Source organism: Pseudovibrio sp. WM33 (genome assembly GCF_001623165.1).
Taxonomy (GTDB): domain Bacteria; phylum Pseudomonadota; class Alphaproteobacteria; order Rhizobiales; family Stappiaceae; genus Pseudovibrio.
Genome location: NZ_LMCK01000109.1, coordinates 1 through 42,231, shown reverse-complemented (window position 1 = coordinate 42,231; position 42,231 = coordinate 1). Strand labels below are relative to the sequence as shown.

Annotated in this window: 39 protein-coding genes; 17 read left to right on the top strand and 22 right to left on the bottom strand. The window is 50.9% G+C overall.

The annotated features are described in order from the left end of the window. Positions 1–137 precede the first annotated feature (137 nt). Entirely contained in the window at positions 138–1,769 is a 1,632-nt protein-coding gene (locus PsWM33_RS19455; RefSeq protein WP_063301326.1) for a hypothetical protein, read from the top strand. A gap of 16 nt (positions 1,770–1,785) precedes the next feature. Here the strand turns inward: PsWM33_RS19455 and PsWM33_RS19450 are convergent, their stop codons facing one another. Next, positions 1,786–2,379: a TetR/AcrR family transcriptional regulator gene (locus tag PsWM33_RS19450; RefSeq protein WP_057460857.1), complete on the bottom strand. Its 594-nt coding sequence runs from the start codon at positions 2,377–2,379 to the stop codon at positions 1,786–1,788. Positions 2,380–2,547: 168 nt separating this feature from the next. Here PsWM33_RS19450 and PsWM33_RS19445 point away from each other — a divergent pair, with 168 nt between their 5' ends. The 4 genes from PsWM33_RS19445 (at position 2,548) to PsWM33_RS19430 (ending at position 4,691) form a co-directional block, all read left to right on the top strand. Continuing rightward, on the top strand, positions 2,548–2,910 hold the full coding sequence (locus PsWM33_RS19445) for a hypothetical protein (RefSeq protein WP_063287485.1): 363 nt from the start codon (positions 2,548–2,550) through the stop codon (positions 2,908–2,910). Then, positions 2,907–3,812, top strand: coding sequence for a phytanoyl-CoA dioxygenase family protein (locus tag PsWM33_RS19440; RefSeq protein ID WP_063301325.1), 906 nt, complete (start codon positions 2,907–2,909; stop codon positions 3,810–3,812). The genes PsWM33_RS19445 and PsWM33_RS19440 overlap by 4 nt, the downstream gene beginning before the upstream one ends. Before the next feature lie 4 nt (positions 3,813–3,816). Then, on the top strand, positions 3,817–4,149 hold the full coding sequence (locus PsWM33_RS19435) for a DUF962 domain-containing protein (protein WP_063296692.1): 333 nt from the start codon (positions 3,817–3,819) through the stop codon (positions 4,147–4,149). 167 nt (positions 4,150–4,316) lie between these two features. Beyond that, positions 4,317–4,691 (top strand): hypothetical protein, encoded by a 375-nt coding sequence (locus tag PsWM33_RS19430; protein ID WP_063296693.1) that lies wholly within the window; start codon positions 4,317–4,319, stop codon positions 4,689–4,691. A gap of 88 nt (positions 4,692–4,779) precedes the next feature. Here PsWM33_RS19430 and PsWM33_RS19425 read toward each other — a convergent pair whose 3' ends face one another. Then, positions 4,780–6,288 (bottom strand): malonate--CoA ligase, encoded by a 1,509-nt coding sequence (locus PsWM33_RS19425; RefSeq protein WP_063301324.1) that lies wholly within the window; start codon positions 6,286–6,288, stop codon positions 4,780–4,782. Positions 6,289–6,491: 203 nt separating this feature from the next. Here PsWM33_RS19425 and PsWM33_RS19420 point away from each other — a divergent pair, with 203 nt between their 5' ends. Then, positions 6,492–7,232 carry a class I SAM-dependent methyltransferase gene (locus tag PsWM33_RS19420; protein ID WP_063301323.1) on the top strand — a complete coding sequence of 247 codons (741 nt, stop codon included), beginning with the start codon at positions 6,492–6,494 and terminating at the stop codon, positions 7,230–7,232. 2 nt (positions 7,233–7,234) lie between these two features. On the opposite strand, the gene PsWM33_RS19415 is transcribed toward PsWM33_RS19420, so the two are convergent. From PsWM33_RS19415 to PsWM33_RS19400, 4 genes are all read right to left on the bottom strand, one after another. After that, positions 7,235–7,849: a LysE family translocator gene (locus tag PsWM33_RS19415; RefSeq protein ID WP_063301322.1), complete on the bottom strand. Its 615-nt coding sequence runs from the start codon at positions 7,847–7,849 to the stop codon at positions 7,235–7,237. Positions 7,850–7,933: 84 nt separating this feature from the next. Next, the gene (gene sigJ, locus PsWM33_RS19410; protein ID WP_063301321.1) at positions 7,934–8,809 is read right to left on the bottom strand and encodes an RNA polymerase sigma factor SigJ; all 876 of its coding nucleotides are present in this window, start codon (positions 8,807–8,809) and stop codon (positions 7,934–7,936) included. Beyond that, entirely contained in the window at positions 8,809–9,240 is a 432-nt protein-coding gene (locus PsWM33_RS19405) for a carboxymuconolactone decarboxylase family protein (protein ID WP_063293554.1), read from the bottom strand. The genes sigJ and PsWM33_RS19405 overlap by 1 nt, the downstream gene beginning before the upstream one ends. A 105-nt stretch (positions 9,241–9,345) precedes the next feature. Further along, positions 9,346–9,849: a GNAT family N-acetyltransferase gene (locus PsWM33_RS19400; RefSeq protein WP_082827079.1), complete on the bottom strand. Its 504-nt coding sequence runs from the start codon at positions 9,847–9,849 to the stop codon at positions 9,346–9,348. Between the two features lie 269 nt (positions 9,850–10,118). Between PsWM33_RS19400 and yghU the strand changes: the two genes are divergently transcribed. Continuing rightward, on the top strand, positions 10,119–10,985 hold the full coding sequence (gene yghU, locus PsWM33_RS19395) for a glutathione-dependent disulfide-bond oxidoreductase (protein ID WP_063293552.1): 867 nt from the start codon (positions 10,119–10,121) through the stop codon (positions 10,983–10,985). Between the two features lie 212 nt (positions 10,986–11,197). Here the strand turns inward: yghU and PsWM33_RS19390 are convergent, their stop codons facing one another. Further along, a complete protein-coding gene (locus PsWM33_RS19390) occupies positions 11,198–11,962 on the bottom strand; it encodes a DUF2971 domain-containing protein (RefSeq protein ID WP_063301319.1) in 765 nt (254 codons plus the stop codon). 284 nt (positions 11,963–12,246) lie between these two features. On the opposite strand from PsWM33_RS19390, the gene PsWM33_RS19385 reads away from it, so the two are divergent. Both PsWM33_RS19385 and PsWM33_RS19380 read left to right on the top strand, forming a co-directional pair. Beyond that, entirely contained in the window at positions 12,247–13,782 is a 1,536-nt protein-coding gene (locus PsWM33_RS19385; RefSeq protein ID WP_063301318.1) for a YjjI family glycine radical enzyme, read from the top strand. Then, on the top strand, positions 13,754–14,620 hold the full coding sequence (locus PsWM33_RS19380; protein ID WP_063301317.1) for a YjjW family glycine radical enzyme activase: 867 nt from the start codon (positions 13,754–13,756) through the stop codon (positions 14,618–14,620). Before PsWM33_RS19385 ends, PsWM33_RS19380 begins: the two co-directional genes overlap by 29 nt. On the opposite strand, the gene PsWM33_RS19375 is transcribed toward PsWM33_RS19380, so the two are convergent. Beyond that, positions 14,617–15,525 (bottom strand): helix-turn-helix domain-containing protein, encoded by a 909-nt coding sequence (locus PsWM33_RS19375; RefSeq protein ID WP_108819721.1) that lies wholly within the window; start codon positions 15,523–15,525, stop codon positions 14,617–14,619. The two genes, PsWM33_RS19380 and PsWM33_RS19375, sit on opposite strands and share 4 nt — an antisense overlap. Positions 15,526–15,650: 125 nt before the next feature. On the opposite strand from PsWM33_RS19375, the gene PsWM33_RS19370 reads away from it, so the two are divergent. Further along, positions 15,651–16,478, top strand: coding sequence for a cysteine hydrolase (locus PsWM33_RS19370; RefSeq protein WP_063301316.1), 828 nt, complete (start codon positions 15,651–15,653; stop codon positions 16,476–16,478). 110 nt (positions 16,479–16,588) lie between these two features. After that, positions 16,589–17,071 (top strand): hypothetical protein, encoded by a 483-nt coding sequence (locus PsWM33_RS19365; RefSeq protein ID WP_063301315.1) that lies wholly within the window; start codon positions 16,589–16,591, stop codon positions 17,069–17,071. Between the two features lie 36 nt (positions 17,072–17,107). Here the strand turns inward: PsWM33_RS19365 and PsWM33_RS19360 are convergent, their stop codons facing one another. From PsWM33_RS19360 to PsWM33_RS19320, 10 genes are all read right to left on the bottom strand, one after another. Then, positions 17,108–17,863 carry an SDR family oxidoreductase gene (locus PsWM33_RS19360; RefSeq protein ID WP_063301314.1) on the bottom strand — a complete coding sequence of 252 codons (756 nt, stop codon included), beginning with the start codon at positions 17,861–17,863 and terminating at the stop codon, positions 17,108–17,110. Positions 17,864–17,965: 102 nt separating this feature from the next. After that, positions 17,966–18,094, bottom strand: coding sequence for a hypothetical protein (locus PsWM33_RS28705; RefSeq protein ID WP_275078567.1), 129 nt, complete (start codon positions 18,092–18,094; stop codon positions 17,966–17,968). A gap of 6 nt (positions 18,095–18,100) precedes the next feature. Next, on the bottom strand, positions 18,101–18,445 hold the full coding sequence (locus PsWM33_RS19355) for a type III secretion system chaperone (RefSeq protein WP_153039976.1): 345 nt from the start codon (positions 18,443–18,445) through the stop codon (positions 18,101–18,103). A 164-nt stretch (positions 18,446–18,609) separates the two neighbouring features. Continuing rightward, complete coding sequence (locus PsWM33_RS19350; protein WP_063301313.1) at positions 18,610–19,248, bottom strand: hypothetical protein; 639 nt, start codon at positions 19,246–19,248, stop codon at positions 18,610–18,612. A gap of 96 nt (positions 19,249–19,344) precedes the next feature. After that, complete coding sequence (locus PsWM33_RS19345; RefSeq protein ID WP_208986966.1) at positions 19,345–20,196, bottom strand: ABC transporter permease; 852 nt, start codon at positions 20,194–20,196, stop codon at positions 19,345–19,347. Then, positions 20,196–21,116 (bottom strand): ABC transporter permease, encoded by a 921-nt coding sequence (locus tag PsWM33_RS19340; protein WP_063301327.1) that lies wholly within the window; start codon positions 21,114–21,116, stop codon positions 20,196–20,198. Before PsWM33_RS19340 ends, PsWM33_RS19345 begins: the two co-directional genes overlap by 1 nt. A gap of 53 nt (positions 21,117–21,169) precedes the next feature. Next, positions 21,170–22,537, bottom strand: a complete 1,368-nt coding sequence (locus PsWM33_RS19335; RefSeq protein WP_063301312.1) for an ABC transporter substrate-binding protein — start codon at positions 22,535–22,537, stop codon at positions 21,170–21,172. 31 nt (positions 22,538–22,568) lie between these two features. Continuing rightward, positions 22,569–23,615 carry an ABC transporter ATP-binding protein gene (locus tag PsWM33_RS19330; RefSeq protein WP_063301311.1) on the bottom strand — a complete coding sequence of 349 codons (1,047 nt, stop codon included), beginning with the start codon at positions 23,613–23,615 and terminating at the stop codon, positions 22,569–22,571. A 376-nt stretch (positions 23,616–23,991) separates the two neighbouring features. Then, positions 23,992–24,891, bottom strand: coding sequence for a sulfotransferase domain-containing protein (locus tag PsWM33_RS19325; protein ID WP_063301310.1), 900 nt, complete (start codon positions 24,889–24,891; stop codon positions 23,992–23,994). A 179-nt stretch (positions 24,892–25,070) separates the two neighbouring features. Then, positions 25,071–25,553, bottom strand: coding sequence for a lysozyme inhibitor LprI family protein (locus PsWM33_RS19320; RefSeq protein WP_063301309.1), 483 nt, complete (start codon positions 25,551–25,553; stop codon positions 25,071–25,073). A 742-nt stretch (positions 25,554–26,295) separates the two neighbouring features. On the opposite strand from PsWM33_RS19320, the gene PsWM33_RS19310 reads away from it, so the two are divergent. The 3 genes from PsWM33_RS19310 (at position 26,296) to PsWM33_RS19300 (ending at position 32,057) form a co-directional block, all read left to right on the top strand. Then, a complete protein-coding gene (locus tag PsWM33_RS19310) occupies positions 26,296–27,996 on the top strand; it encodes a Na/Pi cotransporter family protein (RefSeq protein WP_063301307.1) in 1,701 nt (566 codons plus the stop codon). A 99-nt stretch (positions 27,997–28,095) separates the two neighbouring features. Then, positions 28,096–30,402: a nitric-oxide reductase large subunit gene (locus tag PsWM33_RS19305; RefSeq protein ID WP_063301306.1), complete on the top strand. Its 2,307-nt coding sequence runs from the start codon at positions 28,096–28,098 to the stop codon at positions 30,400–30,402. A 242-nt stretch (positions 30,403–30,644) separates the two neighbouring features. After that, positions 30,645–32,057: an MATE family efflux transporter gene (locus PsWM33_RS19300; protein ID WP_063287709.1), complete on the top strand. Its 1,413-nt coding sequence runs from the start codon at positions 30,645–30,647 to the stop codon at positions 32,055–32,057. Between the two features lie 9 nt (positions 32,058–32,066). Here the strand turns inward: PsWM33_RS19300 and PsWM33_RS19295 are convergent, their stop codons facing one another. Next, entirely contained in the window at positions 32,067–32,906 is an 840-nt protein-coding gene (locus PsWM33_RS19295) for a helix-turn-helix domain-containing protein (protein ID WP_063287741.1), read from the bottom strand. A gap of 126 nt (positions 32,907–33,032) precedes the next feature. Between PsWM33_RS19295 and PsWM33_RS19290 the strand changes: the two genes are divergently transcribed. After that, a complete protein-coding gene (locus tag PsWM33_RS19290; protein ID WP_063301305.1) occupies positions 33,033–33,269 on the top strand; it encodes a DUF2061 domain-containing protein in 237 nt (78 codons plus the stop codon). Between the two features lie 15 nt (positions 33,270–33,284). On the opposite strand, the gene PsWM33_RS19285 is transcribed toward PsWM33_RS19290, so the two are convergent. The 3 genes from PsWM33_RS19285 to PsWM33_RS19275 form a co-directional block, all read right to left on the bottom strand. After that, positions 33,285–33,695 carry an NUDIX domain-containing protein gene (locus PsWM33_RS19285; protein WP_063296719.1) on the bottom strand — a complete coding sequence of 137 codons (411 nt, stop codon included), beginning with the start codon at positions 33,693–33,695 and terminating at the stop codon, positions 33,285–33,287. A 130-nt stretch (positions 33,696–33,825) separates the two neighbouring features. After that, positions 33,826–34,104 (bottom strand): peptide chain release factor family protein, encoded by a 279-nt coding sequence (locus PsWM33_RS28515; RefSeq protein WP_244276720.1) that lies wholly within the window; start codon positions 34,102–34,104, stop codon positions 33,826–33,828. An 89-nt stretch (positions 34,105–34,193) separates the two neighbouring features. Beyond that, on the bottom strand, positions 34,194–34,598 hold the full coding sequence (locus PsWM33_RS19275) for an IS5/IS1182 family transposase (RefSeq protein ID WP_063301303.1): 405 nt from the start codon (positions 34,596–34,598) through the stop codon (positions 34,194–34,196). Positions 34,599–35,104: 506 nt separating this feature from the next. Here PsWM33_RS19275 and PsWM33_RS19270 point away from each other — a divergent pair. Together PsWM33_RS19270 and PsWM33_RS19265 are read left to right on the top strand one after the other, a co-directional pair. Beyond that, the gene (locus PsWM33_RS19270) at positions 35,105–36,034 is read left to right on the top strand and encodes a hypothetical protein (RefSeq protein WP_063301302.1); all 930 of its coding nucleotides are present in this window, start codon (positions 35,105–35,107) and stop codon (positions 36,032–36,034) included. 28 nt (positions 36,035–36,062) lie between these two features. Next, positions 36,063–42,231: FG-GAP-like repeat-containing protein (locus PsWM33_RS19265; protein WP_153039975.1), on the top strand; the 6,169-nt coding region annotated here is incomplete at its 3' end.

Sequence of the window (42,231 nt, the reverse complement as noted above, 5' to 3'; positions counted from 1 at the left end):
CTAACTTTCAAACCGGACCACTCAAGTGGGGCTGATCAAACGACGCATTTCAGGTCATCTCCCTTAAGATTGCTCAGTATTTTGGTCTTATAGGTAAGCAAGAACCAAAAATATGTGCATTCGATTGGAGCATCTCGATGCCGAAGTCAGACCTCACCCCCGAGCAGGAAAAATGGACTGAGAAGCTCCTTAAGCACTTGAATTTAAAGAATGTGGATGAGGTGCAACTGGAGGAGATGCAGTCGGATACTACTGAACACAGCAATCGTCCCAATGAAGTGAATCCAGGACGGCCAGCAGCGTGGCGATCACGCGTGCTGGTTTCCAAAGACAGCCCGGCTGCACATCAGCAGCAGGCAGCGCAAGCGGCAGAACAGTTCAAGGCCGAGATCACTCAGCTCTCCAACAGGTATCAAACACTGGCCACGAACGCCCAGAAGCTGGATGCGCAGGCTCGCAAACAGCTCGTGACAAAAGAGCATATTGAAGCCTTCAAGGTGCAAGTCGAAAAGATCAGCAACACCTTCAAACAGTTTAACAAGAACTTTTCTGGCCAACAGCGGCCTGATGCCGGAACCATAAGCCTACTCAAAACATTGCTGGATAAAGTTCAGTATCATATCGGTGAAGGAAAGAAGGTTCTGCAGCAGGGATGCAAGCATGCGGATGCGATGATTGCCAAGGAGATGCCTGCTGTTGAGGCCTACCAAAACACCGTTGAAGACACTTACAAGCACCGCGATGAGTTAACGCAATGGGGCGTTGATACGGCTGACTTCGACAAGGCTCACCGCATCGCAAATCTGCCACTCCTGCGCATGCAAAAGGCGATTGCAGATCACAGCTATCCGGGCCTGAAGTTCATGTTGGGTAAGATTGCAGGCAAGAAGGAAGCCTTCGTCAAAGCCTATGATGACGCCAAGGAGCAGATTGATAGAAACCGGGAGGATGCACAACAGCGGTTGGACAAAACCCTTGCCGATGCCACCGCCTTAAACAAACGCTCATCAGAACTGGAACACACTCCCGATAAACTTACACAGTTTACAGCTTCTTTTGAGAAGGTTGCTGCTGCGACGCCAAAAGGACAGCAGGCTTTAGGCCGTGATGATTATCAGGGTGCGACAGCCATTTTGCACGACAACGAAGGCGCCCTGTTTCAGATGCAACAACTATGGTTTAGCAATGCGAGTGCGGCAGATGACCAAACGGATGAGCCCATCGAAAAAGGAGAACCAATTCCAACGCACAAAAAGATACAAAACCTGCGCCGTGCATTGGAACAAGCCTATGAACGGCTTCCCTTCATCAAGGCCAGCTTGCCGAATGCCCATCAGTATGAAGCTGAATGCAAATCACTGAAGACATTGCTTACTTCAGCCCAATCAGATCTGATTTCTGGCAAGGTTGAAGATGCCGAAGAAAAGGTTCTGCCACTCCGGAAAATCCGCTTCCAGCTTTACAGCCTGACCCATAAGGCAAAAGAACAGGTTGAGTGGGTTGAAAGACAACTTGTTCAGCTGCAAGGCGATGCCAAATCCTGGCTTGATCGCCACAAAGACCTTAAGCTCATAAGCCAGTCAGACGAAGACGCCAAACAAAGCTTTAATGCCTATGAAAAAGAAGCGGAGAACGTGAAAAGCCACTTCGATAACGCGGCAAGCCATATTGAAAACAGCAAAGCGATTCAGGCTCAAAAATCAGTCGATGAAGGCATGCACAGCCTTAAACGGCTGATTGCCCATGCTTCAGATATTGAACTGGACTAGCCCCCTGCTCCGCATTTTAAGGCTGCAACAGCTTTCTGATACTCTTCGCCAGCGCTTGTTTCGTTTCCGCGCTGTCCGCATTGTCCGTCATCAGCCAGCGGGTCAGCAGCCTGTGCGCCATTCCCATAATCGCCTGCCCCAACAATTCGGCAGATGTCTCATCCCAGACTAAACCTTCGCTCTGGCCATGTGCTATTGTACGGGTGGTTTCATCATGCAATGCGACGTGTGTGAACTGGGTTTGCCCTAACCAATAAGCTTGCGGGATGTTCAGAAATACAATGCGCGCTATGCTTGGATTGGCGAAATAAAACTCGCACCAGATATCCAGGAAAACGAGGCATTTATCGACCGTGTTATCAGCAGCACGCGCTGCTTGCATCGCTTCTGCATAGAGGTTTTCGAGATCCCCTTTGATGCAGGCATAGAGCATCTCTTCTTTATTGCCAAAGTACTTGTAGACTGTTTGCGGACTCACCCGCGCCTGCTGGCAGATCTGCCGTATCCCCACATCCTGATACATCCCGGAGGAGAAAATCTCCAGAATGGTTCTGCGAAGTGTTTCAAGTGCTTCCGGCTTTATTGTTCTGCGGTCTACATCCACGGTCATTCCGATTGGCTCCCCCAATTTCCACCATTGTATCCGTTTTTTTAGTGTCTCCTAGCCGCCTTGTTTGAACATGTACCGAAAAACACTCCAGATTTGATCAAGATCAATTAACTTGACACATCAACAAAACTCGGTAACGCTGTTTCCATATATTCAGGAGGGAGAACTTTGGGGGAGTTTCAAACTTATCTGCCAATTTATGCAGTGGTTCTCGCCGTTATACTCATTGTCGGCGAAACACTCATTTTGATAAAAACCGATAAATATTGGCCGCTATCTATCGATGACTATCTTGCATGCGGCTTACTCATCTTTTCTGCTTTAATTTTTGAAAGCGCAGTGGGTGTCGCTCTTATGCTTTGTGCCTGGGCATTCATGTCTGGCAATCTTTACGCAATGCTGTTTACACGGCTCGACCCACAAACGGGAACACGCGAACGCATACCTGCTCTTTCAATTTTACTTGGCGCAGCCTCAATCGGTCTTGTTGCAACCTTCGCAACGCTCATTTCAAGGATGGTTTCAGCATGACACTGATAGATACCGCCAACTCAATAGATACAGGAACCTACCAGAAGGATGGCTTCCTGTGTCCAATCAAAGTGCTCGAAAAAGACGATCCCATCCGTATGCGCGCAGAACTTGAAGCTATTGAGAAGCTTCAGGGACATCCCATGGACAAAGCACAGTGCAACAAGTCGTACCTTCTGTATGACTGGGCAGATGAACTCGTCCATCATCCCGTTATTCTTGATGCAGTCGAGCAGCTGATCGGTCCGGATATCCTGTGTCTGATGACCAACCTGTTCACCAAGGAAGCAGGCAGCAAATCCTATGTTTCCATGCATCAGGACGCTGCTTACTGGGGGGTGGATGCCGATGATGTGGTCACCGCATGGGTCGCATTAAGTCCGGCCACGGCTCAATCAGGCGTCATGAAGGTGGAGCCGGGCAGTCACAAAACCATCCGCACGCAAGTCAACACCTACGCTAAAGACAACCTCCTCACCCGCGGACAGGAAATCCCGGAGGAAGAGCTGGAACCGGAAAACCAGATCTATATGGAACTGAAGCCCGGTGAAATGTCGCTACATCATTTCAAATTGGTGCATGGGTCTGATGCAAACACCACCAATGATCGCCGCATTGGCTTTGCAATCCGGTATGTGGCTGCAAAGAGCAATGTGAGTGCCGATAACCAATCCGCGCTCCTGGTGCGCGGGCAAAACCATACGAGCATCAGCATGGAGAAGCGCGCGAAGGACTTGAACCCAACACAGCGCTATCGCGAACACGCCCGCGCCATGCGCAATTTGGTCAGGTCTATGCTTCTTCCGGAAAAAGGGGCAGGATTGGGAGAACGCGCAAGACTGTTCATCACGCGCCAAGCCGGCGTAATGCTAACGTACTATCGGCAAATCAAGGGGGGATAATGCAATGAGTGAAGCCAACAATAGCCATAACCACCAATTTGGCAGTTTCAAAGAATTCTATCCATTTTATCTGGCAGAACATGGGAATGTCGTCAGCCGCCGATTGCATTTTATTGGAACAGCGCTGGTGCTCACACTTCTCACTTACATCATCACGTTCGGTCTCTGGACTTTACTGCTCGCAGTTCCAGTCGTTGGCTACGGCTTTGCGTGGATTGGGCATTTCTTCTTTGAAAAGAACAAACCAGCCACGTTCAAGTTTCCATTCTACAGCCTGCTTGGTGACTTTGTGATGTTCTTCGATATTCTGCGCGGTAGGGTTTCTATTCTGAAATAGGGTGATCGAACTGACTTGCAAGGACGGGCAAGCAGGGCAGAATTTCGGAACAATAGAAGCGCAAAGATGTTCGAACGCTGAAGGTAAAGCCCACAGATCTTGGTGCTTGTATTGGTCATGGCAGCAACTCACAATGCTTATGTGACCAATACAAATCTGAGTGTCCCATGAAAAGCCTCAGCCTGGCAGTTTTACTTCTTATTGCCTCATCCAGCCTCACCTCCGCCGGGATGAACGCCAATCTTAACTCTGCCATTGCTAATATGTGCGAGAAACTAAAAACCTGCGCATTCCAGCAAATGGGCATCAACGCGTCTTCAAAACAAACCCCGACAGCAACCGCCATCAACAACAGCGTCAATCAGGCCTGTGCGCTGATCAAAGCAGATTTCACCAGTGCGGCGACAACGAACACCCAGAAAAGAAAGGCGATTGCCTGCGTATCCTCAGTCACAAAAAAGACTTGTAGCGAACTCAGCCAACCCAACGCCCCAAGCCCCTCAGCCTGCAAAGGTTTCCAAAGCTTCAAACGCGCAAAATAAGCAAGCCTAAGAGCCATTTACCGATTATCATAGAACTTACTCAGCAACCTTCGTTAAACATAGAACCCACCGCCGAGTATCCAACTACCTACACAGCTTCACCATACTTATCACGCAGGATGTTCTTTTGGACTTTGCCCATGGTGTTGCGGGGGAGTTCGTTGATGAGCAGGAGTTTTTGGGGGTGTTTGAAGCGGGCAAGGTGTTTTTTGACTGTGGCCATGATCTGCTCAAGATCAGGCGTCTCACCCTTTTCTGCAACGATTAGTCCGAGAGGCGCTTCACCAAAGTCAGCGTGGGGGATGCCGATCACAGCACTTTCATGAACACCGGGTTGTTCATTCAACAGGAGTTCGATCTCTTTTGGGTAGATGTTGTATCCACCTGAAATTATGAGATCTTTGTTACGTCCAACAATGTGGACGTAACCATCCGTATCCACCTTCCCCATATCACCGGTGAGAAAGAAGCCGTCCGCACGCAGTTCCGCAGCTGTCTTCTCCGGCATCTGCCAGTAGCCTTTGAACACGTTACGGCCACGAACTTCAATGACGCCGATGCTGTCCTGGGACAGTTCAGCACCCGTCTCAGGATTGGTGATCTTGAGTTCAACGCCGGGAAACGGAAAGCCAACAGTGCCTGCGCGTCGCTCTCCATCGTACGGGTTCGACGTGCTCATGTTGGTCTCAGTCATGCCGTAACGTTCCAAAATGCGGTGTCCTGTACGCTCTTCAAACTGGCGATGAGTTTCAGCTAGCAACGGTGCACTACCGGAGGTGAACAGGCGCATATGCTCTGTTAGCTCCTTGGTAAAACGTTCATCACCCAACAGCCGGGTGTAAAATGTTGGCACCCCCATCATGGAAGTGGCCTGCGGCAGAAACTGTACGATGGCATCCTGATTGAACTTTGGCAGGAAGATCATGGAGCCACCAACCGCAAGGATGACATTGGTTGCTACAAACAGACCATGCGTATGAAAGATCGGCAGCGCATGCAGCAGAACATCGTCTTTTGTGAAGCGCCAGTAATCAACCAGCACATCTGCATTGGACAGCAAATTGTCCTGTGTCAGCATCGCGCCTTTGGAGCGGCCTGTTGTGCCTGATGTGTAAAGAAACGCTGCCAGATCCTGCAGATCTCGTTCTACAGTCTCAAAAGCAGTTGGGTGAGTTTTGGCTTCTGCCATCAAAGACCCGGAACCGTCTCCATTCAAGGTTTTGAGGAGGACACCTAGCTGATCAGCTAAGGGCTGCAATGACTCTGCCTTTGCGCCATCACAGGCAAGAAGAGATGCTCCGCTATTGTCGAGAAAGTAAGAGAGTTCATCACTGGTGTAGGCCGTATTCAGAGGCAGGAAGATGAGGCCTGCCTGCACACAGGCGGCATAAAGCGCCAAAGCCTCCGGTGATTTTTTAACCTGTGCAGCAACACGATCGCCCGGGTTCAACCCATTTGCGACCAGCGTGTGCGCCAACTGTGCGGTTGTTGCCAAGAACTGGGCATAAGTAAGAGTAGTGCCATCTTGAAGGAACAGGAACGGCTCTGTTTTGGACGCGTGGATCCCAAACAAACGATCATAAAGCGGGTTTGCCATGGGACTGCCTTTCACTATTACAACAGACGTTCACCCGCATCTCAATGTGAGCCTGCCGGGACTGATTCATCCAGACAAGACTAATGCGAACCCGAGGCTCTGAACAGCCACGTCTTCCTCGGTTTTAACGAGCAAAGCACGGAATTGTCCAAAAGGCTCTGACGTTCTATGCTGCAAGAATTGACCAAGGAAGCAATTTTCAAATGACTCATCGCACAATTTTTACTGATCCCGATCTGGCACAATTTTATGAGCTGACACCACGAGATCGCGCGGATCACACATATTGCAAAGTGCTTGCACGCGAGGCACGCTCTGTCCTCGACCTGGGGTGCGGTACGGGAGAGCTCACCGTTCAGCTGGCTGAGGGTCGCCGTGTGGTTGGTCTGGACCCGGCTGAAGCGATGCTGGAAATTGCACGCAAGCGCCCCAATGGAGAACAAGTTCGCTGGGTACAAGCGGATGCCCGTTCATTCGATCTGGGAGAGACGTTTGACCTGATCTGTCTGACCGGACATTCCTTTCAGTTTTTCCTGACGGAAGAGGACCAGCTTGCAGCTCTGAAAATGATCGCAGCCCATCTAAGCCCCAAAGGTCAGTTTATCTTTGATACCCGCAACCCAAATTTTCCGGGCAAGAAGACGCGCCGCAAAGAGGAAACACTGAGCCGGACGCAACACCCTGCCCTCGGTGCAATTGAGAGCTGGAACATTTCAGAATATGACGAGACCACTCAAACGCTCAGTTTCATCAATGCTTACAGGCAGCTTGAGACTGGTGAGATTTTCAGCGCACCTTCTGAGATTAAATATACGGCACAAGACAAAGTCGACCAGCTCCTTGAAGAAGCTGGCTTATGTGCTCAAACATGGCTGGGTGAATGGACAGGTGAACCTTACCACGCTACCTCACGCGAGATCATTCCCATAGGCAGAAAAGCTTGAAGCTATCGCTCAATACGCGCCAGAGCGAGACCAATGCCAGAACCAATGAAGAGCGTGCCAGTGAGTTTATGTCGCAAATGACCTATGCTCTTGAAGAACGGAGTTGCAGAACGAGCAAGAGCCGCCCAACACAGATCTCCACCTAGAATAACGAGAAGGTAGATCAACGCTGGCTGGGCAAGAGCGTAACTCGTACTTTGATCCCCAACGAACTGAGGGAGGAAAGCCGCACTGAACACGAGCGTTTTCGGGTTGATCATAGCAAGCAACATGCCCTGCCAGAACAGCTTGCGCAAAGGGGTGTTACTGGCTTCAGCGTTTTCCAACATATCCGTCCGCTCTCGCCAGGATTTGATGCCGAGATAGATCAGATAGGCCGCACCAATCCATTTCACCCACAGGAAGGTATCGGCAACGAGTGCCAGCAGGGCTGAAAATCCAAGCACCACAATGCTGAGCTGGATGGCAACGCCGAGTGTTGTTCCCAGTACCGTAGCGGCTCCAAAGCGGAAGCCATTGCTGATGGTATTGGCTGCGATGAGCGCAACGTTGGGGCCTGGAATAGCCACCAGAGCCGTAGTCGCAATCACAAGCGCTAATATCATCTCAACGGACATGAGTTCCCCTCCCAAACATCAGAGGATAGTTTGGGAGGTTCTTTGTCACATTGCAAGCTATGCCTTTGATTGGACTGCAATTGCTTAATGGAAGGCAGCGAGCTTGTCCGGGTTTCGCTGCGCATAAATCGCGTCGACTTTCATGCTATCATCATAGCCAAAGGTGAAAGTCGTCGTGATGCCGCTTCCGTCAACCGTGACGAGAGACAGGCAGGAGTTGAGCTCTTCAACCCAAGCTTTGCCACTGCTCGCGGCTGGGGAGATCGCCTTTTCGATAAAGCCAAGCACTTGCTCCAGACCAACAAGTGGTTTTGGAACGGCATTGACCTTGCCGCCGCCGTCGGAAATAAGCGCAACATCAGCCGCCAAAAGTTTAGAAAGTTCAGCTGTTTCTCCGGTTTCCAACGCACTTTGGAATACACTCACCATCGCCCGCTGTTTTTCTGGCGGAGCAACAAAGCGTTGAGATTTCTGCTGAATATTGGCCTTTGCCCTTGAGACCAGCTTGCGGCAACTGGCCGGAGTAACCTCCAATATATCTGCAACGTCTTCATAACTGGAAGAAAACACCTCGTGCAGCAAAAACGCAGCCCGCTCTTTTGGAGCAAGGCGTTCCATCACCAAAAGGAATGCCATTGTGAGGCTTTCGGAAAGCTCAACTCTGTCTTCCGGTGTGTCCTGTGTGGTGGTGTGAAGCGGCTCCGGCAACCACATACCAACGTAATTTTCGCGTTTTTTGCGTGCTGATTTGAGCTGATCAAGTGCTTTGCGGGTGCAAACCGTCGTCAACCAAGCATCAGGGTTGGCAATGTCGTCTTGCGCAGCAGCTGACCAGCTGAGATAGGTTTCCTGCACCACATCTTCAGCCTCGGCCGTTGTGCCCAGCAAACGATAAGCCAGCCCCATCAACATGGGTCTGGCCTGTTCAAATACACGAAGTGATTTGTCTGAGTTCTTCATCAATGGTTCGATATCGCAATCCGGTTCCAAAGGTTGATCATACCAATCATCGCCGTCAGGGTGGAAATTTCCTGATCACTGTAGTGCTTTTTCAACTCCTGGCGAAGACGTGACAACTGATCTTCCTTGTTGAGTTCTGTCAGTGCTTCTGTCCATTCAAATGCCAGCTTCTCTTTTTCAGAAAAGTCATCGCAATGGCGCCAGATGATGAGGTGGTCCAGACGCTCGTTGGTTTCACCAGCTTTGCGAGCGTCGCGGGTATGCATCTTCACACAAAACCCGCAGCCATTGATCTGGGAAGCCCGCAGCAGAATGAGGTGATGCAGTTTTTCATCAAACCCAGTCGCAGCGATGGTTGCTTCCACGCCCTGAAGGGCTGCCATGATCTGCGCACCGCTCTCGTAGTGATTGATGGTGGTGTGAACGTTCATCGTTATCTCCAGTGATTGTTTTGTTGCGTTCACAGGGTCGACGAGACAGCTCTCTCAGATGTGACGTGGTGATGAGAAAAAAACAAACTCTACACCTCAAAAAGTTCAGGAGGACGGATGACGGTAGACAAGATCGACCGGATCGTGACGTTGCGCATCAGGATCAATTACAGCTCCCATCCGTTCAGCCAACTTCCGCGAGCGATCATTTTTAGGGTCGATGTAACTGACGAGCGTTTTCAAACTCAACTTATCAAAGGCCCATTTACGCATGGTTTGAGCCGCTTCCAATGCATATCCGTGTCCTTCAAAGCCCTCATAGAGGAACCAGCCCAACTCGTGCTCTGGAAAAAGCGGCCCGTGATTAAGGCCCACCTGACCAACGGTTTTGCCCGTGGTCTTATCGTCAATCATCAAAGCACCGTGACCAAACAAGACCCAATGCGCGATATCATGACTGAAGATACCCCAGGTCACATGCTTGGGTGTCGGGCCGCCCATAAACTGCGAACGCTCGGACTTCATCAACTGCTCATAAGCAGGCCAATCTTCAATTGTCATCGGCCTTAAGCGTAATCTTTCCGTTTCAAGTGTCGGTATCACAGTCATTTGATCAGTCCAGCAATGAAAAAAGGAATCTCTGAGCGTAATGTCAGCGGCGAACATTATTCCGGCAGATGCTTTGTAAAAAGCAATTTTTAGTCTGGCGCACAGGGAACTTTCAATATCGACTAAGCACTCAGGAGTGACATCCAAGATCTTGTTTTTGATTGCACACTTGATTTTGTTAAGGATTCACCCATCTGTTGAAATGAAAAAGGCAGCCCGAAAAACTGCTCGTTCCCATTTGCACATAATCAATACGGAGCCACAATTTTATGAGTGATAAACAAGAATATACCCCACCAAAGGTTTGGGTGTGGGAACAGGAAAACGGCGGCCAGTTCGCGAACATCAACCGTCCTATTGCTGGTTCAACCCATGACAAAGACCTGCAGGTGGGCAAGCATCCGCTGCAGCTTTACTCGCTGGCAACGCCAAATGGTGTGAAAGTCACCATTATGCTGGAAGAGCTTCTGGCAGCAGGTTTCAGCGAAGCAGAGTATGACGCATGGTTGATCAAGATTGGTGAAGGCGACCAGTTCTCCAGCGGTTTTGTTGGCGCAAACCCTAACTCCAAAATCCCGGCACTGGTTGATCACAGCACCGAAACACCAACCCGTGTATTCGAATCTGGTTCTATTCTGCTCTATCTGGCAGAAAAGTTCGGCGCCTTCCTTCCGAAAGATCCGGCAGCACGCACAGAAGCCATGAATTGGCTGTTCTGGCAAATGGGGTCTGCCCCATATCTGGGTGGTGGTTTCGGTCACTTCTACGCTTATGCGCCAGAGAAGTTTGAATACCCGATCAACCGTTTTGCCATGGAAGCAAAACGCCAGCTCGACGTTTTGGACCGCAATCTGGCCGAGCGCCGCTTTATGGCTGGTGATGAGTACTCCATCGCAGACATCGCGATCTTCCCTTGGTACGGCGCGCTGGTGCTTGGTTCGCTCTACAGCGCAGCCGAGTTCCTCTCCGTTGACGATTACAAAAACGTCAAGCGTTGGGCAGAAGAAATCGCAGAGCGCCCTGCCGTGAAACGTGGCAAACGCGTAAACCGCACATGGGGTGATGAGGACCAGCAAGTCCCAGAACGCCACGACGCAAGCGACCTGGACCCAAAGCCAGCCTCTGAAACCGCATAATACGCGCTATCAGAACGTAAAAATACAAAACCCGGCTTCGATGAGGCCGGGTTTTGCTGCTAGGCATACTGACCTGAAAATATCAGGTCGAACCCATAATTTGAGAAATTATGAATCGCGCATATTTTCAGTGTGTTCCAAGCGTTCTCTTTCTCGTATCTCAGATACTGTCTAAACACCATTAATCGAACACTATACTGAGAAAAGCTTGATTAGTAGTCTCGAATTTGGATCTTTGACTTTTGAGGTTCTCCGCCAATTTCATGGTCTCGAAGCAGTGCTTTAGCTATGATCAGATTAGCAGTTGAGTTGGCTGGCCCGGTAAGAATTTCAATGTTTTTGAATGCCTCTTCCTTCAAACCAACATCAATATAATCACCATCAACCTTTAAAGTTTGCTGTGGTTTCTGAGTGACCAAGCTACCAGCTGGAATACGGAACCTCACCTCTTGTTCAAATGCCCAGTCAGCATGCTTCTTTAGCCCGACTTTATGAAACTCATCACTCTTCAGCACAGTATAATGGACGTGACGGAGATCATCAGGTTGGTAATTTATGTCATCAGGACCATAAAGTATGGCTTTTTGATATTTAGGTCCGTAGTGGATGGGTGCCGCAGTTTCAAAGTTTTTCTTTATATGTGGCCCACGTAGTATGTCCGTTATAACACGCTGCTTAATCTGCTTTTTTTGTCCGTCTACTTCAATTTCATGATTTGGTAGCTTTGTAGGATGGGTCGTAAACATATCTTCCGGTAGACCAATCCGCACACCATCTAGCCCTGCATAAAGCTTCCACATTGGGATTGAATCTTTTGATCTTCGTATCCAGCAAGAAACGAATATTTGCTCATTCATTTCCTGATTAAGCGGGCAGCCGTCACGAGGATCATTGACTTTGGATAGCTTATTGAACCGTATGGCTTTGGTTTTCAAAATTAGTGCGAGCATCTGGACAGATGTGTAGTGATAAAGCAAGTCTTAAAACCTTTGCTCGGAGATTTTGAGGGTAAAGTAACTTAGCATGATGACATTCGCGACAAAAAAACTGAAAAGCTATCCGATTGCTTCTACGACAAGCAAAGACCAGCCATGCAATATCGCATCACTGGAAATCGCACTCTCCAACTCGAGTGCTTTTCCATAAGAAGCTCCAGCCCTGTGCACCATCCTTCTTTTCCAATCGGAAATTGCGGTAGTTCAATTCCTCGCCTGTCTCTCGGGTTTAAGATTTGTTCCAAAGAGCAAAAAGGAACGAACCCATGTCGGAGCTTCTCAAACGGTTTAAGGGCATTACGGAAGACCCTGGCCTCTCCTTTGCGCAAAAGGCGCGGTATCTCTCGCTGGAGGCAGAAAACTCTCTGCCCTACCCTGAGCTTGATGAGGAAACCGCCAAGGCGCTGGAAGAGCGTGTCATCTGCGACATGTATGAGGGGCATGCACCCTTCAAGCCACGCTATGTGATGCCCGACTATTCTGTGGTTCTGGAAAAGGGGAGCACCTTCCTTGAGTTGGAACCAGCAACCACCTTGGATGAAGCTATCAACTCCCTCATGATTGCTTATCACCACGTGCCGTCTGTCACCAACATGCCGGTGTTCATTGGTCGCCTCGACAATCTCTTGCTGCCGTATTGCGATGAGGTCAGTGATGAAGAGCTTTACAAGAAGCTGAAGCTGTTCTGGCGCTATCTGGACCGTGTGCTGCCGGATGCCTTCATGCACGCCAACGTGGGGCCAACCGACAACCGCGTTGCCCGTACCATCATGCGCATTGATGCGGAGCTGAAGCAGATTGCTCCGAACCTTACGTTCATCTGGGATCCTGATGTCAGCTCTGATGCGATCTTTTCACAGGCTTGCGAAAGCATCATTGAATGTTCCAAACCCCACATCGCGAACAATCCGCTGCATCAGCCTCTGTTTGATGACCACGGTTATGGTGTCGCCAGTTGTTACAACGTGCTGCCTCTATGCGGTGGCGCTTCCACTCTGACCCGCATCAACCTGCGTGAAGTGGCGCGGCGATCCAAAGATACTGCAGACTTCTTCGAGAACGTTCTGCCGAAATACATTGACCTCAACTTCCGCCTGACTGAAGCGCGGATTGACCATCTCTTCAACAAATCCGGCTTCTTTGAAAGCTTCCTTGTGAAAGAGGGCTGGATCAGCCGAGACCGCTTCACGGCCATGTATGGCATCTTTGCCATGGCGCAGTGCGTGGATGAGTTGCAGGCCAAGGAAGACCGCTCCGGAAAGTACGGACATGATGAGACCGCCAACCAGCTTGGTCACCGCATCTCCAAAGTGCTTTATGAGGCCGTTGAAGCGCGTCCCATGGAAAACTGTTGGCGAGGTAAGGCTATGCTGCATTCACAAGCAGGTCTCAGCGATGATGATGGCTGTACGCCGGGTGTTCGTATCCCTTATGGCAGTGAACCCGATCCAGTCACGCACGTTCAGGCGCTGGCAGAACACCATGCGTTCTATCCATCTGGTGTCTCGGAGATCCTGACACTGGATGAAACCATCGAGAACAATCCAGCCGCACTGGAGCAGCTCGTGAAAGGTGCGTTCCAACTGGGCTTCCGAGAGTTTTCCGCCAACGTCTCCAACAATGATCTGGTGCGCATCACCGGTTACATGGTGCGCTTGTCAGACATTGCGAAGTTTAAAGAATGTGGCGGGTCTCGCATCAACACAACTGTGCTGGGTGCGGAAGCTGCTGAGACTGGTAAAATACTAGAGCGCGCACCACGGGTGATGAGCCATGAACTTGCCCCTCGCTACAGTCAGTAAGGTTTTAAAGTTCTCTTGCGTGGATGGGCCGGGCAACCGGCTTGTCCTGTTTCTGCAAGGCTGCAACTTTGCCTGCCCGACCTGCCACAACCCGCACACCATGAAGCTGTGCAACGATTGCGGTGACTGCGTGCCAGAGTGCCCGACCGGCGCTCTGACCATCGTGCAAGGCAAAGTGGTGCACGACGCGAGCATTTGCGACCAATGCGATAAGTGTCTAGACGTCTGCCCCATCAATGCCAACCCTAAGGTCACGCAATTCAGCGTTGATGATGTTCTGGCGCTTTTGTACCAGAACAAACCGTTCCTGAATGGCATTACGATTTCAGGCGGGGAAGCAACAACCCAGTTGAAATTCATCATTTCTTTGTTCACGGCCATCAAAACTGATGAGAAGCTGAAGGACCTCACCTGTTTCATCGATAGCAACGGCTATTTGCCTGCAGCTGCGTGGAAGACCGTTCTGCCCGTAACCGATGGCGTGATGCTTGACATCAAAGCCTTCAACAACACCTTGCACCGCCTGCTCACCACCCGCAGTAATGAACGCGTTCTGGCCACCGCTAAGCTGCTCGTTGACTCCGGCAAGCTGCATGAACTGCGCTATCTGCTCATCCCGGGCCGCACAGACAGCGATGAGGAAATCGAAGACCTCGCTAACTTCGTTCGTGCACTGGATACGGATACGCCCCTGCGCCTCAACGCCTTCCAACACCACGGCGTCAAAGGCGAAGCCCTCACCTGGCCCACCATGAAAGAAACAGACGTGGAACGTATTGCAGCGGAGCTGCGATCAGCAGGGCTAACGAATGTGGTGGTGCCAGCGGTTTATATTTAGCCCTTCCGCTCCATTCGAAACTTCTGCGGTGAAACGCCGATGGCGGCTTCGAAGGCGCGGGAGAAGGCGCTGCGACTGCGGAAGCCGATGAGGTGGGAGACGCGCTCAATTGGGTGGTCTGTTTCCAGCAGCATAGTGGCAGCACGGCGCATGCGCACATCTCGCAGAAGTTCCATCGGGCCACTGCCGTATGCTTCCTGAAAGCGTTTGGCGAAGCCGCTGCGGCTCATGCCAGCGAGGGAGGCGAGGCTCTCGACGGAGTGCGGTTCGCCCGGAGTGTCAAGGATATGCCGAAGCACCGGCCACATACGTGGATCGCGCAGCGCGGCCATCCATTCCAAACCACCGCGCTGATCGTTGAAGCGGCGGCGCATCAGCTCGATCATGCATTGCATCAAGAGTGCACGCACCATGGCGAGGCTTCCGGGCGCAGGGTTGGCAAGCTCCAACAGCAATCGTCGGATTGGCGCTTCACAGGCATCTTCGCCAGCCTGATTTTCGACAATCGGTTCCTGCACCAGATCAATCAGGTTCTCCATCTGCCGCAAGCTGAGCGAGATACGAGAGCAGATCGCGATGAGCTGGCCTTTGTCCTGTGTGTCACTGTTATGGATCAGGTGTGCCATTTTCAGCTTGTCAGGATTGCAGCTGGGGATTGGATCGTGAACCTGCCCGAAGCTGCGCAGAACGTGCTTTTTGAGCGCAGGTACGAGGATCAACGATCCTTTGCTCACCGGAATGGCAGGGCGTCCCGGCAGCACAAGCTCACCTTCTCCGGCAAGCACATAGTGCAGCGTTGCCAAAGGGTCTTTGTCCAGATCAAGATCGCAGGCGCCATTCAGCTCACACAAAGCAAACGGATGCGCCTGTATCTCCATTTCATCGAGAATAAAATGAATATCCATGCTGATCTCTATACGCCGCCAATCGATGGAATGATACATATCAGGACGAAAAGGTACCAATTTTGGACCACAAGGCACATCGCCTATTCCATCTTCTCTTCACCGAACAAGAGAAGGAACAGACGATGTGTAATGATCATGATCACAAGAAAACACTCAGCCGCCGCGATGCTCTGCGCGGTGGTCTGACAGCTGCAGCAGCTGTTGGCGGTGCGGCGATTGCAGGTTCAGCGCACGCCAAAGCGCAGGACAAAGTGAAAGATCCATATGCCCCACCAGCAAAGTCCGTTCTGCCTCCAAGCAACATGAAGCTGGACCTGAGCCGCGCCGCTCTTGTGGTGACCGACCCGCAGAACGACTTCCTGTCTCCTGATGGTGTGACCTGGGGCGTTGTGGGCGAAAGCGTGACCCGCAACAACACTGTCAGCAACATTGAGCGTCTGTTCAAAGCCGCGAAAGCAGCAGACATCACCGTGGCTGTTTCTCCTCACTACTACTATCCAACCGATCACGGTTGGAAATTTGAGGGCGCACTGGAAAAGCTGATGCATAACATCGGCATGTTCGACCGCAAAGGTGCACTCAACGTTGACGGTTTTGAAGGCTCCGGCGCAGACTGGCTGGACGTTTATAAGCCGTACATCAACGACGGCAAAACCATCGTCACATCTCCGCACAAGGTCTACGGCAACGACACCAATGACCTGTCTCTTCAGCTGCGCAAGCAGGGTGTCGATCAGGTTATTCTGGCAGGTATGTCTGCTAACCTTTGCACCGAGAGCCATATGCGCGAGTTGATCGAGCAAGGCTTTGAAGTTGCTGTGGTGAGTGATGGCACAGCTGCTGCTATTATTCCGGATGGTGATGGTTATCTGGCCGCTCTGACCAATTTCCGCTTCATCGCAAACGCGGTCTGGACAACAGACGAAACTGTTAAGCTGCTTCAGGCTTAACCACCTAGCGCACCGCCTTATTCCTTAAGGTGGTGCGTTCTTTATCTCTCCGTTTCGCTAACACTTCAATTTGAACTGCATGTGCAACCAGTTTCGGTTAGAGAAGAGCTATGGCTCAAAAGACGAAAATTGGCCGCCGTGTGGGTGGTTGGCTCTATCTGCATCGCTCTGGCGTTGATTTCCTCCCTGCGGAGGAGGCTGAACGACTGGCTCAAGTCATTGCACAGCATCCGGACACCCCATGGAACCTGTGCAAAATCAGCAAGGACAAAGTCTCGTTGCTGCATTACGAGGACTTTGAGACCTCCGGCTTCCCGGCTTTGCTCCACTCCATCACGTTTGATCTTGCAACCCAGACAAGCAAGGCCATCGACTATTCCAAGCGTGAGAACCCGCCAATCCTCCATCGCAAAGAACTGCTCCTGCCGGATGGCGCCCCCAACATCCCGATGTATGCCGCTTTAACGAAGGCCGCCGAAGAGGCAGGTTTGTTCGAAAAGCCCGCAGGCATTGGAACGCGCAAGGCATGGGCAAAACGCATTGCTGATGCCGGGTTGAAGTTGGAAGGTCATCAGCTGCTGACAAGCAGGTAAGAAGGGAGGCCGCGCCTCCCTCTGTTTCACATTGCTTTAAACCAGCCGGATTGAAACACCACCGTCAGCGGTCATCGCGCTTCCTGTCACAAAACTGGACCGGTCCGAAAGCAGAAACAGCGCGGCTTGGGCAATCTCTTTCGGGCTTGCCATGCGTTTGAGCGGATGCAAGCCAGAAATGAAGGCATGTCCCTCCGGATCATCCCCTGCCATTGCTGTTTTGGTACCGCCGGGGAGCAGCGCGTTGATGCGGATGCCATCTGGTCCATGGTCTGCAGCCAGCGATTTCACCAGCCCAACCAGCCCAGCCTTGCTGGCAGCATAAGCTCCCATACCCGGCATGCCGCTGTTGCAGTGCCCGACAAAAGAGGATGTGAACACAATCGCCCCCTTTGTGCGTTTCTTCAAAGCCGGAATCTGTGTTTTGGCCGCATAAAATGCGCTGGTGAGATTGGTTTGCAGTACATTTTCCCAGTTCGCGCTGTCCATCTCTGGGATCGGCTCCATGTTCCCCACAGTGCCAGCATTGTTGAAGGCCCCATGCAGCACACCATAGGTGTTGAGCGCATGTTCCACCAATGCGGAGGCATAGGCCTCATCAGTCACATCCCCTGCAAGGTAGGTGGCTGATCCGCCTTTTTTCGTGATTTTATCTGCCAGTGCTGCCAGCTCTGCTTCACGTCTGGCCCCAAGCACCACGTTGGCGCCTTCATCAACGAACAGCTCGGCTGCTGCCGCGCCAATTCCGCTGCTTGCACCCGTGATGATGATCGTTTGTCCGTGTAACTCCATGTTTTCCTCCAGTAGTTGACTAGAGGCACTATTGGCGTCTGTGCGGACAAAACCCACCCGATTTGCGAGGTCCCAGATTTATCAGAAGCTCGTAGTGATCCCTTAAGGCATCAGATACTGCATTTGAGAGTTCAGGCTATCAACTGGCATGTTCTGCGCAGGGACAGGCTCATCAGAAGGGAACTTTGCCAATTCCACCAGCTCATGTACCCAGAAACTGGTGTACTTCACGAACAGCTAGACGGCTTCTGCAAACTCTTCAACCGAAAGTTTGTCGACTTGGATAGCTTGGGTCAAAAGCACTTTGGAGCTGCGCTGGTTGATTGATAGCGCTGCGTGCCCCGTTCCCATGCCGTTGTAGTTGGCTTCCAGAAGATGCAGGTAAAGCGACTTGGGGACGTTGTTCAAACTTGCCAAACGGCTGTTGAGCCGAACCACGTTTGCCTTGAAGTCCAGAACCTGAAAAAACACCTCAATTTCACCATCAACCGTCAATGAGCACATATTCTCTGCGTCCAGTTTCAGGTCAGGCAATCCTATCGTTTCACCAAACTGCCTGAGTGTGTTTTCTACCATTTCCATTTGACGCCCCTTGATGTGTAAGTGGTCTGCTGGCCCTACCCGCAGACTGCGCAAAACCCGGCACTTCCAAAGCCTTTGCGAAAAGGCTGCCAAATGCCATGCCTGCAAAATGTGAGAGGGTGCCCCAGCAATCTGCGCTGCCTTTCCTCTCACGTATGATCAGACTACAGAGTGAGTTCTGTCTTAACGCCCCTCAGCGCAGATGGAATTTCACTCATGATGTCATCGATAAAGTGGATTTCTGAACTCAGATCCCCGACGGACATGAGGCCGCCTTTCACAAGTCCTTCAAAGACATGAAGAGCGCGCTCTGCATGGGCAGAATGACCGCGTACCAGCCGATCACCATCACCTTTGAAATCATGCAGGCGAATTGCATCGCGCTCTTGTGTCGAAAATTGAGAGGCCGCATTTTGCAGTTGTTTTGAAACGAACCCACGTGGGTTGTTGGGTTCCAGCTTTTCCGCAGCATGGTGCAACTTCGTAAAGCTTTGATAAGCCTCAGCTAGTCTGCCATCTTTCAAATTGGAGAAAACGGCGGAAACAGCCGAACTTGCAGCTTCTTGGCAGCGGTCTACCGCTGCATCTGCATCGGTTTGGCTCCACACAATCTGCTTGGTTGCCATGCCCTCAAAAAATTCTGAAATCTTGCTCGTGGTGCTGTTCGAGCCTTCGCTAATATGCGTTTCGTTGGATTTAGAAACAGTGTGACCACCCAGCTCTGCCGCCTGTAGAGCTGCCGGTGCATTCACTACCAGCGGGGCATGGTACGAGGACGCTCCGCCAACTGAAATACCCGTCATAATCTGATGCCTAAAGTTCTTCCCATGGCTTCAACCTAACCAACAGCCCTCACTTCAGGTGTGTTGAACGAGACAGTTCTCCAATTATTTAAGAGATTACTCAGCTAGCGGATAACTGCGAATAAAGCGGTCTGTGAAGATCAGCAGGATGATACCCGGAACCGAAGCGATGAGAGCAATGCCAGCTCCTGTTGCATCCAGTGCACCGCCGGATATTTTTGCGAACAGCAGCGTCGGCAGAGTGATGATTTGCCCCTGCCCAATGAAAAACGTAAGCAGAAACAGATTGGTTGAGACCAGGAAGGTGAACAAACAGCCTGCAATCACCCCAGGAAGGATCATCGGCAAGGTCACCCGGAAAAAAATCTGTCGGCGATTGGCGCCAAGAACGCGCGCATGATCCTCTGCTTCCGTTCCATGCCCCTGATAAACCGCTGTCAGCATGCGCACCATGTAGGGAATGGTGGGGATCAGATGCACCACAATAACGCCTGCATAAGTGCCAGCAAATCCAAGCGCGATAAAGATCATCAGCAGAGCAATACCAATCGCAGCTTCGGGGATCAGAAGCGGCAGGGCGATCAAAAACTCAAGCTGGTTTTTACCGCGAAAGTTGCGCTGTGCCAGCACGCGCGCCGCAGGTAAGCAAATGAGCAGGCATAGCAGCGTCACAGCAATGCCGATGCCAAGCGTGTTGATCGTGGCTTCTGCGACGCGAGAACTTGGCGAGAACACATAGTCCCATGCCAATGGAAACGGAGAGCGCTCCCGTTGCTCATGCCACCAGACAGTTGGCAGAATGTTTGGCCACGCCCAACGGAAGGCCAAAGACTGGATGATCAGCGGGGCAAACGGTGCGATGGTAAAGGTTGCCATGGCCAACACGAGCAGGCGCTGCCATGGACTGATGGACTTAATGTCCCGGAGGTTGGAGCTTGAACCGATCATCAGACGCGCCCCCTTGCCCGCTCATATCTGCGGTAACCCAACAGGTAAGCGGCGAGGAAGATGCCGGAAACCAATGCCAGTGAAACGACCACGGCCATGCCCTGCAACTGGAACGCATAGTTGGCATCCTGAAAATACCGCCAAGCCAACACAGGCAGGGTATCCGGATAACCGCCACCCAGAATGAGCGGTGCTTCAAATGCACCGATGTTGAACGCAAAGCAAATCAGGCAAGCAGAGACAATGCCCGGCATGATTTGTGGCAACGTAACACGCCAGAAAATCTGTCTGGAATTGGCACCCAGCACCATGGCAGCTTCCACCGTATCTTCGCCTTTTCGAGCCAGAACGGCGGAAAGGGTGAGCGTCATAAACGGCACCTGCTTCCAAACATAAACAGCAATAATCCCGCAACCCCCATGGGTTTTGAGGATCTGTACAAACTGAGCCGGATCATCAATCAACCCAAGGCCTGCAGAGATGCGCGAGAGCAGCCCGCCATTGCCCAACATCACCAACGCCAGTGCAATGCCAACGGTGTACGGCACCATAAGTGGCAAACGGATGAGTGTTCCAAAAACCCGCGAAGCTCTGAACTTCTTGGACAGGGCTATGCTGAGAGGGATCGAAATGACGAGGCCAATCAACGTTGCTGCAAACCCGTAATAGAGCGTCAGGCCAAGTGAGGCCCAAAAATCAACGGAGAGCCAGAGGCGTTCAAAATACCGTGTTGTGGGAAACTCATTGATACCAAACCACGGCGCATAGCCAAAGCTTTGCAGAATACCCAGTACGACTGCTCCGCCAAACAACCCCAGCAAAATCACAAGCAAGGGCATCACCTCAGCAACATCACGCAGGTTCTGCATGAGCGCGGGAGATGCGGCCGTTTTGGAGTTTACTGGAAGTGCCTTGGGCATCAGTTTTCGTTTCATAAAAAGCGGATGGCTGAAAGCCGCCATCCGCAAAAATGTTAGTTGTTCAGTTCGCCGGAGACCTGCGCAACGATATCTGCCAGAGGCTTATCGTCTTTGCGCTCGATAACCGCCAGCCAGGTGGCTTCGATCACATCAACAAGACTGGCGTTGGTGTCTGGCGCGATGTTGTCGTCCAACTGTTGTTGAGTCACGCCGTAATGTGGAGGCGCGGAGGCAGCAACTTCTGCCGTTTCTTCTTCACTCAAGCGCCACAGATCCAGACCAACAGGCATGCCTGCAGTTTTCAGCTTAGATGCCTGTGCTTCAGCCGAAGAGAAGTAGTTTATGGCCATAAGAGCCGCTGCCGGATGCGGGCTGTTGAGTGGAACAGCAAGGTAGTTCTTGTTCTTAATCATGTTGCCAGCCGGGAAGATCATCTCTTCCGCTTGTTCCGGATAGGCACCGGTGATCAGACCGTTGTGATTGCCAAACACACCAAACTTGCAATTGAAGTGCACCTCAGAATTGAGGAAGAGATTATCGAGTTCACCAGAATTTTCAGCATAACGCGGCTTGCCGGAAGCTCCGCCTAAAAGCAATGGTTCGATGCTCTTCAGGTACTCAATTCCCGGTTCCATCAGGCGTGCCAGCTCCAAACCGCCCATCTCTTCAAAACTCTGCTGGTAAGGCGCAGCCCCAGTTCCGTCCGGATTGTACGCATAAAGGACAGACTGCACAAAGGTGTTGCCCAGATAATGCGGAGGCTTCACATAAGTAAACTTGCCCGGATTGGCCTCTAGATAGGTCTTCAACTGCTCAAAGGTAGCTGGTGTCTCTTCTGCAGAGACATAGGCTCGGTTGACAGAACATACATACTGCTCACCAGACCACGGCATCTCCTGGAAACCGGTTTCGACGCCAAAATCACGCAGGTTGAGAAGTGAACGCGGATCGCTCTCATCCCACTCAAAATTCACAGAGTTAGGCAGGCGGTTGGCAAAAGCGCCCCATAGCGCATTTTGCTGCTTGAGGGAGTAAAAGTTTTCCCCGTTGACCCAGACCAGATCCACACTGCCCTGCTCTTCGCCGCTACCTGCTGCCAGCTCAGCAATCACCACATCAACCGTGTCTTTGGTTGCTGTGATACGCACAGGGTTCAGCTTAACCCCTTCGGCGGCCAATGCCGGTGTTGCCACCTGATCAACCCACAGGTTGATGATGTCGGACCCGCCCCAGTAATAAAAGTTGACGGTGCCTTCATCACGCGCTTTGGCGGTAACATCTTCCCACCCCAGATTGCCCTTCAGAAACTCACTGCGGAACATGCCCGGAGCGTCTTCTGCTTGTACAGCGCTGCTCCAGCTGACAACAACGAGCGTGCTTGCAAGTAGCATCTGTTTACTGCGTGATTTTGTGTTCTTCATAAATTACCCCCAACCGGTTCTTCAGCCGCTTTTACTGCAGCAGCCAAATTTGCTCTGGCGGTAAGGTCACGGTGACCGCATCGCCTGTTTTTCTTTTGATTGTAGATGCTTCCTCAACGGTCAGAGATCCCTCTCCCACCTGAAGCGTGTAGCGCATCATCGCACCAAGAAATTCTGCTCGTATGATTGTGCCGGAGAACGCATTTTTCTGCGGTGTTTCGCGGCACTCTTCAATCTGTATGCTTTCAAACCGCAGCATAGCCTTTGATGGCTGTTTAGTGCCAAGACTTGATCCAGCTCCCAGCATGAGCTGGCCATAAGGGCTCTCGATATGCCCATCAGATGTTGGTGTGCATGCAAAGATATTGGAATGCCCCATAAAACGGGCGGTCTGTTCATTCGCTGGACGCTGGTAGATCTCATCAGGTGCTGCAAGGTGGGCAATTTTACCGTCAAACATCACCGCAATCCGGTCCGCAAGATCCATCGCCTCAATCTGGTCATGAGTCACCAGCAGCGTCGTCATACCGTACTCATCATGCAGATCGCGGATAAACTGGCGCATCTCAGTACGCAGCAGCGTATCAAGGCTCGCCATAGGCTCATCCAGTAACAGCACTTCAGGCTTGGTCACCAACGTACGGGCAATTGCAACACGCTGCATTTGCCCACCGGACAGCTGAGCAGGAAAGCGCTTGGCAAACGCAGAGAGGCGGACAATCTCCAACATCTCACCCACTTGCCGCATCTGCTCATCTGCTGAAAGGCCGCGCACAGACAGACCAAAGGCCACGTTCTGCTCCACTGTCATATGTGGGAACAGGCCGAAGCGCTGAGAAACAAGGCCAACTTTTCGCTTCTGGACAGGCAGAGTGGTCACATCCAGCCCATTGAACCAGATGGAACCGGAGGTCGGTTGCTCCAAACCACAGACCATACGCAAGCTCGTGGTTTTACCGCAGCCAGATGGACCCAACAGCACCAGAAACTCGCCGCACGCCACATCAAGATCAATGGCATCAACCGCTGGCGTTCCTGAGAACACTTTTGAGAGGTTTTTCAGCTGAACCTGCGTCACACGGCGCCTCTTCACTCATCTTGATCGGGACGTATGCGTCCATCTGTTATTATTGTTGCTTTCAAGCTGCAGCGAAACCTGCGCAATAGCACAAGCCTACCCTATAAATCGGAGGAGGTCAGGTTTCTCCTGTCAGTTAAGTGATTTACACACTATGCCAGTGCGTTACTGACGGTACAGTAAAACCGGCGTGAGTTTAACGTTATGAGGGCTGCCATACAGGATATCAGCGACTTGCCGTCATCCAAAGCTGCTCCTCTCACTCGGAATTGCAGTCAGCAAGCACGCTAGTCTCCGTATCCACTCCTATTCAACCCTTTGTAGGGACACTGGAATTTTTAAGATTGACGGTTTGAAGGTTGCACTAAGACCCGCCTCAGGCGTCAGCCTTTGCGAAGGCAAACCAGAACTGTTCTGCCACTGGTTTCGTCTGTGAATAGATTTTTCGGAACGGCGCAGGGAAGTTTGCTTTGGCAAAAGCAATGTCTCTTTCCAGAAAATGCTTGCGATAAATCCCCTCAACATCTTTGGAAAGGACCGCTGCTCGTTTGCCTTGTTTGCAATAATCAAGCGCACACTTGAGCAACACGCCCCGAAGCCCTGCATCCTCAATCGCAGAAAGCTGCGGAATGATTGATAGTCCGAGCTCATTTAGACCCGAGTTCGCCCGGTGGCCGAGATCATCCGGCTCCAGCAGTTTCTTCTCGTAAAACTTGTTTATGACATCAACATACTCAACCGGATGCTTCTCCATCGCCTCCTGAGGCAGGTACGTGACAGAAATCCGCTCTAGTTGCTGTGCAACACTTTGCCATGCAAACGAGGGAGTGACTGCCTTATTTGCAAATTCATGAAAGGTTTTGGGAGTGCCCTGCCACGACAGGCAATGGAGAAAGAACGAGACCAGGAAATCGGTACGGTTTCGCACGGTGACCAGCGTTTTAACTTGCACACCTCGTCGCTGCAGTTCTTTCACGAGCTGAGAGTAACGTTTGACGTTAGGATAGAACTGTTTGTGGACGAACGCCTTCCCCATGAGTCTTTCGTGAGAAATTCTATAGGTGTCTGTCTCTGGCTTAGTAATTGCTTCCTGAAAAAGGTCCGCCAGTTCCTCTGCCTTGGGCTTGATCATACGGTTTTCATAGAGCCGCATAAATGAGCTTGCTTTGAAGCTCGTGCGATCATCAAACAAATCAGGGTGTTTGGAGTAGAGCTGCTTTTGCAGGGCAGTTGTACCGGTTTTATGCGCACCGATATGGATCAGAACCTTCTTCATCAGCACAGACCTTAAGACGTATCCCTGAAACGCGGGGTCGGATTTCAAAATGGATTACGCGACAGATTTTGAAACGAGCATCCGTTCAGCCTAACCACATTGGCCTGTACTGCTATTCCCGAATATTGGCCCCTTTAAAGGGAGAGGCCATGTTCATCAGTGAGCACTCTCAATCCTGATTAGTGCGGGCCAGCTTCGACAAGAAATTGCTGGAGCTGCAGGCTGTGCACCGCAGTCTGGTCTCCCATGCAAACGGACATGGCGAGCGGTGCGTGGCTGCCTCCCTCATAAATCAGCGCATTCGCGGAGCACGTATCATCACGAAACTTGATCCAGTTGCGTTGCGCATTCTTCAGACTGGCTTTCACATTGGTGCTGGCAAGCTTCATGATCTCAGCATACGCAGTGTTGAAGCGCTGGTCCCAGACCATATATTCATGCACTGCGCAGAAAATCATGTGGCTGTTTTGATACTGGCTGCCGATACACTGTTCCATCACCTCCCCAAAATAAGCCATAGCTGGATAGCCACCGCCCTTCTCATCTACGCATTTGGCGATGATGGCAGCCTGCTCCTCAGTTGGCTCTTCAGCCGCCTGAGAGGGAGAGTTGAGTGCGAAAGCCAACGAAAGCGAGAACAGAGACGTGCGAATAAAACTCATAGAAACCTCAAAGTAATTTTCTCTATAAAATGTGATAGGTGATCCGCTATGAGAAATTGCTAACCCAAGTCACTGAGAAAAACCTAGTCATTCTCTACAGAGCCTTACAGATTTCCTGTTTCTTTTACATGTCAAACTGGTTTGGTTTAAAACACGACACAAGAGAGCAGCAGGTCATTCAACTTGATGCGCCTTTGCTTCAGTTAGTCAAACCTAGGCGAAACCGAGTCATATACGGGAAATACGGAGCAAAAGACGCCATATTACGATTTTGTGACGGGCTGGGGAAAACGCACGCTGTGCGCATTTTGCCTGTTACACTTCCCGTTGGTTCGCCAGCTAATAATTATTCATATATTTCAAAAGCTTGCGTGATTTCATACACTTCAACTTTATTGGTCTGCTTTCATCACGCGACGCCACAAAAAACGCAATACTTGCGCAAAATTCTCGCCATAATTGAGCTAAGTATATTGAGTTATTGGCATAAGTGTCTTACGTTATTTATTAAATCATTGAGGTGGCTAATTTGGTTGCCGGATCAATTTCAAGAATCCGCTAAAGCTCCCAAGGCACGCGAGCGATCCCTTGCTTCCCTTCTCGTCCAAACGGGGAAGCGAGAGATCTCGCATATTCTGATAGTCCGACAACTCCTGCTTAAAGACCTTTGCCGTGCATCACGACAACTGCGTTTAAGTGAGCCTCCTATTAATAACCGCGAGAGCTGAATCCGGAGGCTGTGATGGGCAGTTTTGAAATACTTCTACACCTTGCTGCCGGCATTTCCCTACTATTTTGGGCCACCAGAATGATCCGGACAGGCGTTGAGCGAGCAGTTGGTCAAAAATTCCAAGGTTGGATGCAGCAGGCTTCCAAAAACCGCTACACCAGCTTCACAACCGGCTTTCTAGTCTCCATCATCTTGCAGAGTGCAACGGCCACAGCCATTCTCGCGCGCGGGTTCATCAACAAAGGCTCTATTACGCTGGCAGCTGGTCTTGCCATCATGCTTGGCGCAGACCTTGGCTCCACCATGGTCGTTCAGGTGCTCTCATTGGACCTCAGCTGGCTTCTCCCAGTTTGTCTTGTGGTTGGTGGCGCCTTGTTCTCCCGCGGCAGCACACGCACCATGCGCCAGTCTGGCCGCATCATCATTGGCGTGGGCCAGATGCTGATCGCACTGTCTTTCATCGGCATGGCCTCCGAGCCTCTGCGTGAAAGTGGAGCTCTGCCTGTCATCCTCAACCTGCTGATCGGTGACCCATTCGTTGCGATCATCACTGCAGCTGCTTTGACCTGGCTGTTGCATTCATCCGTTGCAGTGGTTCTCATGATCATGACACTGGCAAGCACAGGCGTGCTGCCAATGGAAGGTGCTCTGCTCTTCATTTTAGGCGCAAACATCGGTTCCAGTATTATCCCTCTGGTCCTTACCATGAGCGATAGTGCAGATGTACGCCGTGTACCGCTTGGCAATATGATCTTCCGCGTGGCCGGTGTATTGATCACTTTGCTGCTGATGCGCTTTGATGTGTTTACCATCGACATGCTGGGCGATGATCCGGCACGTGCAATCGCTAACTTCCACAGTGGGTTCAACCTTGCTGTTGTTCTGCTGGGCATTCCAACCATTGGCATTGTCGCTCGCCTGACCAAACTCATTATCTCTGATAGCGCAGGCCAGTCTGACGAAGATGCTGTTATGGAGCGCCTCAGCCTGCTTGACCGCAAGTTGCTGGAAACCCCCGACCTCGCGTTTAACGCCGCTACCCGTGAAATGCTGCATATGAGCGAAAAGGTGGAAGCCATGCTGCGCGGTGTGATGGTGGTGTTCCGTGGTGATGATGCAAACACAGCCAGACGGTTGATGAAGATGGATGACGAGATCGACGATCTGCACCGCTCCATCAAAGAGTATCTGACTGATGTGACCACCAAATCCATGAGCGATGAGGACTATCAGAAGTATACGGAATTGATGAACTACTGCGTTTGTCTGGAACAGATGGGCGATGTCGTTCAGCGCAACCTGCTTGTTCTGGCAGAGAAGAAATCCGGCCTCAACAAGGAGTTCTCACAGGAAGGTTGGAAGGAAATCAAAGACCTCCACGCCGCAGTGCTGCAAAACCTGCAACTCTCTCTGCGTGTGCTCATCACTCGCGATGCTGAGCTTGCGCGGGATCTGGTTGCTCGCAAGGTTCTTGTACGTGAGTTGGAATACAAGAGCCGCGATGCGCACCTGCGCCGCCTGAGCCAGAACCGTCAATCCAGCCGGACAACAAGCTCCATTCATCTGGAAACCATCAGTGATCTGAAGTACCTGAATGCGCTTTTGACCACTGTTGCCTACCCGATTGTTGAAGGGGAAGGCGAACTACTACGCAGCAGGCTCACCAACGAGCCACAGAAAAACCCGGTTAGCGCCGTACCAGTGAGCACATAAGCGCCTCTCCTAACTTTGAGGGAGGCACGGCCGAAGTCAGATTGATACTCTGATTTGAAACGCAAGCCAGTGTTTCCCCCAAGGTCAGGAGCTAAAAGCATGTTTGACAAGGACTATGATGTAACCTTTTCACTCAAACGGCTTTGGATATTCCTCGCCGTTGGCATGGTCCTCTCCTTTGGTGTTCTGCTCTTTTTTGGCGCCGAAATTTACCGCTTGAAACCGCCGATCCCGGACATGGTGGTCTCGGACAATGGCGATATCATCTACACAAAGGATGACATCGAAGAAGGCCAGAATGTCTGGCAGTCTTTAGGTGGCATGCAACAGGGCAGCGTCTGGGGTCATGGCAGCTATGTAGCGCCGGACTGGTCCACCGACTGGCTGCACCGTGAAGCACTGGCTCTTCTGGATGTTTACCACCGCGATCGGGTTGGCTCCGGTTACACCCCACCAAGCGATGAGCAACGGGCCTTCCTTCAGGTCCTCATAGAAGACGAAATGCGGCGCAACCGCTACAACCCTGCCAACGAAACCATCACAATTTCAGATGACAGGGCAATTGCCGTCAGTCAGGTGGAAGATCACTTCACAAGGTTGTTTTCATCCTATGACAACATCGACGGGCAAAATCTTCGAGACGATTACGCCTTCCCTCCCAACATCCTGATCACACCAGACCAAGCCCAAAAACTCTCCGCTTTCTTCTTCTGGACCTCCTGGAGTTCCGTCACGAACCGGCCAGATGATACAATCTCCTACACCAGCAACTGGCCGCATGAACCATTGGTCGGCAATCAGCCAAGCGGAGCAGCCTTCATCTGGACCATTGTCAGTATCCTCCTACTGCTCGGATGTGCGGGAGCGCTGTGTTTTTACTACGTGCGCCAGTATGATTTATGGCGTGAGCGCATTGTGCCGGAAGGCGGTGCTGCATCAAAAAATCCGCTGGCGAATGTAAAACTAACCTCATCCATGCGGGCAACAGCCAAATACTTTTGGGTGGTTGTGGGTCTGATGGTTGCGCAGGTGGCACTGGGAATTCTCACCGCTCACTACGCCGTTGAAGGGCAGGATCTCTATGGCATCCCACTGGCGGAGTTTATTCCTTATTCCATCTCACGCACCTGGCATACACAGCTGGCAGTGTTCTGGATCGCAACGGCCTGGCTGGGCACAGGCCTGTTCATGGCACCGTTACTTTCCGGCAAAGACCCAGCCTATCAGACGCTTGGCGTCAACTTCCTTTGGCTCTGTCTCATCATTATCGTCGTGGGCTCATTTGCTGGCGAATGGCTCGGGGTCAATCAGTTCTTCTCCCGCACGATGAACTTCTGGTTCGGTCATCAGGGCTACGAATATGTTGATCTGGGGCGCTTCTGGCAGATCTTCCTCTTCATCGGCCTGCTGCTCTGGACCGGTCTGGTCCTGCGTGCTCTCTATCCCGCGTTGAAGGGCGGTCATAATCGCAGTCTCATTGCTCTCACACTACTGTCCGCTGTTGCCATTGGTTTACTTTACGGCGCAGGCCTGCTTTGGGGCCAGAACACTCATATCAGCGTCATGGAATACTGGCGCTGGTGGGTGGTTCATTTGTGGGTTGAAGGCGTCTTTGAGGTGTTCGCGACAGCCATCATTGCACTCATTTTTGTGAATCTGCAACTGCTTCGCGCCTCAACCGCAGCTGTCGCCGTCATTTTCGCCACCATCATCTTTATGGCCGGCGGTGTGCTGGGCACATTCCACCACCTGTACTGGAGCGGTACTCCAATCGGTGTGCTGGCGCTTGGGGCAGTGTTCTCGGCGCTGGAGGTTGTTCCGCTATTGGTTATCGGCTTTGAGGCCTATCAGACCCACAAGCTGGAACAGAACACTCAATGGATCAACCACTACAAGTGGCCGCTTAACTTCTTCGCCTCGGTTCTGTTCTGGAATCTGGTTGGTGCCGGTTTGCTCGGCTTCTTCATCAATCCACCACTGGCGCTCTATTACATGCAAGGGCTCAATTCCACACCAGCCCACGGCCACGCCGCCATGTTTGGTGTGTATGGCCTGCTGGGTATTGGCCTCATGTTGTTCTGTCTGCGCTCACTCATTCCAGACAATCGCTGGAGTGACAAGTGGCTGCAGCAAGCGTTCTGGGGGCTCAATATCGGCCTTGCCATGATGCTTGGGCTCTCGCTGATACCGCAGGGGATTTACCAGTCCTACATCAGCTTTACTGAGAGTTACTGGCTCGCTCGTGCACCAGAAACGATCCATGGCCCGGTTATGACTGCATTGGTCTGGGCACGCGTGCCCGGAGACATTGTCTTTAGCTGGGGTATCTTTTCAATCGTCATGTTCATGTATCGGGCTTACTTTGGCCAACCAGTAAATGAAAGAGAACAGACGGCAAAAGCTTAAGGCCTCAAGCGCACTCTCATACTGAGCAAGTGCTTATAAAGCCATAAAAAACAGGCCTCACCTCATTAAGTCGGCGAGGCCTGAAAACGTAGCGGCATACACCGTTTGTGGCGGAGTAGCAACACATACTCTCATTCATGTGTATAGCCATGTGCATTGCGTAAAAGTGCACCTATAATTAGAAAGAGCTATATATACTGGCTACGATTTTTAGTTTTATTTCCGTAAGGTACATTTCTTAGTTGCTTAGATTTCCGCTGTTCCATCATGAACTGACGCGGGTTCTGCGCATTTCAGGTCCTTTGATGCTGGCCATGTCCGGCAGAACTCTGATGATGATCGTAGACCGACTGTGTCTCGCCGCCTATTCCGAACAGACCCTCACGGCCTCTGGCCCGGCGGTCTTCATGGGCATGTCCGCAATCTCCTTCTTCTCCGGCGTCACCCAGATTGGCCGATCAGTCATCGCAGAAGCTTATGCCCGCAGCGGAATAGAAGCGGCACACAAGATGGGTGGCAGACTGTTTGCCGTCGCAATCCTGTGCGTATTGGGCCTCATCCTCACACTGCCTTTACTGATGAACCTGTCGCAGTTCAGCTCCCGACCGGGTGAAATCATTGCACTGGAGAATATTTATCTCAGTTGGGCCATGCTGTTTGGGTCCATCATGATCCTTGATGGCGCAGCGAGTTGCTATTTTGGCGCTGTTGGAAACACACGCCTCATTTTTAAGGCCAGCATTGCAGGCCAGTTGGTGTCCATGCCCATGACCTATGTTCTGGTGTTCGGGCTCTATGGATTTCCCGAGCTTGGCATGGCGGGTTCCGCCATCGGCACGGTGCTTGGGTCCCTCGCTGTGTTGGTTGTCTACCTCACTCAAACACCTCGCGCCCTGCGGGTTGCAGCGTTGAATGAGGCGAAGGCCTTGATCAGTAAATCACGGCGGGCTTTTGAGGTGATTGCGCTCTTCAAACGCGGTGTCCCTTTGGGCGCACATGACAGTACGGATGAGATTGGCAACACCGCCATCATCTGGGCTGTATCCATGGTGGGGGCCACCGCACTGGCGGCCAACAACTTCAACGTCATTCTCAATTATGTCGGCATCATTCCGGTGATCGGCATTGCCAATGGCGCGACGATCCTGTCTTCCCAAGCCATTGGCCGCAATCAGTTTGAGCGTATTCCTAAAATTGCCAGCGCCTCCCTGTTTGTGGCCTTTTCCTATGTGGCAGTCGTGACGGTGCTGTTGCAGAGCTTTGATCGGGAGATCACCTCTCTGTTCTCGCTTGGCAATTATGGGCAGGACATTTTCGAGCTGTCAGTCTCCGTCACCTCACACATCTGGTATTATGCGGTGGCTTTTGCTGTTTCCTTCATCGCCAGCGGTATGTTGCAGAGCTTTCACCAAAACACATATGTTTTCAAAACCCGCATCCTCACCATGTGGTTTGGCAGCGTCCCGGCCTCCTATCTGATTGCTTACAACTGGAGCATTGAGGAGGGTGCGCTTCAACTCATCTGGATCTCCCTGAGCACATTCGAGCTGGGGCTCGGCCTGCTGTTCACAGTCAAGATCTTTTCTTGCCTGAAAGAGCACAACCTGCCCGAGCCTGCATGGGAGACCGAAATTGAGAGAACCGAAGTGACTTGAGCCGCTAATCTACGCGATCAGGGTCTCCACATAATCTGCGACGTCTCTGGCATCCACGGAGGCCTCGCGGACAAGCCAGTCGAAATGATCAGTGAGCGAGCTGACCCTTTCCGCCTCACGAAATGCCAGATAGCACTGCCCTACATAGACCACCGCCAGATTTGGTCCGAAGATGGTAATCGGTGCGCTAAAGACTTTGTGCGCATCAAAGAGAAACAGGCGCAAGCGAGGGAACATTTGGCGGCAGGTATCTGCCACAAATTTCAACTGCTCAACCCGCGTTTCTTTATTCAGATGCGCATAATAGCCAATGCCTTGCGCGCAGGCTTGTATCTCATGAAGCGGGATGGCGATTTCATAATCAGACTGACGCGAGCGCAACCAGTCCAGCTGTCCGCTGATAGACCCAACCACCTCTTCAGGGTCCAACCCGCGAAACGAGGCATACTCCCACGCCAGCATACGGTCTGTTTTTAAAATGTCAGGCAGAGTGGCTGGCACATGGCGCACTTTCAGTCCGGTTGCTTCCTTGTGCCAGTTGAGGATCTGCTCATCAACGGAGGATCGCTCCGCCGGGCTCAAGGCCATTGCAGCTGCAATGATATCACCCGGACGCTCTGGCCTGTTGGTGAGCCCTAGCAACCAATCCGCACTCACCCTGAGCGAGGCTGCCAGATCGGCCAGCAACTGGCTGTTGGGCAACCGCGGGTTTTCATTGTTCAGCAACTGACCAACGGTAGAGCGATCAACACCCGCATTGCGAGCCAGTTGGCTGCGCGTCACATCGGCCTCAGCCATCGCTTCAAACAACCTGTTTCGAAACAAAGTCGCTCTGTCACGCTTGTCCATCAAAATCACCATTGCAGAATAAAATCAACAAAATGAATTTATTGCAGCTAATATACCAAATGTCCAATCTGCATTTTTTCCGGTAGCAACGAGAGGAGGAATTACATTCTTACCTGGACATCTTATATGGACTCTGCATCACGCATTTTTACAAAATCAATTACCTGGCAAGTCATGGGACTTTTCACTATGACGTTGATCGGATTTATTTTTACGGGCTCCGTCACGCTCGGCGGCGGCATTGCCATCGTCAGCTCCATCCTCGGCTTCATTTTCTACTTCCTGCATGAGATGGTTTGGTCCAACATCCAGTGGGGCCGCAAAATTGCCGGTGCAGACACACAGCAGAAAACGCAGAGTTAATCTATTGGAGCTGTCTCACAGCTCCCCTCGTCCTCTTAGCACGCCAAAGATCACACGATACTCAGGAAACGCAAGGTCGGGCAGGCTGACAGCCCCCTGAAAATTCACCCATCGCAGTTCAGTATGCTCATCACCAAGGTTCTTTGTGTCACCTTGCCATTGGGTCACAGTGAACAGATGAAAGACGGTTGCATTGTGCTGATCGTTAACTTGAGTTCTGAACTCAGTGACCTTGGCAAAGGCTTCTGCCTTAATGTCCACTTCCTCTTTCAGTTCCCGCAAAAGAGCCGCTTCCAGCTCCTCCCCAGCTTCAACATGACCACCGGGGAAGCTCCAAACGCCCGGGAAATTCCGCCGGGCCGGGGACCGAAGCCCCATAAGGACATGGTTGTTTCGCAGCAGCAGCCCATTCACAATATCAGTCATCCAAGAGCCTCCCTTAAACCCGAATCTGAACCACGAGTGCTATCTTAAAGAGCCACTTCGTGGCTGTTCACATTAGATCTCCTTAAATCGTGCACCTTTAAAGCAGCGCACAGGATTTCCACGTTCTAGTTCATGATGAAGCTGTCGCTGTGTTTTCCGCAGGCGGTCCTTTTCTGTCACAGAAAGACCTGCAATTTTTTCCTGTAAGCGCTGCACAGCGAGTTGCTTGTTGCGAGCGTTCATCTCTGGCCACCACAGCGAGACCTGTCGGCACGTGAGTCACACGCACCGCGCTTTCAGTCTTGTTCTGGTGTTGGCCACCCGGGCCACCAACGCGCAAAGTCTCAAACCGAAGCTCTTCCGGTTTCGGCTCTCCGCGGTCCTCCGTCAGGGCTGGCAACTCAAACACGCCAATGAACCAGTTCTGCCGTTTGTGGTTGGGGCGAAACGGACTCTGGCATGTCCACTTGATGGTGCCATACGGCCGTGTTGCGCAATTCAAAATGAGATTACAAGGCTAGCCGGGCCTGCAGTCTTGTCAGACCTGACTTGGGTAAGGTTCAATCCAGCAGTTCGACGCGACACCGTGCTATAGTCAGGAACTGGTAAGGTCAGATCCAACAACGCGAACACAGAGCGAACAAATCCCTGTGTTTGCCGTAAAGCCAAACTAAACACAGACTTGACGCGCAAACAGATTTCAATGGCAAGATCCGAATACGTGGCGGCTCTTCCGGGTCGGGTACTCACTGGGGCAACCCAGGCTTCAGTGACGTCCTCGTCAATCCAGACCGTGATGTCACCACGGCGGCGCAAGCTCGCGTTATAGTCCGACCAGTTCGTCACTTTGAATTGGGCTTTATCGAACTTGTGACGCCGATCAGCAGTCTGTTTAAATGGCATTAAGTAGATCTTCTGAAAAGGAAATTTCAGAGAAGATACTCCACGTCAGGGGGATACTGCAACAACGCCGACCTCGTTGGCGTTATGTTCAACGGTCTCACGATTTTGCGCTCTACCCCATCAGAGCGCCGGTTGAAATCTCCCGAAAAAATGATGTGTTCCCACCTGAGCAGGGAGATTGACGGCAACAAGATAACATCAAGAAAGTGCTTATCTGCCGCTATAGACAAAAGCAATAGATCTCTCAATTATTTCTCATTGAAATGACATCAAACGCAGAGTAACTCTAGACATGACTACGAGTAAAACAAGCTCAAGTAACGATTAATACTATTTGCAGCATGGCGCCTTTAGGATAATAAAAATATTTAAATATTACTTAAATTATATACTTAATATAACTTGATTATATATTATATAATATTTTTATATTTGTTGGCTTCGGCACTAAATCATCCACATCAGTAAAAACAATGAAATAGACCATATTTAACTTGGGGTACGAAATGGGAATACACATTTATGTAGATATCTATAGCTATCTTGATGGTAGCGAGGTTATACTTCAACAAGAAAATTATTACGCGAAAGGATCAATCGAGGACAATTATAATTATACTATTACATCGATCTACTCTGGCGAAAATTATCCAGATAATAACTCTGTGGGGAATGGGCATCAACCGCATGCATTCTGCGGCAAAGCGAATAGTCATTCGGACCCAGCCAGAGGTTATGTAACCTACGAACTCCCCAATAAAGTAAATATGAATATTGTTTACTTCGGGGACACTTACGAAGAAGAATATGAACCCAGAGTTTATGAAAATTTTGTTTTCGTGGAGCTCGAAAGTCAATCCGGTAATCTGGGGCAAGATCAATACTTTGTGGTCGTGGAGAACAGTACTCTTTATTCAGAATCAAACGATGACCTGACTGTTAGAGTCAATGTGTACAGTCGCGACGCTGCAGTCCACCGCGATCTGAAAGATAATCTCCAACACGTTGCCTATACACCAACAACGCAGGTACACGTCAACAACACATTGGGTAGCTGGCTCACGCTCAAGAAATATGAGGGGCCACGTGAACTTAATAACGATTCCGTTGAAGGTCCTAAGCAGAGCACTCCGCCAATGGTTCTTAATGGCACTTCTTCAGTGGGACCTGGTCAAACCCTAATAGTAAACTGCTGCCCAGAATATACGAATAAACCTGACGTGTACTTGACCTATAACATTAGCAATGACCTCACCTGCCAGATCATTCCAAAGGGATATCAAAAAAAACCGGAATGTACCTTCAGTTCTGATGCCGGATACATGGCCACAATTAGCCCTGATGAGGATGGCCATAATGATTACACCGTCACAGTTGAGCAACAAATAACATCAGACGTTTTGCACGAACCCGAGCAAGCGATAGCTGATACTTGAACCGGTTTATTCATTGGGACTAAATATCATGATCAGAAATGTATTAGCTGTCGCACTTGGGTATTGTCTTTTTATATTCAACGTAGAAAACTTCGAATTGAAGTTGAATTCAGTTCAGGCATCGCCGTCCCCTTCACAAGTTGCAGGTTCGATCAAAGGTTCGTTTGTGGTCTCTCAGGGCAGCGCAAGCTATAAGATGCCACTAACGCTCCCTCCGGGAACGCGCGGCATTCAGCCTTCATTGAGTTTGGATTATGTAGCCGGGGCGAGTAACGGCATCCTCGGGGTAGGTGTTCACCTGCGGGGAGTGAGTGCAATCACACGTTGCGGCACTCAGATTGTCACTGATGGCGTCAAAGGTGGTGTCAATTACTCCAGTAGTGATCAATTTTGCCTCAATGGTCAGCGCCTGATCAAAGTCGGTCCCAATGAATACCGAACCCAGAATGAAAGCTGGAAGCGGATCACATCGACGGGAACCTGTGGCTCAGGACCTTGTTCGTTCAAGGTTGAGCGTAAAGATGGGACTTACAGCACTTTTGGATACTCAAACGGAGCGGCGATCAAAGTCAACGCATTAAGTGGTACTTCGATCCCCGCAGGATCGATCCGAGCATGGATGCAAGATACCGTCAAAGACGCCAACGGCAATACTATGTCGTTTCATTACACCCAGACTCCGTGCATGCAGATGTCCTGTAAAGATGGAAATACGTCAAATCAGGGTGACACTGGACAAGTCTACCTGGATACCATCCAATATTCTCCCGGCGGGTCGGAGAATTTAATTCAACCGGATGCTCGCAAAATCCAATTTGTCTATGAGACCCGCAGCGATCCGATTGATAGATATCTGGGAGGTGGGATCATCAGGACAAATCTCCGTCTGTCTCAGATCGAAACCAGCATTCATCCATCGGTCTGTTCCGATGGTGGTGCCTGCAAACCTCAGACGGTCATGAGCTATAATCTGGCATACGATCAGGCTCCGACAACCGGACGCAGTCGCCTGGCATCTGTGACACAATGCACGTCATCAGGCATCTGTCTTAATCCCACAAGATTTACGTGGACCTCCGGGGCTAATAGCCTGTTTTTTAAAACTACTGGAACAGACATTCCAGATAATCAGACTGGCACTGTCGGTGATTTCAATGGTGATGGTCGCACAGATATTCTTTGGGGTGATCAACAGGATCAACTTTACTTAACTAACCCCACGGGCACTGGTTTTGAAGGCGTGAAAAATCCATGGCCAAGCGGTGTTGAGTTTAATGATTATGCCGACCATACTTATGGTGATTTTAACGGTGACGGTCTTACCGATGTGTTCTTGCTGGCAAGTAATGGAAAGTACCAATTGTGCCTGAGCGCCGCCAATCTTCCTTTCACTTGTCATAACAATGACCTTGGCATATCTAAGCCAGACTTTCTGCTTAGCGGTGACTTCAACGGTGATGGGCTCAGTGATCTGTTGACGGTTCAATTTGGTGCCGGGACGATTTACTTAAGCGAAGGAACCGTTTTCAAAAAGGCAAGTGATACCAGTACGAGCCTGGAGCTGGACAACTCTGGTGAAAACTATATCGCCGATTTTACGGGTGATGGCAGGGCCGATTTACTGGTTCTCAAGAGCGGTGGTGCAAACCAACTTTACATATCGGAAGGTAACTCCAGCGGCGAAACTACATTGGCCAAAGGCATTTCCCTGCAGAGCGCTGAATTGGAGGGGGATTACCACTGGATCGCTGATTTTAACGCTGATGGCCTCACTGATGTCACAGTATTTAACGGGGATGGCAGCGGGTATATTAACTATGGTACCGGCAGCGGGTTCCAAAATGGTCAGCAGTTAAAAGGACTAAAAATAAATCAAAACAGCGTTGTTGGTGATTTTAACGGCGATGGTCTGGCCGACTTCTTTACAAACAATGTATATTATAGTTGCAACAGCAACAGTCCCCCCCCGAATACCATTTGCAACAACGGCAACCCTCCCAATGGAGGCAATAACTGGGGACTAATGTATCTGGGCAATGGAACCACGTTTCACACGGTTGAATCGGAAGGTTCGCAGTTAGCAATCTTACAGTCTCTGTCTGATGAAAATAGTTTTCTCGGAGATTTCAACGGTGATGGTCTCACCGACATCTTCACCGCGAGGTCCAGCCAAAGCGTATTCAATTATGCGGGAGCATATGAGAGTTCAACCGGTAAGACGAGTGTTGCGGATGCGAACCAGGCTGCCGATATGCTCAATACGGTCACCGATGGCTATGGCCGTCAGATCGTGCTGACGTCCAAGCCAGTTACTGATGGTTCGGTGTACCAAAACACGAAGCTGCCTCAAATTGGAGCCGTACTCAACGGAATCGCAAACCTTTATAGTACGACACCGCTATCACCTATGCTTGTGCAAAGCTATCCGGTCCAGAGATTGCGCAACGCTCGCTATGTGGTCGCGAGTTACACCGATAAGAACGATGCAGATCTGAATAAATCAGGAGCGTTTCAATATAGCTATGATTATAGCTATGAAAATGGCGAGATCAATTTGATTGGTCGGGGCTGGTTAGGCTTTGAGAGCGTAACGGTAAACGACCCCCAGCTTAAGGCACAGACCACAACAACCTATAGACAAGATTTCCCATTCAACAGTCGCGTAGCGACACGAACAGTCTGCGACATGCAAGATCCAGCACCAGATACCTGCGTCAGCGGCTCTGATTTAGTGCGCAAGTATGACAGCATTGCCTGGAATTGTGTTAATTCACAGAGCGGCACTCAGCCCCTGTCGCAATGTACGGTGAATAACGTTGCATATAATCCCGATGCGACGAAGGTGTTTTATGTCACACCCAAACAAAGTGCCATCGAGGACAAGACCCTAGGCAGCAAGGTGGCTACTAACCTCAACTTTGATGATTGGGGCAATCTCACAATGATCTCGGCGCTTGGTGATCAAAATGATCCCTCCAGCGTAGCTCTTTATACCTGCCAATCTTTTCTTCCAGTAGATGAGAAAAACTGGACCTTCGGACTTCTACGGTACCAAAAAAAGACCACCCAAAAAAATTGTACCAGCGATATCTCGAAATGGCAGCAGGGTGACCTCCAGCACAAGCAGTACGACTACGATAAAGAGACACACAATCGAACCAGACGGCTCCGTTGGGATGATCAAAACGATATTTGGCTCGGAGCCAAGATGACGTTCACCGATCAGGGCTTAGTGGAAACGGTGACTGAGCTGAGCGGAGCGACGCCAGTCGAAGTAAGCAACACAACCTACCATATCGAACGGGAGAAGGGGTTTGCAACTTTTGTGGAAACGGTGACCTCGCCGGATCCCGGCACTGGCAAGGGACCGCTGACAAAGAACTATGCCTATGATGCCCGGTTTGGTATTAAGGTGACGAGTAGCGATGCCAACGGAAACCTGATCAATAGCTGTATTGATGACTTTGGTCGCCCAACGGCTATTCAGGGTCCACGCCAAGGAGGCTCTGCTGCATCAGTCAACTGCCTTGATAAGGCACTCTATCCTTATCTTGATGCGAAGTTTACCAATAATACTGACCTAGCGACGACGAAGAAGCACGAGTATCTCAACGATCCGAACCAGAATAAAATGAGTGTGGTTGAACATTATCTGAATACTTGGACTGATGACGACTGGACCTCATTGACGCGAATTCTGGATGGCCAGGGCCGGACAGTGGCCGTCGACTACCAGAATGATCAAGGAATATCCCAGGGGGTGCAAGCCAAGTACCTTGATGCGTCTCATGTCAGTGGCCACTCTCTGCCGGCTTCTGCAAGCGATCCTTTGAACTGGGTGGACTATTACTACGACACTTTGGGCCGCCGGAGGCAAACAAGCCAACCAAGTTGGGATATGGATGGTAATTCTGCCACGACAACAAAAACCTGGACCTATTCCTATCCGAATACAGTGACAGTGACACAGGCCGCCGGAACCGACGAAAGCATGACACAGACGCGAACTCTTCGCTATTATGGCCGGCAAGCGAAGGTTCACATAGCTCAGATCGGAGATCTTAAAACGACGATTGAGCGCGATGGACTGGCCCGGATCACCCAGGTGACCAATCCAAAGCCAAAATCAGGCGCGTCGGTCATAGACAGTTTGAGATACGACAGTCTTGGTCGCGTGATTGAGCGCAGTGACAGCGGCGCAGGCACTAAGACCTATCAATACGATGTCCATGGCAATTTGTGTGGGATAGGCGACAGCCTGGGCCAAACCGCCCAGTTGTTCTGGGATCCTCTGAGACGCTCAACGGTTCAAAAGCTCTACGAGAAGTCCCCGCAAGGTGCGCCGGTCGACTTATGTTCATCACCTAATGGAACCCTACAATCATCCCTGACAATGACTTACGATGTCGCGGCTGATCAAAGCTATACCAATACCTTGGGTCATCTGACGACAGCAAGTATTACAGTGCCTGATGAGCCTGCGATCAGCTACAACTACAGCTACGATTCATGGTCTCGCCCAATCTCCAGGGACCTGCTGCTGGGGAAACAAGCCAAACAAGCATTTGGGTTAAGTTATGATCCTTTGGGGCGTGTGTTAACGCGGTCATATCCGCTGGCCAACGGAACCCGACCTGTAGCTCAAATGAATTACTGGTCGGAAAATGGCCAACTGAGCAAAGTTGCATATGCAGCAGATGGAGAGAGCTTTGATACTTGGCTTGAGCTCTCTCAATATAACCCCTACAACCAACCTGAAGCAGCAGTTTACGGCAACGAGACCAGCGAGATGTGGTCCTACCAGCAAGATGGCTTGCTGGCATCACACAGGGTTGCCGATGGGGCCGGTACCATACTGCTCAATGAAGCCTTTGGATGGAACCAGCGCCGGGATCTCGAATCTATTCTGGACTGCAACTACAATGGTAATTCCGGCCAGCTTGCCTGCGCTGGTCACACTGGTGAAGCTGAAAACGATACAAGCGTACAGTATGTCTACGATATGTTCCGGCGCTTGAAGAGCGTCAGCGGTTCGGCGGTGGGCCTTTACAGTTATGATGACGCTGGCAATCTGATTACTCGCGACGGTGTGGAGTTTGTCTATGAAGGTAATCAGGTCCAGAGTGGGACTGATGATGAAGCTCCAATTTTCAGCGCTATTTACAATGCAAACGGAGAGATGACGGAACGCAAAACCGGGGATAATCTGGACACTAGTTTAGGACTGAAGTACAGCATTAACGGCTGGTTGCTCGAAACGAAACTCAATGAAAAAACTCATGAGCGCTCGACTTATGATCCCTTCGGACGTCGTGTGGTCAAAACAGTCTATCAAAATGATGGAAGCACCGTCGACCATGTAGTCGTGTACCTGGCCTCCGACTATGAGGTCACTCTTTCCAACGGGGGGGGGGCAGAATATACTGTCTATCTAAACGACGCCGAGGGAAAGTTTGCTGCGCTTACCGAGCCACTGCCTGAGCAGGACGCCCGAGCGTTGATTGACGCTCTTGGAACAGAGGTTTCATTCGAGTCGAAAGCATTCGAAGTAGCGGAACCGCAGTCACTCATTTTCCACCGTGATCAAGTAGCCAGCACCAAAGTGGTAACTGAAGAAACCGGCGCGACCTACGCCAGAGTGACATACGACCCCTGGGGCACTCCAAGCATCGCCCCTGCCGATCACGATAAGTTTCGTCCGTTATTTGGTGGTAAGGAGTATTCAAAAGCCACAGGCCTATACGACTTTAATGCACGCCACTATGACACCTTCTCAGGGCGCTTTGTCAGTGCCGATACTCAGGTTGCAGCCGGTCCTCTGACACCTGATGGCCTCAATAGTTATGCTTACGTCCTCAACAATCCGATAAAGTATACGGACCCTACAGGACATGCACCGATAACACCTCAGCAAGGGGCCTGCACCTTTTTTACATCAACCACCTTTGCTCTTGGTGGAGCCAGGGTAGTTATCGATCATAATGCATTGGGTTATACAGCCATTGGCACTGGGGTATTTGGTCTTGCGAGTTGTGATTACTATAAGTATTTTGAGAGGGCTAAAGAAAAATATTTCGGCCAAGAGGACACCCCTGAAACAGTCGAACCTGTTAATCTGGACAACAACCGTTATGATGTTGGGCTAGACGAAGGTCCTGCTGAAGGGGAAGGTGTGGCTGAAGGGGAAGGTGTGGCTG

Excerpts from the sequence above, each read along its gene's own strand:
- PsWM33_RS19455 (WP_063301326.1), top strand. The coding sequence starts at position 138 with ATGCCGAAGTCAGACCTCACCCCCGAGCAGGAAAAATGGACTGAGAAG.
- PsWM33_RS19450 (WP_057460857.1), bottom strand. The coding sequence starts at position 2,379 with ATGACCGTGGATGTAGACCGCAGAACAATAAAGCCGGAAGCACTTGAA.
- PsWM33_RS19440 (WP_063301325.1), top strand. The coding sequence starts at position 2,907 with ATGACACTGATAGATACCGCCAACTCAATAGATACAGGAACCTACCAG.
- PsWM33_RS19435 (WP_063296692.1), top strand. The coding sequence starts at position 3,817 with ATGAGTGAAGCCAACAATAGCCATAACCACCAATTTGGCAGTTTCAAA.
- PsWM33_RS19430 (WP_063296693.1), top strand. The coding sequence starts at position 4,317 with ATGAAAAGCCTCAGCCTGGCAGTTTTACTTCTTATTGCCTCATCCAGC.
- PsWM33_RS19425 (WP_063301324.1), bottom strand. The coding sequence starts at position 6,288 with ATGGCAAACCCGCTTTATGATCGTTTGTTTGGGATCCACGCGTCCAAA.
- PsWM33_RS19420 (WP_063301323.1), top strand. The coding sequence starts at position 6,492 with ATGACTCATCGCACAATTTTTACTGATCCCGATCTGGCACAATTTTAT.
- PsWM33_RS19415 (WP_063301322.1), bottom strand. The coding sequence starts at position 7,849 with ATGTCCGTTGAGATGATATTAGCGCTTGTGATTGCGACTACGGCTCTG.
- sigJ (WP_063301321.1), bottom strand. The coding sequence starts at position 8,809 with ATGAAGAACTCAGACAAATCACTTCGTGTATTTGAACAGGCCAGACCC.
- PsWM33_RS19405 (WP_063293554.1), bottom strand. The coding sequence starts at position 9,240 with ATGAACGTTCACACCACCATCAATCACTACGAGAGCGGTGCGCAGATC.
- PsWM33_RS19400 (WP_082827079.1), bottom strand. The coding sequence starts at position 9,849 with ATGACTGTGATACCGACACTTGAAACGGAAAGATTACGCTTAAGGCCG.
- yghU (WP_063293552.1), top strand. The coding sequence starts at position 10,119 with ATGAGTGATAAACAAGAATATACCCCACCAAAGGTTTGGGTGTGGGAA.
- PsWM33_RS19385 (WP_063301318.1), top strand. The coding sequence starts at position 12,247 with ATGTCGGAGCTTCTCAAACGGTTTAAGGGCATTACGGAAGACCCTGGC.
- PsWM33_RS19380 (WP_063301317.1), top strand. The coding sequence starts at position 13,754 with ATGAACTTGCCCCTCGCTACAGTCAGTAAGGTTTTAAAGTTCTCTTGC.
- PsWM33_RS19375 (WP_108819721.1), bottom strand. The coding sequence starts at position 15,525 with ATGGATATTCATTTTATTCTCGATGAAATGGAGATACAGGCGCATCCG.
- PsWM33_RS19370 (WP_063301316.1), top strand. The coding sequence starts at position 15,651 with ATGTGTAATGATCATGATCACAAGAAAACACTCAGCCGCCGCGATGCT.
- PsWM33_RS19365 (WP_063301315.1), top strand. The coding sequence starts at position 16,589 with ATGGCTCAAAAGACGAAAATTGGCCGCCGTGTGGGTGGTTGGCTCTAT.
- PsWM33_RS19360 (WP_063301314.1), bottom strand. The coding sequence starts at position 17,863 with ATGGAGTTACACGGACAAACGATCATCATCACGGGTGCAAGCAGCGGA.
- PsWM33_RS19355 (WP_153039976.1), bottom strand. The coding sequence starts at position 18,445 with ATGGAAATGGTAGAAAACACACTCAGGCAGTTTGGTGAAACGATAGGA.
- PsWM33_RS19350 (WP_063301313.1), bottom strand. The coding sequence starts at position 19,248 with ATGACGGGTATTTCAGTTGGCGGAGCGTCCTCGTACCATGCCCCGCTG.
- PsWM33_RS19345 (WP_208986966.1), bottom strand. The coding sequence starts at position 20,196 with ATGATCGGTTCAAGCTCCAACCTCCGGGACATTAAGTCCATCAGTCCA.
- PsWM33_RS19340 (WP_063301327.1), bottom strand. The coding sequence starts at position 21,116 with ATGCCCAAGGCACTTCCAGTAAACTCCAAAACGGCCGCATCTCCCGCG.
- PsWM33_RS19335 (WP_063301312.1), bottom strand. The coding sequence starts at position 22,537 with ATGAAGAACACAAAATCACGCAGTAAACAGATGCTACTTGCAAGCACG.
- PsWM33_RS19325 (WP_063301310.1), bottom strand. The coding sequence starts at position 24,891 with ATGAAGAAGGTTCTGATCCATATCGGTGCGCATAAAACCGGTACAACT.
- PsWM33_RS19320 (WP_063301309.1), bottom strand. The coding sequence starts at position 25,553 with ATGAGTTTTATTCGCACGTCTCTGTTCTCGCTTTCGTTGGCTTTCGCA.
- PsWM33_RS19310 (WP_063301307.1), top strand. The coding sequence starts at position 26,296 with ATGGGCAGTTTTGAAATACTTCTACACCTTGCTGCCGGCATTTCCCTA.
- PsWM33_RS19305 (WP_063301306.1), top strand. The coding sequence starts at position 28,096 with ATGTTTGACAAGGACTATGATGTAACCTTTTCACTCAAACGGCTTTGG.
- PsWM33_RS19295 (WP_063287741.1), bottom strand. The coding sequence starts at position 32,906 with ATGGACAAGCGTGACAGAGCGACTTTGTTTCGAAACAGGTTGTTTGAA.
- PsWM33_RS19290 (WP_063301305.1), top strand. The coding sequence starts at position 33,033 with ATGGACTCTGCATCACGCATTTTTACAAAATCAATTACCTGGCAAGTC.
- PsWM33_RS19285 (WP_063296719.1), bottom strand. The coding sequence starts at position 33,695 with ATGACTGATATTGTGAATGGGCTGCTGCTGCGAAACAACCATGTCCTT.
- PsWM33_RS19275 (WP_063301303.1), bottom strand. The coding sequence starts at position 34,598 with ATGCCATTTAAACAGACTGCTGATCGGCGTCACAAGTTCGATAAAGCC.
- PsWM33_RS19270 (WP_063301302.1), top strand. The coding sequence starts at position 35,105 with ATGGGAATACACATTTATGTAGATATCTATAGCTATCTTGATGGTAGC.